This window comes from Streptomyces sp. NPDC104761 (genome assembly GCF_055583445.1).
Window position 1 is genome coordinate 141,632 of sequence record NZ_JBVJNZ010000016.1, and the last position, 57,671, is coordinate 199,302.

Annotated in this window: 47 protein-coding genes and 1 pseudogene (2 of these 48 running past the window's edge); 13 read left to right on the forward strand and 35 right to left on the reverse strand. The window is 70.9% G+C overall.

The genetic code is table 11. From position 1 onward, the window contains the following. Positions 1–172, reverse strand: partial view of an isochorismatase family protein gene (locus ACZ63F_RS35005; RefSeq protein ID WP_469717365.1) — the beginning only. 476 nt of this gene lie to the left of the window's left edge; 172 of the gene's 648 nt are visible here — the first part of the coding sequence; the start codon lies at positions 170–172; the stop codon falls past the left edge of the window. A 359-nt stretch (positions 173–531) separates the two neighbouring features. Between ACZ63F_RS35005 and ACZ63F_RS35010 the strand changes: the two genes are divergently transcribed. Both ACZ63F_RS35010 and ACZ63F_RS35015 read left to right on the forward strand, forming a co-directional pair. Next, positions 532–1,275, forward strand: a complete 744-nt coding sequence (locus ACZ63F_RS35010; protein WP_469717367.1) for an SIR2 family NAD-dependent protein deacylase — start codon at positions 532–534, stop codon at positions 1,273–1,275. A gap of 350 nt (positions 1,276–1,625) precedes the next feature. Continuing rightward, entirely contained in the window at positions 1,626–2,159 is a 534-nt protein-coding gene (locus tag ACZ63F_RS35015; RefSeq protein ID WP_469717369.1) for a hypothetical protein, read from the forward strand. Positions 2,160–2,401: 242 nt separating this feature from the next. On the opposite strand, the gene ACZ63F_RS35020 is transcribed toward ACZ63F_RS35015, so the two are convergent. From ACZ63F_RS35020 to ACZ63F_RS35035, 4 genes are all read right to left on the reverse strand, one after another. Further along, the gene (locus ACZ63F_RS35020; protein WP_469717370.1) at positions 2,402–4,093 is read right to left on the reverse strand and encodes a hypothetical protein; all 1,692 of its coding nucleotides are present in this window, start codon (positions 4,091–4,093) and stop codon (positions 2,402–2,404) included. A gap of 208 nt (positions 4,094–4,301) precedes the next feature. Next, entirely contained in the window at positions 4,302–4,784 is a 483-nt protein-coding gene (locus tag ACZ63F_RS35025; protein ID WP_469717455.1) for a methylated-DNA--[protein]-cysteine S-methyltransferase, read from the reverse strand. Between the two features lie 20 nt (positions 4,785–4,804). Further along, positions 4,805–6,271, reverse strand: coding sequence for an AlkA N-terminal domain-containing protein (locus tag ACZ63F_RS35030; RefSeq protein ID WP_469717458.1), 1,467 nt, complete (start codon positions 6,269–6,271; stop codon positions 4,805–4,807). 111 nt (positions 6,272–6,382) lie between these two features. Next, positions 6,383–7,273, reverse strand: a complete 891-nt coding sequence (locus tag ACZ63F_RS35035; protein ID WP_469717371.1) for an SDR family oxidoreductase — start codon at positions 7,271–7,273, stop codon at positions 6,383–6,385. Between the two features lie 184 nt (positions 7,274–7,457). Here ACZ63F_RS35035 and ACZ63F_RS35040 point away from each other — a divergent pair, with 184 nt between their 5' ends. Next, positions 7,458–8,360 carry a LysR family transcriptional regulator gene (locus ACZ63F_RS35040; RefSeq protein ID WP_469717460.1) on the forward strand — a complete coding sequence of 301 codons (903 nt, stop codon included), beginning with the start codon at positions 7,458–7,460 and terminating at the stop codon, positions 8,358–8,360. 119 nt (positions 8,361–8,479) lie between these two features. Here the strand turns inward: ACZ63F_RS35040 and ACZ63F_RS35045 are convergent, their stop codons facing one another. The 11 genes from ACZ63F_RS35045 to ACZ63F_RS35095 all read right to left on the reverse strand — a co-directional run bounded on the left by ACZ63F_RS35045 (position 8,480) and on the right by ACZ63F_RS35095 (position 20,843). Then, on the reverse strand, positions 8,480–8,938 hold the full coding sequence (locus ACZ63F_RS35045) for a DUF7144 family membrane protein (protein WP_469717373.1): 459 nt from the start codon (positions 8,936–8,938) through the stop codon (positions 8,480–8,482). 33 nt (positions 8,939–8,971) lie between these two features. Continuing rightward, positions 8,972–9,445, reverse strand: coding sequence for an SHOCT domain-containing protein (locus tag ACZ63F_RS35050; RefSeq protein ID WP_469717374.1), 474 nt, complete (start codon positions 9,443–9,445; stop codon positions 8,972–8,974). Positions 9,446–9,571: 126 nt separating this feature from the next. Beyond that, a complete protein-coding gene (locus ACZ63F_RS35055) occupies positions 9,572–9,769 on the reverse strand; it encodes a hypothetical protein (protein ID WP_352362681.1) in 198 nt (65 codons plus the stop codon). Positions 9,770–9,881: 112 nt separating this feature from the next. Next, positions 9,882–12,572: a winged helix-turn-helix domain-containing protein gene (locus ACZ63F_RS35060; protein WP_469717377.1), complete on the reverse strand. Its 2,691-nt coding sequence runs from the start codon at positions 12,570–12,572 to the stop codon at positions 9,882–9,884. A gap of 74 nt (positions 12,573–12,646) precedes the next feature. After that, complete coding sequence (locus tag ACZ63F_RS35065) at positions 12,647–13,582, reverse strand: YhjD/YihY/BrkB family envelope integrity protein (RefSeq protein ID WP_469717379.1); 936 nt, start codon at positions 13,580–13,582, stop codon at positions 12,647–12,649. Between the two features lie 78 nt (positions 13,583–13,660). Next, a complete protein-coding gene (locus ACZ63F_RS35070) occupies positions 13,661–14,170 on the reverse strand; it encodes an O-acetyl-ADP-ribose deacetylase (RefSeq protein WP_469717381.1) in 510 nt (169 codons plus the stop codon). Further along, positions 14,167–15,576, reverse strand: a complete 1,410-nt coding sequence (locus tag ACZ63F_RS35075) for a phytoene desaturase family protein (RefSeq protein WP_469717382.1) — start codon at positions 15,574–15,576, stop codon at positions 14,167–14,169. The genes ACZ63F_RS35070 and ACZ63F_RS35075 overlap by 4 nt, the downstream gene beginning before the upstream one ends. An 84-nt stretch (positions 15,577–15,660) precedes the next feature. Next, positions 15,661–16,509: an inositol monophosphatase family protein gene (locus ACZ63F_RS35080; RefSeq protein WP_469717384.1), complete on the reverse strand. Its 849-nt coding sequence runs from the start codon at positions 16,507–16,509 to the stop codon at positions 15,661–15,663. 131 nt (positions 16,510–16,640) lie between these two features. Further along, positions 16,641–18,437, reverse strand: a complete 1,797-nt coding sequence (locus ACZ63F_RS35085; RefSeq protein ID WP_469717387.1) for a gamma-glutamyltransferase family protein — start codon at positions 18,435–18,437, stop codon at positions 16,641–16,643. A 100-nt stretch (positions 18,438–18,537) separates the two neighbouring features. Further along, complete coding sequence (locus ACZ63F_RS35090; RefSeq protein ID WP_469717389.1) at positions 18,538–20,244, reverse strand: LCP family protein; 1,707 nt, start codon at positions 20,242–20,244, stop codon at positions 18,538–18,540. Between the two features lie 236 nt (positions 20,245–20,480). After that, the gene (locus tag ACZ63F_RS35095) at positions 20,481–20,843 is read right to left on the reverse strand and encodes an ArsR/SmtB family transcription factor (protein ID WP_469717391.1); all 363 of its coding nucleotides are present in this window, start codon (positions 20,841–20,843) and stop codon (positions 20,481–20,483) included. Between the two features lie 269 nt (positions 20,844–21,112). Here ACZ63F_RS35095 and ACZ63F_RS35100 point away from each other — a divergent pair, with 269 nt between their 5' ends. Together ACZ63F_RS35100 and ACZ63F_RS35105 are read left to right on the forward strand one after the other, a co-directional pair. After that, positions 21,113–21,379, forward strand: a complete 267-nt coding sequence (locus ACZ63F_RS35100) for a GlsB/YeaQ/YmgE family stress response membrane protein (RefSeq protein WP_469717394.1) — start codon at positions 21,113–21,115, stop codon at positions 21,377–21,379. A 258-nt stretch (positions 21,380–21,637) separates the two neighbouring features. Further along, complete coding sequence (locus ACZ63F_RS35105) at positions 21,638–22,321, forward strand: hypothetical protein (protein ID WP_469717395.1); 684 nt, start codon at positions 21,638–21,640, stop codon at positions 22,319–22,321. A 40-nt stretch (positions 22,322–22,361) separates the two neighbouring features. Here the strand turns inward: ACZ63F_RS35105 and ACZ63F_RS35110 are convergent, their stop codons facing one another. From ACZ63F_RS35110 to ACZ63F_RS35150, 9 genes are all read right to left on the reverse strand, one after another. After that, positions 22,362–23,882 (reverse strand): NCS1 family nucleobase:cation symporter-1, encoded by a 1,521-nt coding sequence (locus ACZ63F_RS35110; RefSeq protein WP_469717397.1) that lies wholly within the window; start codon positions 23,880–23,882, stop codon positions 22,362–22,364. A gap of 128 nt (positions 23,883–24,010) precedes the next feature. Further along, positions 24,011–25,030 carry a TIGR03842 family LLM class F420-dependent oxidoreductase gene (locus ACZ63F_RS35115; RefSeq protein WP_352362702.1) on the reverse strand — a complete coding sequence of 340 codons (1,020 nt, stop codon included), beginning with the start codon at positions 25,028–25,030 and terminating at the stop codon, positions 24,011–24,013. A gap of 11 nt (positions 25,031–25,041) precedes the next feature. Further along, the gene (gene hydA, locus ACZ63F_RS35120; RefSeq protein ID WP_469717399.1) at positions 25,042–26,445 is read right to left on the reverse strand and encodes a dihydropyrimidinase; all 1,404 of its coding nucleotides are present in this window, start codon (positions 26,443–26,445) and stop codon (positions 25,042–25,044) included. 127 nt (positions 26,446–26,572) lie between these two features. Further along, positions 26,573–27,415 (reverse strand): nitrilase-related carbon-nitrogen hydrolase, encoded by an 843-nt coding sequence (locus ACZ63F_RS35125; RefSeq protein ID WP_352362706.1) that lies wholly within the window; start codon positions 27,413–27,415, stop codon positions 26,573–26,575. Positions 27,416–27,570: 155 nt separating this feature from the next. Then, positions 27,571–29,151, reverse strand: a complete 1,581-nt coding sequence (locus ACZ63F_RS35130) for a PucR family transcriptional regulator (protein WP_469717402.1) — start codon at positions 29,149–29,151, stop codon at positions 27,571–27,573. A gap of 172 nt (positions 29,152–29,323) precedes the next feature. Next, positions 29,324–30,607, reverse strand: coding sequence for an aspartate aminotransferase family protein (locus ACZ63F_RS35135; protein WP_469717404.1), 1,284 nt, complete (start codon positions 30,605–30,607; stop codon positions 29,324–29,326). Then, positions 30,604–31,446: a nitrilase-related carbon-nitrogen hydrolase gene (locus ACZ63F_RS35140; protein ID WP_351959975.1), complete on the reverse strand. Its 843-nt coding sequence runs from the start codon at positions 31,444–31,446 to the stop codon at positions 30,604–30,606. The genes ACZ63F_RS35135 and ACZ63F_RS35140 overlap by 4 nt, the downstream gene beginning before the upstream one ends. Positions 31,447–31,704: 258 nt before the next feature. Continuing rightward, positions 31,705–33,072 (reverse strand): hypothetical protein, encoded by a 1,368-nt coding sequence (locus ACZ63F_RS35145; RefSeq protein ID WP_469717406.1) that lies wholly within the window; start codon positions 33,070–33,072, stop codon positions 31,705–31,707. Between the two features lie 160 nt (positions 33,073–33,232). After that, on the reverse strand, positions 33,233–33,484 hold the full coding sequence (locus tag ACZ63F_RS35150; protein ID WP_351707725.1) for a helix-turn-helix domain-containing protein: 252 nt from the start codon (positions 33,482–33,484) through the stop codon (positions 33,233–33,235). A gap of 57 nt (positions 33,485–33,541) precedes the next feature. On the opposite strand from ACZ63F_RS35150, the gene map reads away from it, so the two are divergent. Together map and ACZ63F_RS35160 are read left to right on the forward strand one after the other, a co-directional pair. Then, positions 33,542–34,321 carry a type I methionyl aminopeptidase gene (gene map, locus ACZ63F_RS35155; RefSeq protein ID WP_469717409.1) on the forward strand — a complete coding sequence of 260 codons (780 nt, stop codon included), beginning with the start codon at positions 33,542–33,544 and terminating at the stop codon, positions 34,319–34,321. 274 nt (positions 34,322–34,595) lie between these two features. Then, a complete protein-coding gene (locus ACZ63F_RS35160) occupies positions 34,596–37,145 on the forward strand; it encodes an ATP-dependent Clp protease ATP-binding subunit (protein WP_469717411.1) in 2,550 nt (849 codons plus the stop codon). 48 nt (positions 37,146–37,193) lie between these two features. Here the strand turns inward: ACZ63F_RS35160 and ggt are convergent, their stop codons facing one another. After that, complete coding sequence (gene ggt / locus ACZ63F_RS35165) at positions 37,194–39,005, reverse strand: gamma-glutamyltransferase (protein WP_469717413.1); 1,812 nt, start codon at positions 39,003–39,005, stop codon at positions 37,194–37,196. 143 nt (positions 39,006–39,148) lie between these two features. On the opposite strand from ggt, the gene ACZ63F_RS35170 reads away from it, so the two are divergent. After that, positions 39,149–39,913: a hypothetical protein gene (locus ACZ63F_RS35170; protein ID WP_469717415.1), complete on the forward strand. Its 765-nt coding sequence runs from the start codon at positions 39,149–39,151 to the stop codon at positions 39,911–39,913. A gap of 116 nt (positions 39,914–40,029) precedes the next feature. Beyond that, the gene (locus ACZ63F_RS35175) at positions 40,030–41,598 is read left to right on the forward strand and encodes an alpha/beta fold hydrolase (RefSeq protein ID WP_469717417.1); all 1,569 of its coding nucleotides are present in this window, start codon (positions 40,030–40,032) and stop codon (positions 41,596–41,598) included. Between the two features lie 44 nt (positions 41,599–41,642). Here ACZ63F_RS35175 and ACZ63F_RS35180 read toward each other — a convergent pair whose 3' ends face one another. From ACZ63F_RS35180 to ACZ63F_RS35220, 9 genes and pseudogenes are all read right to left on the reverse strand, one after another. After that, a complete protein-coding gene (locus ACZ63F_RS35180; RefSeq protein ID WP_469717419.1) occupies positions 41,643–42,305 on the reverse strand; it encodes an ABC transporter permease subunit in 663 nt (220 codons plus the stop codon). Then, positions 42,302–42,946, reverse strand: a complete 645-nt coding sequence (locus ACZ63F_RS35185; RefSeq protein ID WP_469717421.1) for an amino acid ABC transporter permease — start codon at positions 42,944–42,946, stop codon at positions 42,302–42,304. The genes ACZ63F_RS35180 and ACZ63F_RS35185 overlap by 4 nt, the downstream gene beginning before the upstream one ends. Positions 42,947–42,957: 11 nt before the next feature. Next, a pseudogene (locus ACZ63F_RS35190) lies at positions 42,958–43,763 on the reverse strand (transporter substrate-binding domain-containing protein). Between the two features lie 16 nt (positions 43,764–43,779). After that, the gene (locus tag ACZ63F_RS35195) at positions 43,780–44,556 is read right to left on the reverse strand and encodes an amino acid ABC transporter ATP-binding protein (RefSeq protein WP_469717423.1); all 777 of its coding nucleotides are present in this window, start codon (positions 44,554–44,556) and stop codon (positions 43,780–43,782) included. A gap of 146 nt (positions 44,557–44,702) precedes the next feature. After that, entirely contained in the window at positions 44,703–45,110 is a 408-nt protein-coding gene (locus ACZ63F_RS35200) for a DUF6278 family protein (protein ID WP_352366987.1), read from the reverse strand. Between the two features lie 16 nt (positions 45,111–45,126). After that, positions 45,127–45,906, reverse strand: coding sequence for an exodeoxyribonuclease III (locus ACZ63F_RS35205; RefSeq protein ID WP_469717425.1), 780 nt, complete (start codon positions 45,904–45,906; stop codon positions 45,127–45,129). Between the two features lie 134 nt (positions 45,907–46,040). Further along, a complete protein-coding gene (locus ACZ63F_RS35210) occupies positions 46,041–46,676 on the reverse strand; it encodes an MBL fold metallo-hydrolase (protein WP_093507919.1) in 636 nt (211 codons plus the stop codon). A 19-nt stretch (positions 46,677–46,695) separates the two neighbouring features. Continuing rightward, positions 46,696–48,015, reverse strand: coding sequence for a bifunctional 3-oxoadipate enol-lactonase/4-carboxymuconolactone decarboxylase PcaDC (pcaDC, locus tag ACZ63F_RS35215; RefSeq protein ID WP_469717427.1), 1,320 nt, complete (start codon positions 48,013–48,015; stop codon positions 46,696–46,698). A gap of 32 nt (positions 48,016–48,047) precedes the next feature. Further along, positions 48,048–49,148, reverse strand: coding sequence for an IS110 family RNA-guided transposase (locus ACZ63F_RS35220; protein ID WP_469717429.1), 1,101 nt, complete (start codon positions 49,146–49,148; stop codon positions 48,048–48,050). Positions 49,149–49,831: 683 nt separating this feature from the next. Here ACZ63F_RS35220 and ACZ63F_RS35225 point away from each other — a divergent pair. The 4 genes from ACZ63F_RS35225 to ACZ63F_RS35240 all read left to right on the forward strand — a co-directional run. After that, complete coding sequence (locus ACZ63F_RS35225) at positions 49,832–50,914, forward strand: hypothetical protein (protein WP_469717431.1); 1,083 nt, start codon at positions 49,832–49,834, stop codon at positions 50,912–50,914. A 462-nt stretch (positions 50,915–51,376) separates the two neighbouring features. After that, positions 51,377–54,754 (forward strand): type ISP restriction/modification enzyme, encoded by a 3,378-nt coding sequence (locus tag ACZ63F_RS35230; RefSeq protein WP_469717433.1) that lies wholly within the window; start codon positions 51,377–51,379, stop codon positions 54,752–54,754. A 755-nt stretch (positions 54,755–55,509) separates the two neighbouring features. Next, on the forward strand, positions 55,510–55,749 hold the full coding sequence (locus tag ACZ63F_RS35235; RefSeq protein ID WP_469717435.1) for a hypothetical protein: 240 nt from the start codon (positions 55,510–55,512) through the stop codon (positions 55,747–55,749). 13 nt (positions 55,750–55,762) lie between these two features. Beyond that, positions 55,763–57,671, forward strand: the 5' portion of a protein-coding gene (locus tag ACZ63F_RS35240; RefSeq protein WP_469717437.1) for a hypothetical protein. The gene runs 332 nt beyond the window's last position; 1,909 of the gene's 2,241 nt are visible here — the first part of the coding sequence; it begins with the start codon at positions 55,763–55,765; its stop codon lies off the right edge, out of view.

Sequence of the window (57,671 nt, forward strand, 5' to 3'; positions counted from 1 at the left end):
AGACCTCGTGTCCGGCCGTCTTCGCCATCTCGAAGATTCTCTGCATATTCTCGACGGTCCTGTTTTCTGTGACGCTTTCCCCCACCACGTCCCAGTTCGCTCCGTCCTCGCTCAGCACGTCGTTCTGTGGATCAATGAACACAACCGCCGTGTCTGTCTTATTGAATTCCACTTGCCCGCTCCTCATGCGATGAACAGGCCACTGGCCTGATGGGCATTGGTACAGCGGGCGCCCTTCCGGAGCGCATTCCGGCCCGGTGACCAGTGGTTTTTCCACGTGCACCGTGGAGCGCGCGCCCCGAGGAGGCGCTGTCCCGGCTATTCGGCTCTCCGTCCACTTTGCCCCATCGCCAGACCTTCTGCATCGGTGAGCCACCTCGGTCGCCGCAGCCAGCGGAGGCGCCCTGAGCGCCGAGCGCGTTACGCCTCACTCACGTCGGTGAGCGCGTCCGCCGGCCGCGCAGTCGAAGGGCCGTGCGGCGCCTTGGATATCCGTTCGCTCCGGGCGGGCGGGCGTCCTACTCTCGGCCCATGAACAGGCCACTCGTCGCCATCCTCAGCGGAGCAGGGATCTCCACTGATTCCGGCATCCCTGATTACCGCGGTCCGAACGGGTTGTGGCGGAAGGATCCCGAGGCCGAGAAGCTCGTGACGTACGAGTACTACATGGGCGACCCGGAGATCCGGCGCCGGTCGTGGCAGATGCGACGGCAGAACCGCACGCTCATGGCCGAGCCGAACGCGGCGCACCGGGCGGTCGCGGAGCTGGAGCGGTCGGGGACGCCGGTGCGGGTGATCACGCAGAACGTGGACGGGCTGCACCAGCTCGCCGGGATGCCCGCCCGCAAGGTGCTCGAACTGCACGGCTCCGCACGCAGCGTGGTGTGCACGAAGTGCCGTGCGCGGGGGCCGATGGCGGACGCGCTCGCCCGGGTGGAGGCCGGCGAGGAGGACCCGCCGTGCCTGGAGTGCGGGGGCATCCTCAAGTCGGCGACCGTGATGTTCGGCGAACGGCTCGACCCGGTCGTCCTCGGGGACGCCCTTGCCATCAGCAAAGCCTGCCAGGTCTTCGTCGCCGTCGGCAGCAGCCTGCAGGTCCAGCCGGCCGCCGGGCTCGCCGGCGTCGCCGCCGACCACGGCGCCCGGCTGGTCATCGTCAACGCGGAGCCGACGCCGTACGACGAACTCGCCGCCGAGGTGATCCGCGAGCCCATCGGGACTGCGCTGCCGAAGCTGCTGGGCACGTTGGGGACCGAGAGCGATTCGCCTCAGTGAGCCTGTCCGGCGAGGCCACGAATCGGGGGACGGCCACGCGGGGGCGCCTGCATCGCCCGAGGACGCGCCCGTCGAACCCGGACTCCTCGGCCACGCGCTGCCGCGAGGACCTCCAGCCAGCGCGGCTCGATGTCCTCGGCGGTGGGCGGATCCCGGGGACGGAGCAGGATCCCAGACTTCATGGCCCTGTCCCCTCCCGGTGTGACCTCCTTGCTGGGCGACGGAATCAGCCGCGCACTGGTTCGCTTCACCGACCGCGTCGCCTACCTTCGGCCCGTGCCATCCGAACGCAGCATCACAGATCAGCCACATCTCTTACACATGATCCGGTCAGCGTTCATGATCGTCGAATGAAAAGGACCCTCGCCATCGCTGCGTCTTCCATCGTCATCACAGCCGGGCTTGCGGGCTGCACCAGTGACAACTCGCACAGCAGCGACTCCGCACCCGCCAACGCCGCCCCTCGCAGGACCACAGCAGCACAGGCCAAGCCCCTCACCGCGCAGACCGCGTTCGCGAAGATCTCCACCCTCGCGAACACGGCGAAGCTGTCCGGGACGGTCACCTCGGACAACGACCCGAACCACCTGCTGGGCCGCCCGAATCAGTACACGTCGAAGATCACCTTTGATGACACGCGGATCTCGGCCGACGACGTCAGCGGCACCGACAAAGGGGACGTCGACCGTGGCGGCGCCATCGAGGTGTTCGGCAGCCCAGCCGACGCGCAGGCCCGCGCGAAGTACATCCAGTCCGTCACCAAGTCGCTGCCCATGCTGTCCGAATACGACTACGTGCACGGCGCGGTCCTCGTCCGGCTGTCGCACTATCTGACCCCGAAGGAGGCTGCGGACTACAAGACCGCCACCAGCAACCTCGGCTGAACGACGACGTCCTGGGCGGACCCACACCTCCTCCACCGCCGTCACTAGCGGCGTGCGCCGGACGAAGGTTGCCCTCCGCCAGGAAGCCGTCCGGCATGCGCGATGGCCCGTATGAGCATGCCGCCGAGCGACATCAGTTCAATGCCCCCGTGCGACCGGCGAGCCAACCGACAGATGGTCGACCCGGTAGCAAGGATGATCGACTGGCCGTCCCCGATCAGCACTTCGAGAGGCTTGGGAGTTCAGGAGTCGGTCACCGTGACCTGCAACGGCCCGCCGGGGGCCGGGGAACCCACGTTGGCGTAGCCGTACTGAGCGTAAAGTCCGCCCTCGTCGGTCAACTCGAACCCAACGGTGTAGACGCCGGGCGTCAATCCTTGCGGCAGATCGACCCCTATCTGCAGGGTCCCTGCGGTGACCGCGGAAAGGCCGCCGTAGCCCCCGCTGACAGGACGGCCGGCGGAGTCGTAGACGGTTACGCTGAATCCGTTGACTCCCGCGAAGGAGGTCACGTCAGCGGTCAGCACGACATTCCGGGGCAGCGCGCTCGCAGCGATCGTCGTGAAACTCAGCGACGCCGAGGTCGCCACGGGGGGCGTGGTATCCGGAATCTGTGTGACCACCAGGTTCAGGTCCGGGCCGCCGAAGTATGAACCGTACGCCGCAACGTCACCGGCGCCGTCCTCGAGCGCGATGCCCGTGATGGTGCACTGCTTGCTGTATGTCTGGAACATCGTGGCGTTGAGCGTGATCGTGCCGTCAGCGCTGGTCGCGGGCGCCTGGGTGACCGATCCGCCACAGCCCGTGCCCGTCCACACGGTGGCCGAGGTGAGTCCTTGTCTCACGCCGTCCGGTTTCATCGTGATCGAGAGCTTCTGCGATGCGGACCAGTTGTTCACGGTCGTCGGGGTGATGGCGAAGTCGTCGGCCCGCAGAGTCGCGTTCTGCGTGATCTGAACGGGTGCGAGGTTCAGGCTTCGGTGGACGGAGGTGTTGCCGGCGTTGTCGGTCAGCCTGATTCGTGAGACGGCCCACCTACCGGCCGCGGCGCCGGCCGGGATGGTGACCGAGACGCTGCAGATGATCTCGTTGCTGCCCCAGCCCCCCGTGCCGGGACCACAGGAGGTGTTGCCGTCGCCGGCTGTCAGCACCTTGAGCTTGCCCGACGCCGTCTGACCGCCCGGTCCGGCGACGGTGACCACGCCCTTGTAGACGCCGGACTCGGGATCGGTGACGTCGATGTAGTACGCCACGGTGACGGCCTTCGCCGCGTTGTAGAGATATCGCGGCGCGTCGGGCGGCAGGGAGACGTCTTCATAACCCGGCCCGGTGGAGTCGACCGACTCCTTGGCCGTGACGATGCTCGCGAACTCCGAGAGCCGGTCTTTGCCGACTGTCAGGGTGTTCCCCTGGTCGTCCGAACCGGTGACTCTGACGACTGCCCAGTCGGCACTGTCCTGCGCCGCGTACTGCGGCACGTTGAAGTCGTAGCTGTAGGTGGACGACTGAGCATTCCCGGACACGGAGCTGGTCATCGCAGAGCCGTTCGGCTGCAGCGAGTAGCTGATGTCGAAGGCGGGCCCCACGGTGCTGCCTGCTGCGGAGATCTGCCGGACGTAGACGTCGCCCGAGACGGTGGCGGCGCTCGCGTTGCCGTCCTTCACCGTCCAACTGAGCGTCGCGGTCGCGTCCCCGGCCGTGGCGTCAACGGCCAGCGGGCTGAACGAGAGAGCACTGAGCTCCAGTCCTCCCTCGTCTCCCGCGGCCTGCGCCGGCCCCACCGGGACCGCGCCCAGCACAACCGCTGCCAGAAGACCCACGACCGCCCGGAATATTCGGGGTCCGCCTCTTCGTGAACGCACCGTTCGCCACCTTCTCCAGAGCCGCCCCAGGTGGATCAGCTGCCCGATGCTAGCAAGCGCGGTGGTGCCCATCGATTTATTTGCGGCGCGCGTGCTCAGTCAATCGCCGCTGACCGTCAGAAGTTGCGACTCCGGCATCTCCGACTGCCGTGGCTCGAACGGGTGGTGACAGCAGGGCGGCGCTCGAACTGCGCGGCAGCGACCGCAGCGTGGTGTGCACGGAGCGCCGGGCGCGAGGGCGACGGCGGACGGCGGACGCGATCGCCCGGGTCGAGGCCGGTCAGAAGAGGCCTGCTCCCCGTTCGAAGTCGAGCAGGCGCTGCTTGCGGGGCAGGCCGCCGCCGTAGCCGGTGAGGCCGCCGCTCGCGCCGATCACCCGGTGGCAGGGGACGATGATGCCGACGGGGTTGCGGCCGTTGGCGAGGCCGACCGCGCGGGAGGCTTGGGGGTTGCCCAGGGCTTCGGCGAGTTCGCCGTAGGAGCGGGTCTCGCCGTAGGGGATCAGGCACAGCTGTTCCCAGACGCCGCGCTGGAACGGGGTTCCGTTCAGGCGCAGTTCTACGGTGAACTCCTTGAGCTCACCCGCGAAATAGGCGGCCAGCTGTTCCTGGGTCTCGATGAAGAGGTCGTCGTCGCGGGCGCCGAAGGTCTCCTCGGGCGGGCGGTGGCGCTGGTTCTCCATGTAGAGGCCGCAGAGGATGCCGTCCTCGGCCACCAGGGTGAGGGGGCCGTAGGGGCTGTCGGTCACGGTGTGGTTCTTCACGGCGGTGTCCTTGAACTCCTTCATACGGGCAGGAAGTTGATGGGGTGGCTGTCGGTCGCCCACAGGTACTGGACGGCGTAGGCCCGCCAGGGGCGCCAGGCCGCCGCGCGGGCGGTGAGGGCGGCCGGGGTGCCGGGCAGGCCCAGCTCCTGGGCGGCGCGCCGGATTCCGAGGTCGGTGGGGAGGAAGGCGTCCGGGTCGCCGAGGGCGCGCATGGCGATGACGTCGACGGTCCAGGGTCCGAACCCGGGGAGGGCGAGGAGCTTGGCGCGGGCCTCGGTCCAGTCGCTCTCCACGCCCAGGTGGAGCGTGCCGTCGGCGAGTTGGCCGACCAGGGTGGTGAAGGTGGTGCGGCGGGTGCGGGGCATCGCCAGGGAGTCGGGCGGCACGTCCGCGAGCGCCTCGGGGGACGGGAAGAGGTGGGTGAGGCCGCCCTCGGGGTCGTCCACCGGGGTGCCGTGGGCGGTCACCAGGCGGGCGGCGTGGGTGCGGGCGGCGGCCGTGGAGACCTGCTGGCCGAGCACGGCCCGGACGGCGAACTCCGCCTCGTCGACCGTGCGGGGCACCCGCCGCCCCGGCGCCTTGTCGACCAGCGGGGCGAGGAAGGGGTCCGTGCGCAGCTGGTCGTCGACGGCGACCGGGTCGGCGTCCAGGTCGAGCATGCGCCGGCAGCGGCTGATGGCGACGGGCAGGTCCCGCAAGTCGCTGAGGGTGAGACGGCAGGCGATGTGGTCGGGCTTCGGGGTGAGGGCGGCGATGCCGTGGCCGTACGGCAGCCGCAGGGTCCGCCGGTAGGCGCCGTCCCGCCACTCCTCGACGCCGGGTACGGCGGTGGCCGCGAGGTGGCCGAAGAGGTTGTCGGGGTTGAGGGGGGCGCGGAAGGGCAGCCGGAGGGCGAGGGCGCCCGGCGTCCGATGCGCCGTCCTGGGGCGGCGGTTGCGCAGGTCGGTCGGCGAGAGCGCGAAGACCTCGCGGACGGTGTCGTTGAAGGTGCGGATCGAGGAGAAGCCGGCCGCGAAGGCGACCTCCGCCATCGGCAGCGCGGTGGTCTCGATCAGCAGCCGGGCGGTCTGGGCGCGTTGGGCGCGGGCCAGGGCCAGCGGGCCGGCGCCGAGTTCGGCGAGCAGCTGACGTTCCACCTGCCGGGGGCTGTAGCCGAGGCGGGTGGCGAGGCCGGGGACGCCCTCGCGGTCCACGACCCCGTCGGCGATCAGCCGCATGGCGCGGGCGACCAGGTCGGCGCGCTGGTTCCACTCCGGGGAGCCGGGGCTGGTGTCGGGGCGGCAGCGCTTGCAGGCCCGGAACCCGGCCTGCTGGCAGGCGGCGGCGCTCGGGTAGAACGTCATGTTCCCGGGTTTGGGCGGTACCACCGGGCAGCTGGGCCGGCAGTAGATGCGGGTGGTCAGGACGGCCGTGAAGAACCAGCCGTCGAACCGCGCGTCCTTCGACTGCACGGCCCGTACACAGTGCTCGCGGTCGAGGTGCATCCCTTTCTGCATGGCTCCAGCATCGGCCACCGGGGTGACCGATGCTGGCGGGAATCCGACACGTAGGTGCGCTGACCTCCGGGGCCCCGACGACCGGGGTTCCTGCGGCCGTCAGGCGAAGTAGTGGTCCTGGTCGAGGTCGGCCAGCAGACCCGGCTGGGCGGGCCGCCAGTCGTACCGCTCGCGGGTGGCGGCGCCGGACGTGGGGTTGTCGTTGCCGACGAAGGCCGCCATCCAGCCGAAGTGGCCGGCCGCCTCCTCCCGCGCGAGGGACACGACCGGCACGTCGAGCCGGCGGCCGATGACCTCGGTGATGCCGCGGAGCGGGACCCCCTCGTCGGCGACCGCGTGCAGCACGGCCCCGGCCGGGGCCGTCTCCAGGGCCTTGCGGTAGAGGGTGGCGGCGTCCAGGCGGTGCACGGCCGACCAGCGGTTGGTGCCGTCCCCCAGGTAGGCGGCGACACCCTTGTCGCGGGCGATGCCGATCAGGAACGGGACGAAGGCGTGGTCGCCCGCTCCGTGCACCTGCGGGAGCCGGATCGCCGACACCCGCACCCCGCGGTCGGCCAGGGCCAGGGCGGCGCGTTCCGCCTCGGCCCGGTGGGCGCCGGGGCCCGTGGGGTCGGGCGCGTCCTCCTCGGTGCCGAGGCGCCCGGGGGCGAGGAGGCCGGTCACCGAGGTGACGACCAGGGGCCGGCCGGAATCGGCGAGCGCCTCGCCGAGGGCTCGCAGCGCGTCGAGTTCGGTACGGAGGGCGCCGGGCATGTCGGAGAAGTCGTGGTTGTACCCCGTGTGGATCACCCCGTCCACCGCTCCCGCGGCCGCCCGCAGCCCGTCGACGTCGTTCAGGTCGCCGCGATGCGCCTCCGCTCCCGCCTCCTTCAGGGCCGCCTCGGCCGCGTCCGAGCGGGCGAGGCCGAGCACCTGGTGGCCGGCGCCGAGCAGTTCGCGGACCACCGCGCTGCCGATGAACCCGGTGGCACCGGTGACGAACACACGCATGACAGATCACCTCGTGGAGAGTGGATGTGCTGGAACGACCTCAGCCTGCGTCCGGCCCCGCTGCCGGGTCCAAGACCTGTTCCGTACCCGGTGATGCCCGTGCGGTCATGACCGCAGCTCACCGCGGCGGGAGCACGGACGCCGGGAGTAGAGTCGAGGGGTGCCCCATTCCTTCGTACCGCCGATGGACCTGGAGCTGCGCCTGGTGCGCTACTTCACCGTGGTCGCCGAGGAGCTGCACTTCGGCCGCGCGGCCGACGCACTGCATCTCGCGCAGCCGTCGCTGAGCCGTCAGATCCGGCGGCTGGAGCGGGAGTTGGGTGTCCGGCTGCTCGACCGCACCCCGCGCGGCACCCGGCTCACCGAGGCCGGGGAGACCTTTCTGCCGCAGGCCAGGGAGCTGCTGCGGATCGCCGCCCGGGCCGCCGCCAGCGCCCGCTCGGCCGCCGGGCACGGCCCCTTCACCGTCGGCTACACCACCCACCAGATCGTCACCCCGGCCGTGCGCGAACTGCGCCACCGCCACCCGGAGGCCGACGTCCGCACCCTGCACGTGGACTGGAACGAACCGCGCGCCGCGCTCCTCGACCACCGGGTCGACGTGGTGGTGACCCGGTTCCTGTTCTCCGCCGACGGCCTGGACATCACGGTCCTGTACGACGAGCCGCGCGTCCTCCTGGTGCCGCTCGGCCACCGGCTGGCCGGCCGGGAGTCGGTCACCCTGGCCGACTTCGCCGACGAGCCGCTCCCCCGTTTCACCGGCGCCGACCGGATCGGCGCGAATCCCCCCGGCCACACCAACCTGGGCGCCCTGGTGGAGACGCTGGAGGACAAGCTGGAACTGGTGGCGAGCGGTGAGGTGGTGTCGCTGGCGCCGGCCGGGTTCAGCGGCAACCTGCGGCCGGACATCGTCGTCGTCCCGATCGAGGACGCGGTCCCGCTCCAGGTGGTCCTCGCCGTCCGGGCCGGGGACCGGCATCCCCTCCTCCCGGCGTTCCGCCGTGCGGCCGAGGCTCATCTGGTCCCGCCCGGCACCGCCGGGGCCGGGCGGCCGCGTGCCAGGACGGGGACCGGGGCCGGCCGATGAGCGGATCCGGGAGGGATCACGCCGACCGGCGGCGGGCGGCCACCGCGGCGGTCGCCGCCTTCGTGCGGGACTCGGCCTGAGCGGAGTCCCGCACGAGAAGGGCGGCACGCACCGGACCGTCAGCGCAGGTCCGCGCCCGTGGCCGGGCCCGTGTCCGCGGACTCGTCGCCGCGCGCCACGCACAGCGCCCAGATGATGAACCCGGACAGCGCGATCATCACGACGGACCAGACCGGGTAGTACGGCAGGGACAGGAAGTTGGCGATGATCACCAGCGCGGCGATCGCCACCCCGGCGCCGCGTGCCCACGCGGCCGGCTGGAGGAGGCCGACGCCGACGACCACGGCGATCACGCCCAGGACCAGGTGGATCCAGCCCCAGCTGGTGAGGTCGAACTTGAACACGTAGTTGGGGGTCGTGACGAAGACGTCGTCCTGGGCGATCGCCATGATGCCCCGGAACACCGCGAGCAGTCCGGCGATCATGAGCATGACGGCGGCGAAGGCGGTCAGTCCGCCGGCCCACGCCATCCTGGCGGTGTGCTGACGGGGGTGGTGCGCGGGATGTGTGGCGGTCATGGGGCTGCCTCGATTCGTTCTCGGAGGGGGTGCTCAGCGCCCGTGGGCGGTGGGCACCGAACCGGAGCCGGAGCGCTCGGCCGGCCCGTAGTCGCTCAGGACCAGTGCCTTGGCCCTGCGGAACTCCTCGTCCGAGATGTCACCGCGGGACTTCATCTCGGAGAGCCTGGCCAGTTCGTCGACGCTGCTGGTCCCGCCGGGGCCGCTCTTCGCGGTCTGCATGTACGACTCGAACGCCTTCTGCTGGTCGCGGGCCTGGGCGATCTCGCGCTGCCCCATCCCCTTGCCGCGGGCGATCACGTAGACGAGGACACCCAGGAAGGGGACGACGATGCAGAGGGCCAGCCAGCCGGCCTTGGCCCAGCCGCCCATCGAGTCGTCGCGGAAGATGTCCACGATGACCCGGAACAGCAGGACGAGCCACATGATCCACAGGAAGAGCCACAACATCGTCCAGAAGGCGCTCAGCAGCGGATAGTCGTATGCGAGGTAGGTCTGCGCGCTCATGTACGTCCTCCGTCCACGGCGCCGGCCGGTCGGCCGGGCCCTGCCGTCCCAGCGTGCACACGACGGGGGCCGGGGTTCCTCACCCGGTGCGGGTGATCGTGCGCGGCTGGCGGGACCTCGGCCCCGTCACTCCGGCAGGCGCCGCATCTCGACGACCCGCAGCCCCAGCGACAGGCAGCGGTTCAGCAGGCCGTACAGATGCGCCTCGTCGACGACGGGACCGAACAGGACCGTCTCGCCGGACATCGTCACGTGTTCCATCTCAGGAAAGGCCCTGGTGAGCGTCTCCGACATAATCCCTTCGACGCGGATCTCGTAGCGCATGAGCCGTCTCCCGCCGCGGGTCGGCTGCGGTCTGTCCGTTCCGTGATCCTGCCCCCGCGGCCACCGGCCGGCCTCACCCGGCACAGGTGAACCGGGCCGGGGCGGGCGACGGTCAGAGCAGTCCGCGCTCGCGGGCCCGGCGCACCGCGTCGCCGCGCCGGCCGACGCCCAGTTTCCGGTAGATGCTCTTGAGATGCGTCTTCACGGTGTTCACGGAGACGTACAGGTCGGCGGCGATCTCCTGCGTGGACATCATCTGCGCCAGCCGTCCGAGGACCTCGCGCTCGCGGCCGCTCAGCTCCTCGACGAGCAGCGGCGGGGCCCCGGCGCCGGCGCCGGGGCCGTCGCCGTAGAGCCAGCCGGCGGCGAGGCCGTGCAGCGGCGGGGCGTCCAGGAGGCGGCGGATCCCCGGCCCGGCGTCGAGGAACGGGCGGCGCAGCCGGTCCCCGCGTGCCTCCAGGAGTGCCCGGGCGAGCAGCTTGCGGGCGGTGCCGGGGTCCCCCGCCTCGGCCGCCGCGCGGGCGCGCACCAGGGTGGCCCGGACGGTGACGCCGGGGCCGGTCCGGGCGTCCGCGCAGAGCCGGTCGGCCGTCTCCAGGGCTTCCGCGCGGTGGCCGGCGGCGAGTCGCACCCACGCGGCCTCCGCGGCGCACAGGGGCGCGGGCAGGCCCTCGGTCCCGTCCAGCACCTCGGCGGCGGCGCCGGTCCGGCCCTCGGCGAGCAGGACGGCCGCGGCGGCCAGGGCCGTGTTCGCCCGTGCCCAGGGCGAGCTCACGTGCGTCCGTACGGCGGGGTCGGCCGCGTGCGCGGCGGCGGCCGGGTCGCCGAGGGCGAGCCGCAGCCGGCCGCCGGCGAGGGCGCGGCAGGCCTCGGTCACGGGGTCGGGTGCGCCGGGACCGGGGCCTGACTCGGCGGCCTCGTCCAGCAGGGACCGGGCCCGCTCCAGCTCGTCGCGGTCGACGGCGACGGCGGCCAGCACCAGCTGGCCGAGGCCGGCGCCGGGGAACGGCCGTCCGCCACAGCTGCGGGTCGCGTCGGCGGCGGCCAGCGCCCGGCGCTCCGCGCGGTCGAGCCGGCCGTCGAGGTAGTCGATCAGCGCCAGGTGGCCGAGGCAGTCCTCGCGGGGCAGTTCGGTCAGGGCGTCACCGGGCAGCTCGGCCACCTCGGTCAGGGCGGCCCGCGCCGCGTCGAAGTGCCCGGCCCAGACCCGGGCCGAGCCCAGGTGGGTGTGGAGGAGGGCGGTGAGTTCGGGATGCCTGGCGAGGAGGCGGGCGGGCACCTCGTGGCGCAGCCGGGCGGCCGCGGCCACCGCCTGCTCGGCCCTGTCCGGCGAGCCGGTCAGCCTCGCCGCCAGGGCCTCCAGGAGCGCGAGGCTCAGCCGGGCCGCGGCGGCGCCCGCACCGGTGGCGGGGCTCTCCGCCGCGCGGCCGAGCTGGGCCAGGGCGTGGTCGAGGTGGGCCGGCGCGTGGTCGAGGTCGTACTCGGCCAGCCCGCGGGCCGCGCGTACCAGCTCCACGGCCGCCCCGGTGGCCTCCGGGTCCAGCGCGGAGAACAGCTCGGTGAGGCCGTCCGCGCGCGGGCCGGTCAGGAGCCGGCCGATCGCCAGGTCGTCGACGAGGGTGCCGGCGGCGCACTCCCAGTCGCCCGCCGCCGCGCCGTGGGCGAGCGCCTCGGGTACGGCGCCGTGGGCCCGCAGCCACCACGCGGCGCGTTGGTGCAGTTCGGGTTCGAGCCCCGGGGAGCGGGCCCGCAGATGGACCCGGAGGATCTCCCCGAACAGCGGATGCAGCCGGTACCAGGAGTGTCCGAGGTCCTCGACGAAGGCGTTCTGCCGGCAGAGCCCGGCCAGCAGCGGACCGGCGTCGGGGCGGCCGGTCAGCGCCTGCGCCAGCTCGGGTCCGAACCGGTCCAGGACGCTGACCCGCAGCAGCAGGTCCTGCGTCGCGGGCGGCTGCCGTCCGACCACCTCGGCGAGGAGGAAGTCGGCGATGGTGCCGTGGCCGGCCTCGAACTCCTTGAGGTACGTCTCCGGGTCCGCGCTCTGCTGGGCGGCCAGGGCGCTCAGCCGCAGTCCGGCCGCCCAGCCCCGGGTGCGCTCCACCAGGGCGCGGGCGGCACCGGCGGGCAGCCGCAGCCCGTGCCGGGCCAGCAGGTCGGCCGCCTCCTCGGGGGTGAAGGCCAGCTCCTGGTTCCTGATCTCGGTCATGGCCGCCGCCGCGCGGTAGCGGTGCAGGGGCAGCAGGGGTTCGGTGCGGGTGACGAGGATCAGCCGCAGGCCCGGTCCCGCGTGGTGCAGGACGAACTCCAGTTGCTCGGCGGTCTCCGGGGCGGTCTGCCGGTCGAACTCGTCGAGGACGAGGACCGCGGGCCGGTCGCGTCCGCTCAGCTCGTCGGCGAGGCGGGCCAGCATCCGGTGGTCCACCGTGCACGGGCCCCCGGGAGAGCCGAAGGTCCCCACGGGAAGCGGTGTCCCGGCGCCGTGCAGGGCGTGCAGGACATGGGCCCAGAACATGCCGGAGCCCTGGTCGCCGGCCTCGTCGGTGAGCCAGGCCACCGGTCGGCCGAGCCGGGCCGCCCAGTCGGCGACGAGGAGCGTCTTGCCGGCGCCGGCCGCGCCGTTGACCATGGTCAGCGGGGTGTCGAGGGCCTGGTCGAGATGTGCCGTGAGCCTGGGTCTGCGGACGAAGGTGGCGGGTCTGGCCGGCACGGCGAACCGGGTGCGCAGGAACGGCTCCCCCAGCGGGTCCGCGTACCCGGGGGCCGGTCCCCGTGCGCTGTCGTCCCTCGCGGCCACAGAGATCACCTCCCGTGTCCGGTCGGCCGTGGTCGGCGCTCCGCACGATCAGGATCCCAGTGTTGCGGCCGGTCCGCAGGGTGTCAGGACGGCGGCGCCTCCGGGTCCCGGCGGGGCGCCGGGCTGCCGAGGCGGCCGGCGAGGAACGGCTCCTGGGCGAGGACCGCGCCGGTGCTGACGCTGACGGTGGCGGTCAGGCAGACCACGATCAGCCAGGACAGCAGCACGAACACCGAGCCCAGGGAGCCGTACTCGGCGACGGTGCGGTCGAGGGCGCGCGGCAGGTACAGCTGGGCGGCCGCGCTCAGGGCGGTGAGGGCCGCCGCCGTGATCAGGGCGCCGGGCAACAGGGGCCGCCAGCCGATCCGGCCACCGAGCAGCAGGTGCTGGGTCCACCACCACAGGACGGTCTGGCAGACGAGGGTGACCGGGACGCCCAGCCAGACGCCCAGGCCGAAGCCGTTGTGCAGGGCGCCTTCCAGGAGCAGGGCGCCGATCCACAGGACGAGCCAGGCCAGCCAGCGCCACGGGGCGATCCGGGGGCCGCCGCGGGGGATCTGCCAGGCGCGTTTGCACAGCCGTTGCACGGCCCGGCTGACGGCCGTGGCGGAGATCAGCGCCATGAGGGCGCCGATCACGCCGGTGGTCTGCCGCAGGTCCTCGTTCGGCGGCTGCATCAGCTGCTGGACTCCGGTGTCGACCGGGCCGGACAGCCCGAAGGCCGAGCGCAGGGAGTGCAGCAGCTGGTCCCGGACGACCGCTGGGGCGTAGGCGGCGAAGACGAAGAGCAGCGGGACGGCGGTCAGGAAGCACTGGGCGGCCAGGCGAGTGGCGGTGTCGAAGATGTTCACGGACACCAGCCGTTCGGCGAGGTGCGTGAGGACTGGGAAGCGGGTCTCCGCCCGCCGGTGCGCGGCCTTCGCGGCGGCGGCCAGGCGTGCGGTCCGCGCGCGCCACCGGGACACGGCGGACCGGCTGGTTCCGGACCCGCCGTGCGGCCTCCGAACGCTGGCCGGCATCGCCTGCTCCTCTCCCTGCTGCCTCCCTGCCGTCCAGGGTGCGGGGCGGGCGGTGCGACGGCACCCCGTGCCGTGCCGTCAGGGCAGCTGCCGGGCGAACGCGTCGTAGGCGCGCTCGTCGAAGAGCACGAACCGGACCTCCTCGACCGCCGTGTCCGCCTCCTGGACGGTCGCGACGGCGATCCGGGCGCCGTCGTCCAGCGGCCAGCCGTAGATCCCGGTGGAGACGGCGGGGAACGCGACCGTGCGGGCGCCGAGTTCGTCGGCGCGTCTGAGGGACTCGCGGTAGCAGGAGGCCAGCAGCCCGGAACGGTCCTCGCCGGTGGAGTGGACCGGGCCGACGGTGTGGATGACCCACTGGGCGTCGAGGTCGCCGGCCGTGGTGGCGACGGCCTGGCCGGTGGGCAGGCCCTTGCCGTAGTGGGAGGCGCGCAGCCTGCGGCAGTCCTCGAGGATGGCGGGGCCGCCGCGGCGGTGGATGGCTCCGTCGACGCCGCCGCCGCCGAGCAGGGAGGAGTTGGCCGCGTTGACGATGGCGTCGACGCTCTGCCGGGTGATGTCGCCCTGGACGAGGGTGATACGGGTCATGACTGTCGCAACCTCCTCCACACGGCCTTCGCCGCGTTGTGCCCCGACATGCCGTGCACGCCCGGTCCCGGCGGGGTGGCCGACGAGCAGATGAAGACGGCGGGATGCGGGGTGCCGTACGGGAACAGGGAGAGCTTGGGGCGGAGCATGATCTGCAGGCCGGAGACCGCGCCGGTGCCGATGTCGCCGCCGACGTAGTTGGCGTTGCGGGCGGCGAGTTCGGCGGGGCCCGCGGTGGCGCGGGCCAGCACGCGGTCGCGGAACCCCGGTGCGAAGCGCTCCAGTTGACGCTCCATCACGTCGGTGAGGTCGCCGCTCCAGCCGTTCGGCACGTGGGCGTACGCCCAGAAGACGTGCCGGCCCGCGGGGGCGCGGGTCGGGTCCACCACACTCGGCTGCACGGTGATCATGAACGGCCGGTCGGGGGCGCGGCCTTCGCGGGAGGCGGCGCGCAGGGCGGTGCCGATCTCGGTGCTGTCCGCGCCGATCTGCACGGTCCCGGCGCGGCGGGCCTCCGGTGCCGTCCACGGGACCGGGCCGTCCAGCGCGTAGTCGATCTTGAAGACGCCCGGGCCGTACCGGTAGTCCCGGTAGTAGTTGCCGAGGCCCGCGATGCGGGCCAGGGCGGTGGGCGAGGTGTCGAAGACGTACGACCGGGCGGGCGGCAGGTCGTCGAGTCGCTTGACCTCGTAGTCGGTGTGGACCGCGCCGCCGAGGTCCGTCAGGTAGCCGGCGAGGGCGTCGGAGATGGCCTGGGAGCCGCCGGCGGCCACCGGCCAGCCGCGGGCGTGCGCGGCGAGCGCGAAGACCAGGCCGACGGCGCCGGTGGCGAAGCCGCTGAGCGGGGCCATGACGTGGGCGACGAGACCGGCGAACAGGGTGCGGGCCCGCTCGTCGCGGAAGCGGCGCATCACCAGGGCGGCGGGCGGCAGCCCGGCGAGGCCGAACCGGGCGAGGGTGAGCGGGTCGCGGGGCAGCGCGGTCAGCGGCAGGGACATGAAGTCCCGGGCCAGGGTGTCCCACCTGGGCAGGAACGGCTGGACCAGCCTGCGGTAGGTGCCGGCGTCACGGGGCCCGAAGGAGGCCGCGGTCTCGGCGACGGAGCGGGCCAGGACGGCCGCGCTCCCGTCGGGAAAGGGGTGCGCCATCGGCAGGTCCGCGTGCAGCCACTGAAGGCCGTAGCGCTCCAGGGGCAGGGCGCGGAACGCGGGCGAGTTGATGCCGAGCGGGTGGGCCGCCGAACACGGGTCGTGCCGGAAGCCGGGGAGGGTGAGCTCCTCGGTGCGGGCGCCTCCGCCCACGGTGTCCCGCGCCTCGAAGAGCGCCACGGAGAAGCCGCGCCGGGCCAGCTCCACGGCGGCCGTCAGGCCGTTAGGCCCCGCCCCCACCACGACCGCATCGAGCATCGACGGCACCTTCGGACCCCTTCGTCAGCCGATGGCCACTCGGCTTCAGGATATGCCGGGGGACTGACACTCCCCTCGCTCGGGTCACCAGTGCGGGTTCAGCAGCACGTCCACGATCCGGTGGGCGGTGGCGGTGTCGCGGGCCGCGGTGAACGGCAGGGCGTTGTCACCGGTGATCCGGAACGGCTCGCCGGCGACCGTGAGGTGGGCGCCGCCCGCCTCCTCGACCAGCAGCAGCCCGGCGGCATGGTCCCAGGCGGCCTCCCAGCTGAACGCGACGCCGTCCAACTCGCCCCGGGCGACGGCGAGGTACTCCAGGCCCGCGGACCCGCAGGCACGCGGGGCGAAGCCGTCGGTCCACAGCGGGAAGAGCGCGCGCTTCTGCGCGTCGGTCGTGTAGTCCGGGTGGGAGGTGGCGATCCGCAGGTCCCGGCCCGCCGCGGGCGCGCCGGAGAGCAGCCGCGCGCCGTCGAGGAACGCGCCCTTCCCCCGTACCGCGGTGGCGAGTTGCTCACGGGCCGCGGCGTAGGTCCAGGAGGCGAGCAGGACGCCCCGGTGGGCGAGCGCGACCAGGGTGCAGAAGCCGTCCTCGCCGCGCACGAACTGGCGGGTGCCGTCGACCGGGTCGACGATCCACACCGGCGCGTTGCCCTGGAGGGCGCCGTAGGTCTCCGGGTCGGCGTGCACCGCCTCCTCGCCGACCACGACGGAGCCGGGCAGGAGGGCGCCGAGCTCCGCGGTGAGATACCGCTCGGCGAGCCGGTCGGCGTCGGTCACCAGGTCGTGCGGGCCGCTCTTCTGGTCGACCTCGTGGTCGGCGAGCCGGCGCCAGCGGGGCAGGATCTCGGTCCGGGCGGCCTTGCGGATGGCGTCCTCGACGTCACCGGCGTGCTGGAGGAGAAACTCGTCGATGGTCTCCGTTGCTTCGATCATGCCTCCATGAGAGCACGCGCCACTGACAACAATCCCCACGCGTCGGGTGTACGGCACATGGAATACGGACGAACAGGCGGTGCCGACGGCCGGCGGGCCGGTTGCGGGCGTGCCGGGTCGGCGGGTCCGCGTCAGCGTCCGACCGCGTAGCCCTGCATCCCGCGCGGGTTGGCCGCCGCCGACAGCACCCCGGTCTCCGGGTCCCGGGCCACCGCGCACAGGCGGCCCTCCGACCAGCCCGGCCCGACCGTCACGTCGTGGCCGCGCCGCCGCAGCTCCGCCACGACCTCGTCGTCCGTGCGGGACTCGACGGTCACGCTCCCGGGGCGCCGGCCGCGCGGGTAGAAGGAGCTGGGGAAGCTGTCGTTGTGCCAGTTCGGGGCGTCGATCGCGCCCTGCAGGTCGAGGCCGCCGCGGACCTCGCCGCGCAGCGCGACGGCGAGGAGGAAGTGCAGCTGCCACTGGTCCTGCTGGTCGCCGCCGGGCGTGCCGAAGGCCAGCACCGGGACGCCGTCGCGCAGGGCGAGCGACGGGGTGAGGGTGGTGCGGGGGCGCCTGCCGGGCGTGAGGGAGTTGGGCAGTCCCTCCTCCAGCCAGGCCATCTGGAGCCTGGTGCCGAGCGGGAAGCCCAGTTCGGGGACGACCGGGTTGGACTGGAGCCAGCCGCCGCTCGGCGTGGCCGCGACCATGTTGCCCCAGCGGTCGACGACGTCCAGGTGGCAGGTGTCGCCCCGGGTGGTGCCGTCGGCGGCGACCCGCGCGACCGTCGGCTCACCGGCACCGAGCGGGTCGAAGGCGGTGCTCCGCCCGGCCTCCACGCGCGCGTACCCGGGCAGCCGGGGCGCGCGCCCGCCGGGGCTGCCCGGCCGCAGCTCCTCGGAGGCCTTGGCACCGATCAGCTCGCGCCGTCCGGCGTTGTAGGCGTCCGAGAGCAGCTCGGCCAGCGGTACCTCGGCCGCGTCCCCGTACCAGGCCTCGCGGTCGGCCATGGCGAGCTTGCAGCCCTCGATCAGGAGGTGGACGTAGTCGGCCGAGCCGTAGGCGGGCAGTTCGGGCGGCAGCAGGGCGAGCTGCTGGAGCAGGGCCGGCCCCTGGCTCCAGGGGCCGGCCTTGCACACGGTCCAGCCGTTCCAGTCGTACGACACCGGGCTCTCGTAGCCCGCGGACCAGCCGGCCAGGTCGGCGGCGGTGAGGGTGCCGGTGTGCCGGGTGCCGCTGGTGTCCATGGTGGGGCGGGCGGCCTGCCGTACCAGCGCCTCGGCGATGAAGCCGGTGCGCCACACCTCGCGGGCCGCGTCGATGCGGGCCTCGCGGTCCCCGGCGCCCGCGGTCTCGGTGAGCAGCCGCCGCCAGGTGGCGGCGAGGGCGGGGTTGCGCAGCAGCTCGCCGGGGCGGGGGGCCCGGCCGCCGGGCAGGTAGAGCTCCGCCGACGACGTCCACTCGGTCTCGAACAGCCTGCGGACGCTCTCCACCGTGGCGCCGACGTTCTCCACGGCCGGATGCCCGTGCTCCGCATAGCCGATGGCGTACTTCAGGACCTCGTCCAGCGGCTTGCTGCCGTGGTCGCGCAGCAGGAGCAGCCAGGCGTCGAAGGCGCCGGGTACGGCCGCGGCCAGCGGTCCGGTACCGGGGACGAGGTCCAGGCCGAGGCTCCGGTAGTGGGCGGCGTCCGCGCCCGCCGGTGCCACGCCCTGCCCGCACAGCACCCGCACCTCGCCGCCGGCCGGGGCGAGCAGGATCGGCACCTCGCCGGCCGGCCCGTTCAGGTGCGGCTCGACCACGTGCAGGACGAAGGCGCCGGCGACGGCCGCGTCGTACGCGTTGCCGCCGCTCTCCAGGACCGCCATCGCCGACTGGGAGGCCAGCCAGTGCGTGGAGGAGACCATGCCGAAGGTGCCCTGGAGGGTGGGACGGGTGGTGAACTGCATCTGTCACCTCGCTGTGCGCACGGCCGGGCCAGGTGTCTGGCGGTTACATGCTTTCACGGCCGTGGCGAGGCGAACCCCCTCCGGGGGCTCGCCTCTCCCGTCACTTGTCGGAGTCGGGCTTGTTCCTCGCCGCCGCGTACGCCTGGGACGGGGTCATCGCGATCCCGTTGAGGCTGACCGTCTTGTACTGGCTGACCTTGGCGCAGGTCTTGGTGTCGTCGGCGGTCGAGGCGTTGGCGTTGGAGACGGCCGCCTTGGTGTCGCCGGAGCTGGCCGGGTAGGAGGTGCCGCTGCTCCAGTCGCTGCCGATCACCAGGGTGACGCCGGTGCCGCTGCCCGACTTGATGTGTGAGCTCGGGATGTCCAGGGCCTTGGCCACGGTCTGGGCCTCGGCCTTGTCGCCGCTGCCGTAGGTCAGGGTGGTCGAGCTCGCGGAGTTCGGGGCGTTGGCCGTGCTGGTGCCGGTGCTGAAGCCCTGGGAGATCAGGGAGTTCGCGATGGCGGAGGCGCGGCCCGTGATGTCGGTGCCGTTCTCGACGGTCACGGCGATCTGGGCGGCGGGCACGGTCGCGGTGGGCGTCGGCCTCGCGCTCGCGGTCGCCGAGGCCGCCGACGACTTCTTGCCCGAACTGGTGGTCAGCGACTGGTCGTTGGCCATGGTGGCGAACAGGTCCTTGGCGCCCGCGCCGACCACCACCCGGTTGCTGTTGTTCGGGTCGGGCGCGGTCTGCATGGTGGTGAACGTCATCCGCTTGGTGGGGACCTTGTTCACGTCGGCCGCGAGCGAGATCAGCTTCTTGACGCTGTCGAGGTCGTCGTCGACGGTCAGCGCCTTGGTGGCCGCGTCGGCGAGGCTGTAGACCGCGGTGGGGTCGGTGAGGGTGCCCGCGCTCTTGAACTTGCGGATCATCGCGCTGAGGAAGATGTGCTGGGAGACGGTACGGCCGAGGTCGCTGCCGTCGCCGAAGCCGTGCCGGGAGCGGACGAACTCCAGCGCGGCCTCGCCCTTGAGGGTGTGGGTGCCCTTGGACAGCTTCAGGTGCGAGTAGGTGTCGTACACGTTGTTGTTGACGCAGACGGAGACTCCGCCGACCGCGTCGGACATCTTGACCACGCCGGAGAAGTCCAGCTTGACGAAGTGGTCGATGGGGACACCGGTGAGCTGGTGGACGGTGGCGACCTGGCAGGCCGCGCCGTACTGGAGGGCGCTGTTGACCTGGCCGTAGTAGCCGGAGGTGGACTGGCCGCTCGAACTGTCCTTGCAGGCGGGGACGTCGACCATGGTGTCACGCGGGATGCTCATGACGGTGGCGTTGGAGCGGTCGGCGGATATGTGGACGACCATCTCCACGTCCGCGTTGCCGTTGCCGGTCTGGACACCGGTCTGCCTGCAGCCGCCACCGAGCTTGCAGTCGGCCGAGCTGGTCCGGCCGTCCGAGCCGATCACCAGGATGTTGATCGGGGTGCGGCCGAACGCGTCGGCCTTCTCGGTGCCGCCCTTGCCGTCGAGGGAGACGCTGTTGATGTTGCCGTTGAGGTGCTCGTAGAACCACCAGCCCGCGCCGGCCGTGACCAGGACCAGGACCGCCGTGCACAGGCCCAGGATCTTCAGGACCCGCCTGCCGCGCCCCGGCGGCTTCGCCCGCCGGGAGCCCCCTCTGCCACCGCGGGTCTTCGCCGCCTGCCGGGCGGCGGCCCGGCCGCCGGCCGGCCGCGTCCCGTCCGGCAGGGCCCCACGCTGTCCGGGCACCCGGTCGGTGCGGCTGCGCGTGGCCTGGCCTCCCGGGCCGTCCCACGGGTCGGTCATCTTCCACTCCCATGAACGGTCGGGTCCGTCTGCGGGTACGGTCGGGCAGGTCGGGCGTCCGCGGCGGGTCAAGGGCAGCCGCGAGGTGGGCCCATTTGGGTTGCGTGATTGCGCAATCTAACAAACCCATAGCCCCGACAGCACAAGCCCCACCCGAATTCACAGGTGAGGCATCTCATGAAACCTCCAGGACACACCCGCCGTCCGCCCCCGCGCACCGGCCCGGGTCCGCTCGGTCAGACGCCCGCCTCGTGGAACCGCCGCACCGGCACGGGGGCCTGGTGCGAGCGTGCGGTCAGCTGCCCGACGGTCACCCGCACCACGGTCACGATGTCCGGATCGTCCACGTAGTAGACCTGCCTGCGGCCCTCCCGGCGGGACCGCACGAGGCCGGCCAGCCGGAGTTTGGCCAGGTGCTGGCTGACCGCCGGCAGGGCGCCGCCGACCCGGTCGGCGAGGCGCGTCACGTCGCTCTCGCCCTGGGACAGCGCCCACATGATGTGCAGCCGGGCCGGCGAGGCGAGCAGCCCGAACACCGCGGCCGCCTCCGTCAGCACCCCGTCGGAGGGGTCCGGGTAGCCGTCTCTGCTCTCCCCCACGGCCCGATCCCCTCCCCTCACAGCCTCGGCACAGACGCCCACTCAGTGTAGGCGTACGGTCACCGCACCCCGCAGGGACTCCCCGCCATGTCCGCCACGTGTTCTTCGCATTGTCATGGGCGCGTGACAGATCATCGACGGCTCGACGTCAGGTGTATTCCGGCGGCCGCTCCCGTTCCTAGGCTTGCGCAACAACGCAACCGAGCGGGGCGGCAACCCGCGGAGCGGCGGCGTCCGTCAAGCAGCACCCGTACTGGAGGACAACGAACGTGGGCATCATCGGCTGGATCGTCCTGGGTCTCCTCGCCGGAGCCATCGCCAAGATCCTGCTGCCCGGCCGCGACCCGGGTGGCCTGATCGGCACCACCCTCATCGGCATCGCGGGCGCCTTCGTGGGCGGCTGGCTCTCCTCCCGCTTCCTCGACCGCCCGGTGGAGAAGCACTTCTTCGACCTCTACACGTGGGGCGCCGCGATCGCCGGCTCCCTGGTCCTGCTCATCGGCTACCGGCTGCTGTTCGGCAACTCGCGCAACTGAGTGCCGGACGATCCCGACGGTGACGCCGGTCACCCTCGAGGGCCGATGCAGTCACGACATTCCGGATGTACGCGGACCGGGGAGGCGCGACATTCCGGATGTAGGGGGACGGCCCACGGCCGCTGTCAACAGCGCGCCGTGGCCGGCCCACAGGCAAGGCACGGATTCCACTTCCGCCCCACAGGGACTCGTGTGAAACTGGCGTCCCGTCCGCAGTGCGGGCCCCTCCGCACACCGTCCCCCAGCGAGAAGTGCGACTTGCGTTCTCTTCCCCTGCCGCTCGCCCTCACCGCGCGCCTGACGCCGGTCGCCGTGCTCGCCTGTGCTGGCTGGGTGATGGCGTCGGGCCCGGACACGACCACGTCCACGAGCACCTCGGGTGACACCTCGGCCCAGCAGGCGTCCGGCCAGTCGGCGGGCGACTCCCCGTCGACGTCCGCCGCCTCCACGGCCGCCACCAAGGCGTTCTCCGCCGCCCCCGCCCCCTGCGGCAGCATCCCGGTGGGCACCATCAAGTCGCTGGTGCCCGGCGCGAAGACGGCCGGCAAGGAGATCCCCTCCACCGACACCAAGCTGCGCCGCACCTGCTCGTGGAACGCGCTCAAGGGCTACGACTACCGCTGGCTCGACGTCTCCTTCGAGATCATGGACACGAACGCGGCGGCCGCGAAGGAGTACAAGGACCGGGTCGCCGAGAAGAGCGGCGGCGGGGCCGTGCCGGGGCTCGGCGACAGCGGATACTCGGTCGTGAACCTCACCACCGAGGACAAGCAGCAGACCCGCGAGGGCGTGGTGATGGCCCAGGTCTCCAACGCGCTGGTGGTCGTCACCTACAACGGCAGCGACTTCGAGAACAAGAAGGCGCCCAGCACGGACGTGATCAACAAGGGTGCCATCCAGGCGGCGAAGGCCGCGGTGACCGCGCTGAAGGGCAGCCAGTAGCCGCACCGGCTGCCCTTCGTTCGCTCACCGCGCCTGCTGCTCACGCCTCCTTGGGCCGTACCAGTGTCGTCAGCCCCAGGTACAGCACCAGGGACGTGCCGAGGCCGACCGCCCAGCCGTAGTCGGCCAGTGAGGACAGGGCCGGGATGGGCCTGCCGTCGATCAGCGGTTTGAAGCTGGCGCCGCCGATCGCGAGGATGCCGCCGACGAGGAAGGCGACGACCGCCCGCCAGTTCCAGCCGCCGTCGTACCAGTAGCGGCCGCCGGTGCGGTACAGGTCGGTCAGGTCGAGGCGGGTGCGGCGCAGGATCCAGTAGTCGGCGACGAGGATGCCGGCGACCGTGCCGAGCAGACCGCCGACCAGGCCGAGCCACGTGAAGATGTAGCCCTGTGGGTCGGAGTACAGCTTCCACGGGAAGATCAGTACCGCGAGGACCGAGGTGATCAGCGCGCCGGTACGGAAACTGATCTTCCGGGGTGCGATGTTGGAGAAGTCGAAGGCGGGCGAGACCAGGTTGGCCGCGATGTTCACGGAGAGGGTCGCGACGAGGACGGTGACCAGGGCGTAGAGCAGGCCGACCACGTTGTCCGTCTTGGCGGCCAGCTGGACCGGGTCCCAGATCGGCTGCCCGTAGACGGCCTGTGAACCGGAGGTCACCAGGACGGAGAGGAAGGCGAAGAGGGTCATGGTGGTGGGCAGGCCGAGCGCCTGGCCCCAGGTCTGTGCCTTCTGGCTCTTTCCGTACCGGGTGAAGTCGGGGATGTTCAGCGACAGCGTCGACCAGAAGCCGATCATGCCCATCAGGGACGGCCAGAAGATCTTCCAGAAGCCGCCGCCCCAGCCGAGCCTGGAGGGCTGGTCGAAGAGCGGGCCGAGGCCGCCGGCCTTGTTGCTCATCCAGATCAGCATCACGACGGCGCCGACGATGACGAAGGGCGCGGCCCAGTTCTCGAAGCGGCGGATGGTCTCCATGCCCCGGTAGATGATCGCGACCTGGAGGACCCAGAAGAGCGCGAACGACAGCCACATGGTCCAGGCGTAGCCGCCGATGTGCGAGGCGTTCGCCCAGCTGTCGCCGATCAGTTTGCCGGCCAGGAAGTAGATGGCCTCGCCGCCGATCCAGGTCTGGATGCCGAACCAACCGCAGGCCACCAACGCCCGTACGACGGCGGGGAGGTTGGCGCCGCGTACGCCGAAGGAGGCGCGGGCGAAGACCGGGAAGGGGATGCCGTACTTCGGTCCCGCGTGCCCGGTGAGCAGCATCGGCACGAGGACGATCAGGTTGGCGAGGGCGATGGTGAACACGGCCTGTTTCCAGTCCATGCCGACCGCGATGAGCCCGGAGGCGAGGGTCCAGGACGCCGTGTTGTGGGCCATGCCGACCCAGAGGGCGGAGAAGTTGTACGTGGTCCAGGTGCGCTTGACGACGGGGACCGGCAGCAGGTCCTCGTTGGCGTACGGACCGCTCGGCGGCGGGGAGTCCGGGGTGAGCTCCACGCGCCCGTCGGGAAGGGCGACTTGACCGGACAGGGGTATGGCGGAGGGAGCGGTGTCGGTCATGGGCAGGCCAATCGGGGTGAGAGGGGACGGGAAAGGCCGTGCGGGCGGGTCGGGGGGTACGCGGTGGGGTGCGCCCTGACCCCCTTCCCGGGACGGCGGGAAGGGGGAGACCAACTTCCAGGCGGGTGCTAGCCGTTGACGGCCGGGATGACCTTCGTCCCGTACGCGTCGATGGTGGCCTCCTGCGCGTCGTGCATGTCGTAGACGGCGAACTGGTCGACGCCCAGCTCGCGCAGGGCGGTCAGCTTCTCGATGTGCTTCTCGGCCGGGCCGATGACGCAGAAGCGGTCGACGATCTCGTCGGGCACGAACTCGGTGTCGGGGTTGCCGCTGCGTCCGTGGTGCGAGTAGTCGTAGCCCTGGCGGGCCTTGATGTAGTCGGTGAGTTCCTCGGGTACGGCGGCCGAGTGCTCGCCGTACTTGGCGACCAGGTCGGCGACGTGGTTGCCGACCATGCCGCCGAACCAGCGGCACTGGTCGCGGGCGTGGGCGAGGGCCTCGGGTGAGTCGTCCTCGGTGACGTAGGCGGGAGCGGCGACACAGATCCTGACCTCGGACGGGTCGCGTCCGGCGGCCACGGCCGCGTCCTTCACCGCCTTGACCATGTACTCGGTGAGGTAGAGGTCGGAGAGCTGCAGGATGAAACCGTCGGCCTCCTCCCCGGTCATCTTCAGGGCCTTCGGTCCGTACGCGGCCATCCAGACCGGGAGTTCGGCGCCCGGCTTGACCCACGGGAACCTGATGACGGTCCCGCCGAGGTCGGCCTCGCCGCCGCTGCCGAGGGCGCGGATGACCTTCATGGCCTCGCTGATCCGGGCGAGGGTGTTGGGCTTGCGGCCGGCCACCCGCATCGCGGAGTCGCCGCGGCCGATGCCGCAGACCGTGCGGTTGCCGAACATGTCGTTGAGGGTGGCGAAGGTGGAGGCGGTGACCTCCCAGGTGCGGGTTCCCGGGTTGGTGACCATCGGGCCGACCGTCAGCTTGCTGGTGTTGGCCAGGATCTGACTGTAGATCACGAACGGTTCCTGCCAGAGCACGGCGGAGTCGAAGGTCCAGCCGTAGCGGAAGCCGTTGCGCTCGGCCCGTTTCATCAGGCTGACGACCCGGGAGGCCGGCGGGTCGGTCTGCAGGACGAGTCCGAAGTCCATGGGCGCCTCTCCTAGTTGAGGTACTGACAGGTGGAGCGCGGGGTGTAGACGCCGTGCCCGGCGTGTCCGGTGTACTCGCGCTCGGTGATGACGGGTACGCCGCGCGAGAGGACCGTCTCGACGCGGCCGGTGAGGCGCTTGCCCTCGTACGCCGAGTAGTCGACGTTCATGTGGTGGGTCTCGGCGGAGACGACCTGCTCCGCATGGGGGTCGTAGATGACGACGTCGGCGTCGGCACCCGGGGTGATGGTGCCCTTCTTCGGGTACATGCCGAACATCCGGGCCGGGGTGGCGCAGGCGATCTCGATCCAGCGGCGCCGGGTGATGTGCCCGTCGACGACGGCCTGGTGGAGCAGGTCCATGCGGTTCTCGACGCCGGGCAGGCCGTTGGGGATCTTCGAGAAGTCGCCGCGGCCGAGTTCCTTCTGGCCGACGAAGCAGAAGGGGCAGTGGTCGGTGGAGACGACCTGGAGGTCGTTGGTCCTGAGTCCCTGCCACAGCTTGGCCTGGTGCTCCCTGGGGCGAAGAGGCGTGCTGCACACGTACTTCGCGCCCTCGAAGTCGGGCTCGGCGAGGTTGTCGGTGGACAGGAAGAGGTACTGCGGGCAGGTCTCGCCGAAGACCGGGAGCCCTTCGTCGCGCGCACGGGCGAGTTCGGCGACCGCCTCCATCGCGGAGACGTGCACGACGTAGAGGGGGGCGCCGGCGACCTGGGCCAGCTTGATGGCGCGGTGGGTGGCCTCGGCCTCCAGGAGGGCCTTGCGGACCTCGCCGTGGTAGCGGGGGTCGGTCTCGCCGCGCGCCAGCGCCTGTTCCACGAGCACGTCGATGGCGATGCCGTTCTCGGCGTGCATCATGATCAGGCCGCCGTTCTCGGCGGAGCGCTGCATGGCGCGCAGGATCTGGCCGTCGTCGGAGTAGAAGACGCCGGGGTAGGCCATGAACTGCTTGAAGGAGGTGACGCCTTCCTCGACGAGGAGGTCCATCTCCTTCAGCGTCTCCTGGTTCACGTCGGAGACGATCATGTGGAAGCCGTAGTCGACGGCGCAGTTGCCCTCGGCCTTGGCGTGCCAGGCGTCCAGGCCTTCGCGCAGGCTGTGCCCGACGCTCTGTACGGCGAAGTCGACGATGGTGGTGGTCCCGCCCCAGGCGGCGGCCCGGGTGCCGGTCTCGAAGGTGTCGGAGGCGAAGGTGCCGCCGAACGGCAGCTCCATGTGCGTGTGGGCGTCGACGCCGCCCGGGATGACGTACTTGCCGGTGGCGTCGATCGTCCGCTCGGCGGTGAAGGCCTCGGCGGCGGGGGTGCCGGTCGCCGCGAGGGCGGCGATGCGGCCGTCCTCGATCAGGACGTCGGCGTGGATCTCGTCGGACGCGGTGATGACGAGTCCGCCACGGATGAGAGTGCGGCCGACCATGGGTTCACGCTCCGTTCGGTTGTCGGGAAAGTGCCGGTCGTCTGTGGCTGGTCGCGCAGTTCCTCCCCCAGCCTTCGGCCGGGGGTACCCCCAGCGCCCCTTGCGGGGCGCTTTCAGCGGGGCGCGATCAGGGAGCCGTCAGGGGGCCGTACGCGTCCGGGCGACGGTCGCGGAAGAACTGCCAGCGGTCGCGGACCTCGCGGAGCTTGGCCAGGTCCAGGTCGCGGACGACGAGTTCGGTCTCCTTGTCGGAGGCCACCTCGCCGGCGAACTGGCCCTCCGGGTCCACGAAGTAGGAGGTGCCGTAGAAGTCGTTGTCGCCCAGGTCCTCCACGCCGACCCGGTTGATCGCGCCGACGAAGTACTCGTTGGCCACGGCAGCGGCCGGCTGCTCCAGCTGCCAGAGGTACCGGGAGAGACCGCGCGAGGTCGCGGACGGGTTGAAGACGATCTCGGCGCCCGCGAGGCCCAGCGCCCGCCAGCCCTCGGGGAAGTGGCGGTCGTAGCAGATGTAGACGCCGATCTTCCCGACGGCCGTCTCGAAGACCGGCCAGCCCGCGTTCCCCGGCCGGAAGTAGAACTTCTCCCAGAAGCCGGGGACCTGCGGGATGTGGTGCTTGCGGTACTTGCCGAGGTACGAGCCGTCGGCGTCGATCACGGCGGCGGTGTTGTAGAGGACGCCGGGCTGCTCCTCCTCGTACACCGGCAGGATCAGGACGAGGCCCAGTTCGCGGGCGAGGGCCTGGAAGCGCTGGACGACCGGGCCGTCCGGGACCTGCTCGGCGTACTCGTAGAAGGCCTTGTCCTGGACCTGGCAGAAGTAGGGTCCGTAGAACAGCTCCTGGAAGCACAGGACCTGCGCGCCCTGTGCGGCCGCGTCGCGGGCCGCCTGCTCGTGGACCTGGATCATCGACTCCTTGTCGCCGGTCCAGGCGGTCTGGAAGAGGGCGGCACGAATCACTCGGCTCATCGGGACCTCCGGTCGCTCGGTGTGCGAGAAGGCTAGAAAGCCCGGAAGCCCTGTTTGAGTTGCATCGTGTCACGTCTGCGGGCGCCCGGCGTGGCACCGTGTCACGCTGCCGTCGGCTCATGTTTCACCGCCGTTTTCCCAGGTCGTCGCATGTTTCACTGCTGTTGCGCGTCGTGCGCGAGGAGTGCGATGTGCACCGAGGCCGCCTGCTCGAAGTCGTCGAGGTCGACGCCGAGCCGGGTCTGTATCGCCTCGAGGCGGCGGTACAGCGCGGGGCGGGAGACGTGGTGGAGCTGGGCGGTGCGGGACTTGTTGCGGCCGGTGGCGAGGTAGGTCCGCAGCACGCCGAGCAGGTCCTGGTCGGCGCCGTTCCCGCACAGCAGGCCGTCCAGCTCGCGCTCGGCGAAGGACTGGACATGCGGGTCGTCCCGCAGCAGCCGGATCAGGCCGCGCAGGTGGACGTCCCTGAGCCGTACGACGGCCGGGAGGCCGAGGGCGTCGGTGGTGTCGGCGACGGCGTCCGCGACGTGCTGGGCCTCGCGCAGGCCGACGGGCACGTCGTCCCAGACGGTACGGGCGCCCGCGGCCGCCACCACCGCCCGGGGCCCCGCGGACTCGCCGTGCAGCCGGGCGGCGAAGTGCGCGGCGAGGGCGACGGCGTCCTGGTCGCGGGCGAGGCTGAGGAGGACGGCGGTGGTGCGCTCGGTGAGTTCGGCGACGAGTCCGGGCAGGCCCAGCAGCCGCAGGATCCGCTCCAGTTGGGCCGGTTCCGCGTCCCGTACGACGAGCGGGACGAAGGTCCGCCGGTTGACCGGGAGGCCGGCCGCCCGGGCCCTGGGCAGCAGCTGGCGGGCCGGTACGACCCCGGAGACCAGGTCGGTCAGCAGGCTCTGCGCGGACTGCTCCTCCCAGGTGTGGGCGGAGCCGCCGCCGAGCATGCGGTGCAGGACGAGGGCCTCGGCGCCCCGCTCGGCAAGGAGCCGGCCGGTGGCGGTGTCGCCGCGGTAGCCGCAGAGCATGATCTGGCCCCAGCGCTCGCCCCGGCCGCCCAGTTCGGCGCGGATCCAGCCGTCGGCCGCGCCGCCGCCGGCCTGCCGGGCGATGCGTTCCCAGTCCCGCAGCACGTCGTCCACGGCCGACCGCTCTCCCGCGGTGGCGAGGACCCGGTGCGCGAGGTTGGTGACGACGACCGGGCAGGCGCTGTGCACGGCGACTTCGTCGAGGAGCCGCTGGAGAGGGGCGGCGGCCGTGATGAGGCCGGTGAGGGCGGTGCGGACGGACTCCGAGAGGCTGACGGCGGCGAACTTCCGCCGGACCAGGCGGGACTGGACCTCCTCCGTCAGCTCGGCGAAGGGGAAGGGGCGGTGCAGGACCACCAGGGGGAGGCCGCAGCGGTCCGCTGCGCGGCGCATGGCGTCCGGTGGGGCGGGGAACGCGCGGCCGAGGCCGAGGACGACGGCCGCCGCCTCGGCCCGGTGCAGGGACTGGATGTAGTCGGCCTGTTTGTGCTCGTCACCGGCGAGCAGGACGCCGGTGGTGAGGACCATCTCGCCGCCGGTGAGCATGACGCCGACGTCGGGAGCCTCGGCGACGTGCACCCAGCGGACGGGGCGGTCGAGGTGGGTGGCTCCGGCCACCACCTCGGGGTCTCCGGCCAGGACCCGTTCCAGGGCGAGGATCTGGCGGACCGACAGTATGGGGTCTGTGGTGTTCGGGGGATCCCAGGTGGCGGTCATCTTGCGTGTCCCTTGGTCGGGTGTGGTGCGTTCGGCGGCTGCGGGCCGGTGGGGGCTGGTCGCGCAGTTCCCCGCGCCCCTAAAAGCAGGGGGCTGCAGGGCGCCCCTTCAGGGGCGCGGGGAACTGCGCGATCGGCCACGACGGCGCCGCAGCCGGCACACGGCGGGTCCCCTAGTAGGCACTCCGCAGCGCCTGTTCGAGGATCGCCGCGCCCTCCTCCGCCTCCGCCACCGTCAGGGACAACGGCGGGGCGATGCGCAGCGCACTCGTGTTGTGGCCGCCGCCCTTGCCGATCAGGAGGCCGCCTTCGCGGGCCGCCTCCAGGACGGCCGAGGCGGACTTGGGGTCGGCCTCGTCGGTGCCGGGCTTGACCAGTTCGACGCCGATCATCAGGCCGCGGCCGCGGACCTCGCGTACGCCGGGCAGCTGGGCGGCGACCGCGCGGAGGCGTTCGATGAGGAGGCCGCCGACGCGGCGGGCGTTGCCCTGGAGGTCGTGTTCCAGCAGGTACGACAGGTTGGCGAGGCCCGCGGCCATGGTGATCTGGGTGCCGCCGAACGTCGAGATGCTGTTGGAGTCGAGGCAGTTCATGATCTCCGAGCGGGCCACCACGCCGCCGATGGAGCTGCCGTTGCCGATGCCCTTGGCGAAGGTGAGGATGTCCGGCGGGCCGCTCTGGCCGTGTGCCTGCCAGCCCCAGAAGTGCTCGCCGGTACGGCCCCAGCCGGTCTGCACCTCGTCGGCGATCCAGAGGATGCCCTGCTCCTGGAGAACCTTGCGGAAGGCCGCGTACAGCCCGTCGGGCGGGGAGGTGAAGCCGCCGACGCCCTGGATGGGCTCGGCGATCAGCGCGGCCGGCGGCCGGGTGTGGCCGAGCAGGTCGCGCAGGTCGTCGACGCAGGCCGCGATGAAGTCGCGGTCGTTCAGCTCGGCGAACGGACCGCGGGTGCGGACACCGCCGTGGACGTACAGCGTCTGCAGCGGGGAGAGGGAGGTCGGGGACCAGCCCTTGTTGCCGGTGATGCCGACCGCGCTGAAGGAGCGGCCGTGGTAGCTGTTGCGCATCGCCAGGACGGTGTTGGTCCGGCGGTACGTGGTCGCGAGCAGCAGGGCCGTGTCGTTGGCCTCGGTGCCGGAGGTGGTGAAGAAGACCCGGGCGTCCGGGATGCCGCTCAGCTGGGCGATGCGCTCGGCCAGTTCGACCATCGGGCGGTTGAGGTAGAGGGTGGAGGAGTGGATGATCCGGCCGGCCTGCTCGCTCACCGCCTTCGTCACCTCGGGCAGCGCGTGGGCGGTCATCGTGGTGAGGATGCCGCCGAAGAAGTCGAGGTACCGGTTGCCGGCCGCGTCCCAGACGTGCCGGCCCTCGCCGTGGGTGATCTCCAGGGGCTCGTCGTAGTAGAGAGCCAGCCAGTCGGGCAGGACCTGGCGGTGGCGGGCGAAGAGGTCGTTCACGGCTGTACCAGCCCTTCGTAGGCGTCGGGACGGCGGTCGCGGTAGAAGGCCCACTGCTGCCGCACCTCGTCGATCAGGTCGAAGTCGAGGTCGCGGACGACGAGTTCCTCGCCCTTGTCGCTCGCGACCTCCCCCACGAACTGCCCCCGTGGATCGACGAAATAGCTCGTCCCGTAGAAATCGTTGTCGCCGTACTCCTCCTGGCCCACCCGGTTGATGGCGGCGACGAAGTACTCGTTGGCGACGGCGGCGGCCGGCTGCTCAAGCTGCCAGAGGTAGGCCGAGAGGCCGCGCGAGGTGGCCGACGGGTTGTAGACCAACTGGGCGCCGTTGAGGCCGAGTTGCCGCCAGCCCTCGGGGAAGTGGCGGTCGTAGCAGATGTACACGCCGACCTTGCCGACGGCGGTGTCGAAGACCGGCCAGCCGGCGTTCCCGGGCTTGAAGTAGTACTTCTCCCAGAAGCCCTTGACCTGCGGGATGTGGTGCTTGCGGTACTTGCCGAGGACGGTGCCGTCGGCGTCGATCACGGCGGCGGTGTTGTAGTAGAAGCCGGACTGCTCGACCTCGAAGACCGGGACGACGATCACCATGCCGGTCTCGCGCGCGAGTTCCTGCATACGGCGCGTGGTGGGTCCGTCCGGGACCGGCTCGGCCCAGCGGTAGTGCCCGGGTTCCTGGACCTGGCAGAAGTAGGGGGCGTTGAAGACTTCCTGAAATCCGATGATCTTCGCGCCGCGGCGGGCCGCCTCGCGGGCGTGTTCCTCGTGTTTCGCCACCATGGACTCGGTGTCGCCCGTCCAGGTGGCCTGGACCAGAGCGGCGCGTACGACGTTGGCCATGAGCTGCTCCTTCTACGCCCGTAGAGGGTCGAAAGTAGGCCTCCTCGGAGTCCTTGCCAAGACCATCGTCGTTAAGCCGCCGAGTCGATCGCGTTTCTTACCTGGCTGGCGGATGCGGGGCCGTCAGGGAAGCGCGCCGACTCAGCCGGGCGCCGTTTTCGACTGCGGGTGCGTGGGGGCCGGTCGCGCAGTTCCTCCCTCAGCCTTCGGCCGGGGGCACCCCCAGCGCCCCCAGGGGGTGCGCCTCGGTGGAACCCCTCAGGAGGCGAGGCCCGCCACCCGCAGGGCGTGCAGCAGGTCCCAGTGGCGCTGGTCGGAGATCTGCTGGGCCGAGCGGAGCAGCAGGGGCACCAGGCGCTGGGGATCCGGTTCCGCGCTGTGGGCCGTCTCCTCCGGGGGACGGACCTGGACGTACGTGTCCAGGAGGGCCCGGGCCTCGCGGTGGCGGCCCTCCGTGTCCAGGGCGAGGACGGCCTCGCCGATCTCCGGGGCGGGGCGGGCGACGCCCTGGCGCAGGATCTGCCGGCCGTCGTCGGTCCGGCCGGCGGCGGTCAGGGCGTCGGCGGCCGCGACGAGCCGGGCGGGCGGCAGCGAGGCCGCCTCCCACAGCAGCGTGGCCCAGTCGGCGCCGAGCCCGGTCCGCTGGAGGGCGTCCGCGAGCAACGGGAACCGGGCCGCGGGCCAGAGCGCGACCTCGGCGAGGAGCGCGTGCGCCTCCCCGGTGCGGCCCTCCGCCCGGAGCCGTTCGAGCATCTCGACGGCCGCGGCCACGGCCCGCCCCGACTCCTCGTCGGGCTCCGCCGGCACCGGCTCCGGCCGCGCCGGTGCCTCGACGGCCCCGGCGAAGCGGGCGCCGCGCGGGGTGCGGCGGCCGGTGGCGGCCTCGGGCACCGACGCGTCCGGCGCCTGCGGTGCGACCTGCGGCACGGCGCCGGGCGCGGCCTCGTCCTCGGCCAGGCCGGCGAACCGGGCACTGCCCCGCCGGCGCTTGCGCTGCTTGGCGGGGGCAGGCGCCGGGGCGGGCTCGGGAGTCACGCTGAGGGTCTCGGCCGGCGGTCGCCCGGCGGGCTCGGGAGTCACGGTGAGGGCCTCGGCCGGCGGTCGCCCGGCGGGCTCGGCCCGGTGTTCCAGCCTTCCCATCCGGGCCCGGAGCTCGGCGCACCGGGCCGAGGCCCGCTCGTGGTCGTCGCGGGCCCAGGCGAGGTCGATGTGCAGGGCCTCGGCCTGCTCGCGGGAGTGCGCGGAGTCGAGGGCGCGACCGAGCTGGGCCAGCCGTTCCGCGGCGTACCGCTGTTCGCGGAGGGTGACGTCGAGGCGGTCACTGAGGTCCTGGCGGGCGCCCGGCCGGTTGTCGAACGCGGCGAGCGCGTCCGCGTGCAGCCGGCGGGCCTGCTCGGCCTCACGCGCGGCGGCCTCGGTGCCGCGGACGGTCGCCAGGTCCTGGAGCAGCGCCTCCACGACGTCCCAGGGCGGCACCTCGCGTCCGCCGAGGCAGGCCTGCATACCGTCGGGATCGCGCTGCCAGAAGACGGCGCACCAGCCGCCGCCCTGGTCGAGGCGCGCCAGCAGGCCGTTCAGGTAGCTCGCGAACTCCCGTACTCGGCCCGGGAGTTGATCCACAGTCATCGCTCGACTCCCGCCAGACCGGAACACTCCGGTTCCGTAGGCAACACCAGTTGTGTTACGGAGTTGCTACGGGGAGTTTTCAGCGGGGACGCGGAGCCCTCATTGCCCGATCTTGACCGCTGCGCGGCACCCGCCGACGCGCGTCACGCACCGCCCCGTGTCACACGACGACCAGGGCGCAGCGCTCCACCAGGTCGTCCATCGAGAGGCCGAGCGCGCGGGCCAGCGCGGCAACGGTGAAGAAGGCGGGGGTCGGCGCCCGCCCGGTCTCGATCTTGCGGAGGGTCTCGGCCGAGATGCCCGCCGCGGCCGCCACCTCCGTCATGCTCCGCCCGCCGCGCGCCTCGCGCAGCAACCGCCCGAGCCGCTCGCCGCGTTCGCGCTCTTCCGGAGTGAGAGGGGTGCGCACCATGCCGTCATTCTAAGCCGTGATTCCAATCCGGTCGAGAAAGCCGGTATATTAATTGGCATGGTGGAACTGAAGACAGACACATCGATCGACGCCATGTACGCGTCGGGCCAGGTCGTCGGGCGGGCCCTGACGGCCGTACGCGAGGCCGCCGGCATCGGCGTCTCCCTGCTCGAACTGGACGAGGTGGCGCGGGAGGTGCTGCGCGCGGCCGGGGCCTCCTCCCCCTTCCTCGGCTACCGGCCCTCGTTCGCGCCCACCCCCTTCCCCGCCGTCATCTGCGCGTCCGTGAACGACGCGATCGTGCACGGCATCCCGACCGGCTACCGGCTGCGCGACGGAGACCTGGTCTCCATCGACTGCGGCGCGGTGCTGGACGGCTGGGCGGGCGACTCGGCGATCAGTTTCACGGTCGGCAGGCCCCGCCCGGCGGACGTACGGCTCGTCGAGACGGCCGAGCGGGCGCTCGCGGCGGGCATCGCGGCGGCGGTCGTCGGCAACCGCATCGGCGACATCGCGCACGCGGTCGGCCGGGTGTGCCGGGACGCCGGCTACGGCATCCCGCAGGACTTCGGCGGACACGGCATCGGCCGCCGTATGCACGAGGACCCCGGGGTGCCGAACGAGGGCCGTCCCGGCCGCGGTCTCCCGCTCCGGCACGGCATGGTCCTCGCGATCGAGCCCATGCTGATCGGCGGCGGCCGGGACGGCTACCACGCGGCCGAGGACGGCTGGACCCTGCGGACGAACGACGGTTCCCGGGCGGCCCACGCGGAGCACACGGTGGCGATCACGGAGGCGGGGCCACGCGTTCTCACGGCCAGGAACCCGGAGAGCTGAACCCGGAGAACTGCCGGCGGCCCGCCCCGGCCGCCGGTCACGTGACAGCACGCGCGCCGACGCACCGGCCGGGTTCCGGGAGCGGCCGGTGCGACGGCGCGGCGCCTGCCAGGCACGGCCCGGCCCGTCGCCCGAACTGCTGGACGTGCCCCCCTCCGGCGGGCGTGCGAAGGTGGTGTGACCGGGCCCCTGCAGGGGCACCCGCGTGGACCGGCACGTCGACCAGCGAGCGCGTCCCACCAGGCGCCGGGACGCCGGAACGGAACGAACGCTCATGACCAGCGGTTACCCCGGACCGGACAACTTCGGACAGGACCCTTTCGGAGAGTTCCTCGCACGCTTCTTCGGCGGCGGCGGAGCCCGCCAGGGCCCCCGGCAGATCGACATCGGCAGGCTGCTGAGCCAGCCGGCGAGGGAGCTGGTCAAGGGCGCCGCCCAGTACGCCGCCGAGCACGGCAGCCGGGACCTCGACACCGAGCACCTGCTGCGCGCGGCGCTCGCCGCGGAGCCCACCCGATCCCTGCTGAGCAGGTCCGGCGCCGACCCCGACTCGCTGGCGACGGAGATCGACGGCCGCGCGGGACCGGTCCAGCACCCGCCGGGCGAGGCTCCCCCGCCGACCTCGCTCTCTCTCACCCCGGCCGTCAAACGAGCCCTGCTGGACGCGCACGACCTGGCCCGGGCCGGTGGGGCCGGATACATCGGCCCCGAGCACGTGCTGGGCGCGCTGGCCGCCAACCCGGACTCCGCCGCCGGGCACATCCTGAACGCGGCCCGGTTCGCCGCCGCAGGCCTGCCGCCGGACGCCGCCGAGACCGACCGCACGCTCGCCGGTCCGGACACCCGGCGACGTGCGAGCGGCACGCCGAACCTCGACAAGTACGGCAGGGATCTGACCGAGCTGGCCGGGGAGGGCCGGATCGACCCGGTGATCGGCCGCGACGACGAGATCGAGCAGACCATCGAGGTGCTCTCCCGGCGCGGCAAGAACAACCCCGTGCTGATCGGTGACGCCGGAGTCGGCAAGACGGCGATCGTCGAGGGCCTGGCCCAGCGGATCGCCGACGGGGACGTGCCGGACGGGCTCGCCGGACGCCGGGTGGTCGCCCTCGACCTGTCCGGCGTGGTCGCCGGTACCCGGTTCCGGGGCGACTTCGAGGAGCGGCTCAACAACATCGTGGGCGAGATCCGCTCACACTCCGACCAGCTGATCGTCTTCATCGACGAGCTGCACACCGTGGTCGGCGCCGGGGGCGGCGGCGAGGGCGGCGCGATGGACGCGGCCAACATCCTCAAGCCCGCGCTGGCCCGGGGCGAGCTGCACATCGTGGGCGCGACCACGCTCGAGGAGTTCCGCAAGATCGAGAAGGACGCGGCGCTGGCCCGCCGCTTCCAGCCGATCCTGGTGCCCGAGCCGACGGTCCCCGACACCATCGAGATCCTGCGCGGCCTGCGCGACCGCTACGAGGCGCACCACCAGGTCCGCTACACCGACGAGGCCCTGGTCGCCGCCGTCGAGCTCTCCGACCGCTACCTGACCGACCGCAGGCTGCCGGACAAGGCGATCGACCTGATCGACCAGGCAGGCGCGCGGGTCCGCCTCGGCGCCCGTACCAAGGGCACCGACGTCCGCGCCATGGAGCGGGAGATCGAGCAGCTCACCCGGGACAAGGACCAGGCGGTCGCCGACGAGCAGTACGAGCGCGCCACCCAGGTCCGGGACCGCATCGGCGAGCTGAAGACCCGCATCGCCGAACTCTCCGGTGAGGACGAGGCGGACGAGGGGCTGAACCTGGAGGTGACGGCCGAGGCGATCGCCGAGGTGGTGTCACGCCAGACCGGCATCCCGGTCAGCAGCCTCACCCAGGAGGAGAAGGAACGGCTGCTCGGCCTGGAGGCCCACCTGCACCAGCGGGTCATCGGCCAGAACGAGGCGGTCGCCGCCGTCTCCGAGGCGGTCATGCGCTCCCGCGCCGGACTTGCGAGCCCGAACCGCCCGATCGGCAGCTTCCTCTTCCTCGGCCCGACCGGCGTCGGCAAGACCGAACTGGCCCGCGCGCTCGCCGAGGTGCTGTTCGGCAGCGAGGACCGGATGGTCCGCCTGGACATGAGCGAGTACCAGGAGCGCCACACCGTCTCCCGCCTGGTGGGAGCCCCGCCCGGCTACGTGGGCCACGAGGAGGCGGGCCAGCTCACCGAGGTCGTCCGCCGCCACCCGTACTCCCTGCTCCTCCTCGACGAGGTGGAGAAGGCGCACCCGGACGTCTTCAACATCCTGCTCCAGGTCCTGGACGACGGCCGCCTGACCGACTCGCAGGGCCGCACGGTGGACTTCACCAACACGGTCATCGTGATGACGAGCAACCTGGGCTCCGACGTGATCACGCGGCGCGGTGCCGGCATCGGCTTCGGCCCCGGCGGCGAGGAGGCGACGGAGGAGGCCCGCCGCGAGCGGGTCCTGCGCCCGCTGCGGGACCACTTCCGCCCGGAGTTCCTCAACCGCATCGACGAGATCGTCGTCTTCCGCCAGCTCACGAGCGAGCAGCTGCGCCAGATCACCGAACTCCTGCTGGAGCACACCCGCCGCATGCTGCACGCCCAGGGCATCACCGCCCACTTCACGGACGCGGCGGTCAACTGGCTCGCGGAACACGGCTACCAGCCGGAGTACGGCGCCCGCCCCCTGCGCCGCACCATCCAGCGGGAAGTCGACAACCAGCTCTCACGCCTGCTCCTGGACGGCACGATCGCGGAGGGCAGCAGCGTGACAGTGGACGTCACGGACGGCCACTTGGAGTTCCGCCCGGAGAACGCGCCCCTTTAGGGGCGCGGGGAACTGCGCGACCAGCCCCCACGCACCCGCACCCGGCGTCTAGGACGAAGGATCCACCACCTGGGCCGATCCCCCACCCCTCCGCACGGTCTCCGCCGCCGCCAGCCACTTCCCACCCGGCAGCCGCTGCACACCAGTAGCCGCACCGATCTCCGGATTCAGGCTGAACGAGTGCCCGATGGCCTCCAACTTCCCCCTCAGCACAGAGTCGTTGTACAGCGCCGGCTCCAACTCGGTCTTCGCCGCGTTCCGCTGCGACGCCCGAGGCGCGGCGATCGCGTCCACCAGCGGCAGATGCCGGTCGAGGAACTCGGTCAGCACCTGCAGCACCGTCGTGATGATGGTCGCCCCACCGGGCGAGCCCACCGCGACCACCGGACGGTTCGCCTTGTCGAGCACGATCGTCGGCGAAATGGACGACCGCGGCCGCTTCCCGGGCCCCGGCAGGTTCGGGTCGTGCACCGCGGGGTTCGCCGGGGTGAACGAGAAGTCGGTCAGCTCGTTGTTGAGCAGGAACCCCCGCCCCGGAACGGTCATCGCGCTGCCACCGGTCTGCTCGATGGTCAGCGTGTAGGAGACGACGTTCCCCCACTTGTCGGCGACCGTGAGATGCGTCGTGTTCTCGCCCTCGTACGTGGTCGGCGCCGCCGTGCCGGTCGACCCGGGGTTGTTCGGGTCGCCCGGTGCGACCGGGCTGGTCAGTACCGCGTCGTCGCTGATCAGCTTCGCCCGCTCGTCGGCGTACCGCTGCGACAGCAGCCCCTTCGTCGGCACGTCCTCGAACGCGGGGTCGCCGACCCAGCGCCCCCGGTCGGCGAAGGAGATCCGGCTCGACTCGATGAAGTGGTGCAGGTACTGCACCTCACTGGCCTTGGAGAGGTCGGTGTTCTCCAGGATGTTGAGGGCCTCCCCGACCGTGGTCCCGCCGGACGACGACGGTGCGATCGAGTACACCTTCAGCCCGCGGTACCCGGTCTCGGTCGGGGCCTGCAGCTTGGCCCGGTAGGAGGCCAGATCCTGCACGGACAGCTTGCCCGCCCGCGCCTTCCACCCCGAAGCCGGGTCCACGGGCGGGTTGTCGACCGTCGACACGATGTCCTTGCCGAGGTCGCCGTCGTAGACGGCCCCGATCCCCTTCTTCCCCAGTTCCTCGTAGGTCCGGGCCAGTTCGGGGTTCTTGAAGGTGGAGCCCACCACCGGCAGCTTCCCGCCCGGCAGGAACAGCTTGGCCGTGTCCGGGAAGTACCGGAACCGGGTCTCGTTCGCGGCGGTCTGCGACTGGAAGGTGTCGTCGACGACGAACCCCTTGCGGGCGATCCGCTCGGCCGGTTTCAGCACCGAGCCGAGCCGCTCCGTCCCCCACTGGCCGAGCGCCGTCTGCCAGGTCGCCGGCGTCCCCGGGGTGCCGACGCTCAGCCCGCTGCTGACGGCGTCGGCGAAGGCGAGCGGCTTGCCGTTCTCCACGAACAGGTTCGAGTCGGCGGTCAGCGGCGCGGTCTCACGGCCGTCGATCGTGTGCACCGTACGGGACTTGGCGTCGTAGTAGACGAAGTAGCCGCCGCCTCCGATGCCGGCGGAGTAGGGCTCGGTGACGCCGAGCGCGGCGGCGGTGGCGACGGCCGCGTCGACCGCGTTGCCGCCCTTGCGGAGCACCTCGATACCGGCGGCGGTCGCGTCGGCGTCGACGCTGGAGACCGCACCGCCGTAGCCGACGGCCACCGGGGTCTTCGCGGTGGGGGGGGGGGGGGGGGGGGGGGGGGGGGGGGGGGGGGCCCCCCCCCCCCCCCCCCCCGACACCACGGCGGCCGAGACCGCCAGGACCGTCAGTTTCCGCGCGACAGGGCGACGCATCCGCACCTCCAGTTCCGGAACGTCCGCGCAGCGTACCGACGGGGCCGGGGCCCCGACAGCCACATTCAGGGCACTGTCATATGACCGCCACACTTCGAACACGGGTACGTTCCGGCCACCTGTGACCGCTAGCATGCGCGCCCATGAATGACGACCTGCGCAACATTATCCTCGGCGTCGTGGCGGCCGGCATCAGCGCGGCGCTCGGCTGGCTGGCCCGCACCTCGCTGTGGCGCCGGAGCCTACGCCGCAAGCAGGCCTTTTTCGGGCTGCCGGAGAACTCGGAGTCGCTGCTGGTCGTCAACCGCGATCCGGCCACCTCGGAACCGGCCGTCCACCGTTTCGACGTGTTCGCGCTCCTGGAGCTGGCCGCGCTCATCAAGGACTGCGGCGCGAACCTGCAGATGGTTACCCAGGACAACGTCCAGCAGGGCTTCGGCGAGCGGACCGAGTTCTGCGTCGGAGGCCCCGGGTCGAATCGCCGCATGCTCGCTCACATGTCCGCGATGCTGCCCGGCGTCCGCGTCAACATTGACCCGGAACCGGGCCCGGACCGCGGCGCCTTCCAGATCGGTGCCGAGCGCTACCGCCTCGATCCGGGCATCACGGAGTACGTGCTGCTGGCCCGCCTCACCGCCGGCCAACGCCCCGACGCCCGCCCGGTGTTCCTCTTCTGCGGGCAGCGCGCGATCACCAACCAGGCGGCCACCCGCTACCTCGCCCGCAACCACCAGCGGCTCGCCCGCAAGCACGGCAACAACTCCTTCGTGCTGCTCCTCAAGGTCGTCAACTCGCAGGCGTACGGCCCCGACGTGGTCGAACTCGTCGAGGACGTCACCCGTGCCGCCCAGGCCCCGCTGCCGCCCGACGCCACCGAGACGCCCCGCGCCTCGCACCGCGCCTCCTGACCGCCCGCCCGGCTCAACAGTCTTTACTGGTACGTAACTTACCGACGGGTTACTTGCAGTAGGGAGTCGCGGTTACCGTCGGGTCACTTTGCTCTGACACAGACGGGGAGTGACCTGTGGGAACCCATCGCAAGGCCCTGCGCACGACCGCCGTGGGGGTGGTCTCCGCGACCCTGATCGCCGGCGGTGTCCTCGGGTTCACGCCCGCCGCCCAGGCCGCCGGGAACGGCGTCCGGTTCGTCGACATCACCGGGGACGGCGGCACGACGCTCAAGGCGAACGTCGTCACGCCCGCGGGCGCCGACGGCTCGCACCGCTACCCGCTGCTCGTCATGCCCACGAGCTGGGGCTTCCCGCAGGTCCAGTACCTGGCCCAGGCCCAGAAGCTCGCCGACTCCGGCTATGTGGTGGTGGCCTACAACGTCCGGGGGTTCTGGCAGTCCGGCGGCGGGATAGAAGTGGCGGGGCCGCCCGACGTGGCCGACGCGTCGAAGGTGATCGACTGGGCGCTCGCCAACACCCCGTCCGACGCGGGGCACATCGGCATGGCGGGCGTGTCGTACGGCGCCGGCATCAGCCTGCTGGCGGCCGCGCACGACGACCGGATCAAGGCGGTCGCCTCGCTGAGCGGCTGGGCCGACCTGATCGACTCGATCTACTCGGGCCGCACCGAGCACTCCGAGGCGACCGCCCTCCTCGACGGCGTCGGCCAGGTCACCGGTCGCCCGAGCGCGCAGACCAGCCAGGTCTTCAAGGACTTCTTCGCCTCCGACCTGTCCAAGGAACAGGAACTGATCGACTGGGGCAGGGAACGTTCCGCCGCGACCTACGTCGACCGGATCAACAAGAACGGCGCGGCAATCATGCTCGCCAACGCCTGGGGCGACACGGTCTTCCCGCCCAACCAGATCGCCGACTTCTACGGCCGGCTGACCGGCCCCAAGCGGCTCGAACTGCGCCCCGGCGACCACGCGACCGCCGAGCTGACCGGACTGTTCGGGCTGCCCAACGACGTGTGGACGGACACCGAGCGCTGGTTCGACCACTACCTCAAGGGCGCGGACAACGGCATCGACCGCGAGCAGCCGGTTGAGCTCAAGTCCCGTTCCACCGGCGGCTACGAGGGCTATCCGGACTGGAAGTCGGTCGGCGCCACCGGGCGGAAGATCGACCTCGCGGGCTCGGCCACCGTGCACGCGAACGTCGACTCGGGCGCGGACGGCGGGACCGTCTTCCTGTCCAGCATCCTCGACCAGGTCGCCCAGCTGCCGCCGGTCGCCTCGATCCCGCTGCTCCCCCGCCGCTGGGCCGCCGTCTGGCAGTCCGGGCGGTACACCGGCACCCAGCAGGTGCGCGGCACGGCCCGGTTGCACACCACCCTCACCCCGACCGCGGAGAGCGGCACCCTGGTCGCCTACCTCTACGACGTGGGGCCGCTCGGCCTCGGCAAGCTGGTCACCAACGCGCCGTACACCTGGCACGGCCGGACGCCCGGCAAGGCGTTCGACGTAAACCTGGACCTGTTCTCCACGGCCTACGACGTGCCCGCCGGGCACCGGCTCGCGCTGGTGATCGACACGGTGGACCCGCTCTACATCGAGCACAACCCGTCCGGCGCGCAGCTGACCTTCTCCTCGTCGGTGGACGACCCGTCGTACGTGTCCGTCCCGCTGCGCGAGCAGTGATCTCCGGCTGCCGCCGGCCGGGCCTGGCCCTTTGGCTGCTGCCCCTACGGCAGCAGCGTCCCTGGTTCGGCCGGGGCCACCTCGGCGGCCCCGGTCCTGGGACTGTGCCGCTCCCGCCTGGCCACCCAGCCGGCGAACCACGAGAGCAACATGCACATCCCGATGTAGATCGGCGAGATCACCATCACCACGGGGATGAAGGGCAAATCGTAGTCGAGGTTGGACGCGATCAGTTTCCCGGCATGGAGGAACTCCTCGTAGGTGATGAGCACCGAGCCGTTGTAGAGGGTGAGTCCGGTGACCAGGGCGGGCAGCGGCTGGACCTTCAGCGCCACGAAGACGAAGAAGATCATGACCAGGACGGGCATGGCCCGGGAGAACTCCACGACGACGGTGGCGAGCAGGCGCACCGGCCGGTGCTCGGAGAGCCGTCCGGTGGCCAGCAGTCCGCCCAGCGCCAGGGAGAGGACGGCCGCCGTCGCGAAGGCCTTGAGGGTGTTGCCGAGACCACGCAGGAGGAGCTTCTGGATCCCCTCGTAGGCGAAGGGCATCCACTTGGTGGACGTGAACTGGCCGGCGCTGGAGAGGAGGTGGAGGATCCCGGCGAGCAGGGCCACGACGACGCCGGCCGCGAGGACGCCGTATGCGGTGTGCCGCCTTCTGGTGACGGGTCCCGGGATGTCGTAGAGCGCGGTGGCCTCGGTCATCGGGCGACTCCCCAGGTGCGCTGCATCAGGTGGAACAGGGCGCTGACGGCGAGGGTGAGGATGAGGTAGCCGACGGCGATCCACACGAAGGTCCAGACGATGTCGTAGCCGAGTTCGCTCAGCGTCCGGTAGGTGCCGAGGAGTTCCGTGACGCTGAAGGCGCCCGCGATCGCGGAGTTCTTGGCGAGCGCGATGAGGGTGGAGCCGACCGGCGGGACCACCGACCGGAACGCCTGGGGAAGGATCACCAGTCGCAGCGTCTGACCGAAGGTCATGCCCAGGCTGCGGGCCGCCTCGCCCTGCCCCCGGGGCACCGTGTCGATGCCGGAGCGCAGCGCCTCGCAGATGAACGCGGAGGTGTAGCAGCCGAGGGCGAGGACCGCGAACACCTTGAACGGCAGCACCAGTCCGAAGCGGGGCAGGCCGAGCAGCACCGCGAAGAACAGGAGGGTGAGCGGGGTGTTGCGGAGCACGGTGACCCAGGCCGTGCCGATGGCCCGCAGGGAGCCGACGGGCGCGACCCGGAAGGACGCCATGACGAAGCCGAGGAGCAGGGCCAGCGCCGAGGAGCAGACGGTCAGTTCGAGCGTGCCGAGAAAACCCTCGGCGTACGTGCGGAAGTTGTCGGTCAGTACGTTCATGCCGTCCTCGCTCAGCTCGCCGGACAGCGGTCGATCGGGGGCGGCGCGGGGGCGGGTACGCCGGACAGGCCGAGCGTCGCCTCGTACGCCTTCTTCCAGTCGCCGTTCTTCTCACGTGCCTCCAATGCGTCGTCCATCGCGGAGCGCAGGGCGGTGTCGCCGCGGGGGACGCCGATGCCGTACGGCTCCTTCGAGAAGGGCCTGCCGACGACCTTGAGTTCGCCGGGGGCCTTCGCCGCGTAGCCGATGAGGATGGCGTCGTCGGTGGTGACGGCGTCGACCTGGTAGGTGAGCAGGTTGTCGACGCAGACGGAGTAGGTGTCGTAGGCGACGGGGACCGCTTTCGGGTGGTCGGCCCTGATCCGCTGGTACGGCGTCGACCCCGCCGCCGAGCAGACGCGCTTGCCTGCGAGGTTCTGGGGGCCGTGGATGTCGTTCTCGTCGTGGCGGACGAGGAGGGACTGGCCCGCCATGTAGTACGGGCCGGCGAAGCCGACCAGGCGATCTCGATGTCGAAGCCCGAGTGGACGCCGGTGGCCGGGTCCCGCTCGCCGAGGTACGGCTGGTCCTCCTTGGCGCCGACGACGAGGTGACCGCGCTTCCTCGCCCGGGTCCAGGTCGGTGAGGACGGCAGCCGGAAGCCGCGCACGACCCGGTAGTCGGGCAGCGTGCCGGCCGCGGGGCCCTTCCGCGGCGGGCTGCCTTCCTTGCCGCAGCCGCCGACGCCGAACGCGGCACCGGCGTCGCCGATCACTGCGGTGAAAAGGGCCAGGGCCGCGGGCACACGGGCGGCGGGCACACGGGTGGTACGGACCATGGGTGGTACTCCCCGCTCAGTGCTTGAGGATTGTGGACAGGAAGTCCCTGGCGCGTTCGCTGCGCGGGGCGGTGAAGAACTCCTCCGGGGTGCGGTCCTCGACGATGCGGCCGTCGGCCATGAAGACGACCCGGTGTGCGGCGGAACGGGCGAAGCCCATCTCGTGGGTGACGACGACCATGGTCATGCCGTCCCGGGCGAGCTGCCGCATGACCTCAAGCACCTCGTTGATCATCTCGGGGTCGAGGGCGGAGGTCGGTTCGTCGAAGAGGAGGGCCTTGGGCTCCATGGCGAGGGCGCGGGCGATGGCGACGCTCCCCCAGTGCCTGAACGGCCTGGGCGGTGCCCCCAGATGCCGGCCGCCGGAGAGCTGTGCGGGGTACTTCCCGGCGTGCGCCGACAGGCCGACGCGGTCGAGGAGTGCGCGCGAGCGCCGGTCCGCCTGTTCCTTCGGGCGCCCGCGGACCTTGATCTGGGCGAGGGAGACGTTCCGCAGGACCGTCTTGTGGGCGAACAGGTTGAAGGACTGGAAGACCATGCCGACCTCGGCGCGGAGCTTCGCGAGGGCCCTGCCCTCCTGGGGCAGCGGCCGGCCGTCGAGCGTGATGGTCCCGGACTCGATGGTCTCCAGGCGGTTGATCGTCCGGCACAGCGTCGACTTCCCCGACCCCGAGGGGCCGATGACGACGACCACTTCTCCCTTGCCGACGGTGAGATCGATGTCCTGGAGGACATGGAGCTCGCCGTAGTACTTGTTGACGTCCCGCAGTTCGATCAGAGGATCGACGGCCATCCGCAGCCCTACCCGCTCTCAGCTGTGTCGTGGTTGCCGCAAACTATCCAGCCGGGAGTGAACTTAAGGCACGACACGCACTTTTCGGGCATTAGCCGTATTTATGCCATCTTTATTGCCGCCCTCGTCGAAGGGTTCGCCGCGGTTCAGGTCTCGGCGACCTCCGCGTAGAGCTGGGAGAGTTCGGGGACCCCGCTCGCAGCCCAGTCGTGACCGGCCTCGACGACCTCGAACTCCCGCCCGGACGACAGCCGTACGACCGGCTCGCCGTCCGCCCGGATCTGCCACTCCGCGCCGGTCACGGTCCGGGTCAGGACGGTGCCCAGGTACAGGCCGGCGTCAGTGCCGAGCCAGGTCAGGGTCTCCTCGTCGTCCCGCCAGCGCGGGAGCAACTGGTCGAGGGCCTCCAGCGAGGCCGGGGTGTCGTCGAGCGTGACACCCTCCTCGGCCGCCTGGGCACGCAGGAGCTCGCACTCGGCGAGCAGATCGGGGTCGGCGTGGTGGGGGACGTCACCGGTCTTGCCGTGCCTGTGACCCAGGAAGGGGATGTTCATGGTCCCAGGTTGACACTCACACCTCGAGGTCCACCACCACCGGAGCGTGATCGGAAGCGCCCTTTCCCTTGCGCTCCTCGCGGTCGACATAGGCGTCCTTCACTGCTTTGCCGAATGCTTCGTTGCCGTACACCAGGTCGATGCGCATGCCGCGGTTCTTGGGAAAGGCGAGCTGGCGGTAGTCCCAGTAGGTGTAGGGGTGGTCGTACTTCAGCGGGCGCGGGACGACGTCGCTCAGGCCGGTCTCGCGCAGGGCGGTGAGGGCGGCGCGCTCGGCCGGGGTGACGTGGGTGAGGCCCTCGAAGGCGGCCACGTCGAAGACGTCGTCGTCCGTCGGCGCCACGTTGTAGTCGCCGAGCACCGCGAAGGGGCGACTGCCGCCCGCGTCCCCGGCGACGGCGGCCTTCAGCGCCTCGAACCACTGGAGTTTGTAGGCGTAGTGCGGGTGGTCGACCTCGCGCCCGTTGGGCACGTACACCGACCAGACCCGGACCGGCCCGCAGGTCGCCGAGATCGCGCGGGGCTCGGGCGCGCCGTCGTAGCCCGGGTCGCCGGGCAGGCCCTTGACGACGTCCTCCAGGCCGACCCTCGACAGCACCGCCACGCCGTTCCACCGGCCGGTCGCGTGGACCGCCGCCTCGTACCCCAGCTCGCGCAGCTGCTCGAACGGGAACTGTGCCTCGGCGACCTTGGCCTCCTGGAGGCAGAGCACGTCGGTGCCGCTGCTCTCCAGCCAGGCGAGGAGCCTCGGCAGGCGGGCGGTGATCGAGTTCACGTTCCAGGTCGCGATGCGCATGCTCCACAACCTACCGGGCGCCTCTGACAACGGGCCTCGGACGTCCGGCCCCCGAACCTCCGGCCCCGCGTCTGCTCCCGCCCCGCGTCTGCTCCCGCCCCCGCGTCTGCTCCCGCCTCGCGTCCCCTGCGGCCTCAGACGTCCGCCGAGGCCCCCGGCGCCAGCCGCTGGTGGTCCGCGCCGCCGAGGGCGCCGATCTGACGGTCGTAGATCGGCCGGGCGAGGTCGGTGAGCAGGGCGTCGTGGATGTCGTAGGCGCGCTGCGGCTTCACCTCGCGGACGTAGTCGATGACCTCGGAGATCTTGTTCCAGGGCGCCATCACGGGGAGCATCAGCGTCTCGACGGGGTGGCCGGGGACGGTGAGGGCGTCGCCGGGGTGGAAGACCCTGCCGCCGTCGATCAGGTAGCCGACGTTGGTGATGCGCGGGATGTCCGGGTGGATCACCGCGTGCAGCTCGCCGTGCACCTGGACGTCGAAGCCGGCGGCGGTGAAGGTGTCGCCGTGGCCGACAGTGTGCACCCGGCCAGGGAAGGCCGCCGCGAGCTGGTCGGCGACGGACTTCAGCGTCCAGATCTCGGCGCCGGGGTTCGCGTCCAGGGCGGCCCGCAGCCGGCCCTCGTCGAAGTGGTCGGCGTGCTCGTGGGTGATCAGGATCGCCTCGGCGCCGACGGCCGCGTCCTGCTCGCTGAATCCGCCGGGGTCGAGGACGAGCGTGCGCCCGTCCTTCTCGAGGCGCACGCACGCGTGGGACTTCTTGGTGAGCTTCATGGTCACCATCCTGCCCCGCTCAGCCCTCGGGGGTGGTCTCCTCGCGGATGACCTGCTGGGCGACCCGGAACGCGCTGTTCGCGGCCGGTACCCCGCAGTACACCGCCGCCTGGAGCAGCACCTCCTTGATCTCGGCCGGGGTGAGGCCGTTGCGCAGCGCGGCCCGGAGGTGGAAGCCCAGTTCCTCCAGATGGCCGCCCGCCACCAGCGCGGTGAGCGTGACGCAGCTGCGCGAGCGCCGGTCGAGGCCCGGCCGGTCCCAGATCTCGCCCCACGCGTAGCGGGTGACGAACTCCTGGAAGTCCCCGGAGAACTCGTCGGCCTGCGCCAGCGCCCGGTCCACGTGCGCGTCCCCGAGCACCTCCCGGCGGACCTTCAGCCCCGCCTCGTAGGGGTCGGGCCGCCCGAACGGCTGCGGCGCCACGACGGCCGGGGCGATCTCGGCGATCGGCGCCACCGGGGGCGCGACCTGCGGCACGGCCTGGGGCGCGGCGGACAGCACCGGCTTGACCGGCGCGGCCGGGATGGCGATCTGTCCGGTGGTCGAGTCGTAGGCGGGCTGCCAGGCGGTGGAGAAGTGGCGCACGAGCAGGTCGGTGACGGCGCCGGGCTGCTCGACCGGGACCAGGTGGGAGGCGCCGGGCACGACCGCGAGCCGGGCGTCGGGGATCCCGGCGACCAGGGTACGGGCCTCGGCCGGGCCGGTGACCTGGTCGTCGGAGCCGACCAGCACGAGCGTCGGTACGCCGACGCGGGCGAGCTCGTGCCGTACGTCGAAGCCGGCCAGCGCCTCGCAGGCGGCGATGTAGCAGCCGGGGTCGGTGGTGCGGACCATCTGGACGGCCCACTCGGTGATCGCGGGCTGGGCGGCGGCGAACCCGCCGGTGAACCAGCGCTCGGGCGAGGTCCGGGCGATCGGATCGAGGCCGTTCGTCCGTACGATCACGCCGCGCTGCCGGAACTCGTCCGGCGTCCCGAACCGGGGCGAGGTGGCGACCAGCGCCAGCGAGGCGATCCGCTCCGGGTGCCGCAGCGCCAGCTCGACGCCGACGGCTCCGCCCAGCGCGCAGCCCGCGTAGCCGAAGCGCTGCACACCGAAGGAGTCCAGCGTGGCCAGCAGCCGGGCGGTCAGCTCGGCCACGGAACCGGCCGGGTGCGCCGGGGCGCCGCCGTGCCCCGGCAGGTCGTAGCGGAAGACGCGCCACTGCTGGACCAGCTCCGGGATCTGCCGGTCCCACATGTGCCATGTGGTACCCAGTGAGGGACCCAAGATCAGGACCGGAGCGTCTTCTGGCCCGTCAAAGCGGTATTGCAGGGTGTTCGGTGGTGTCTCACTCACGCCCCAGACCCTCTCACGTCTCACGACTGCCCCTATGACGGGGGTTGCGACTGCACAGGTCTGACCAGATGGAAGACCTCCCGGGCCGCGTAGCGCTTGAGGGTTCGGACGATCTCGCGCCGGGTTTTGCCCTCCGCGCTGCGGTGTTCGTAGTACTGCTGGGTGCGCGGGTCAACGCGCAGGCGGGTCGGCACGATCCGATGCAGGGCCGCGTTCGCTTGCCGGTCGCCGCCCCGGTTAAGGCGCCGGTACTGCCGACTGCCCGAGGAACGCTCGACGGGACTGACCCCGCACAGCGCCGCGAAGGACGCCTCACTGCCCAGGCGTTCCGGGTTGTCCCCGATCGTGATCAGCAAAGTGACGGCGGTGTCCGGACCGATGCCCACCACCTCGAGCAGCTGCGGAGCGTGGCGCTCCACCAGCCGGGTCAGGCGGCCTTCGAGCTCCTGGACCTCTTCGCTGAGCTGCCCGATGCGCCGGGCCAGGAGACCCAGCGTCACGTGGGTGGCGTGGAGCACCGCCCCCTCGCCGGCCTCGCGGTTCAGGCTGTCGTCGACGAGCCCTGCGCAGGTGCGTAAGAGTTCTGCGTTGCCCAGCCCGGCCAGTTCCTCCCTCAGCTGCAGATCGGCACGTATGAGGACGGCCTTGAGCTGGTTGATCGCCTGGGTGCGGGCCTTGACCGCCGAGTCCTTGGCCAGCTTGTACATCCGGGCGATCTCCACCGGCCCGTCGCCCGCCTTGGCCTGAGCGCACGCCCGCCCGCTCAGCACCGCCCGGGCCGCGTTCTCGGCATCGAGCGGGTCCGACTTGCCGCGCCGACGGCGGTCGGCCCGGTCGAACCGATTCACATCGAAAACGTCCACGCCCTGGGCCAGTAGGTAGCGGGACAGGGCGGCTCCGAAGGAACCGGTGCCTTCGACTCCGGCCCGGCGCACCGTACCTGACGCCATGGCCCACCCCAGCAGGTCTCGGTATCCAGCCGCGGTGGCCGGGAACTCCTCAGTGCCGATCACCTCCCCCACAAGGGAGAGCACAGCGGCCACATGAGCGTCCCGGTGCGTGTCCACTCCCAGGACCACCTCCCCCGTCGGCCGGCGCCGACGAGAACGCGAAGCGGTGGACGTGCCGGTCATGCTCGTTCCCTTTCAGGCCGACGGTTTATCGCGTGGCCGGTAGCGGGCCGTGCGGACGGTCAGAATCGTGATGTCGCCTTTCCGGCAAGCCCCTATCGAGACACGTCCATCAGCCCGAGACCAACAGTGCGCAGTCCCATGGCCGGCGGTCGACACAGTGTGATCAGGACACCTCGGTCAGAGATCTCAGGAGTCGGACTCCGCCGTAGGACAGGCACCCACCTACGGTTCTCGGCCCAACCGGCCTCCAGCCACGTCAGCCCGCTCGTTCGAGCGAATTGACTCGAAGCACCGGTCGCCTACCACCGGAACTGGCACCATGCCGCCGTCGTGCGTCACTTCGAGTCGAAGGCGGACCATTGGAACGGCGGGTCAATGAGCGGCAGCTGTCGGTGTTGCAGTGGGTGGGAGCCGGGTGCCCTGCAGGCGTATGGAACACAAGCTCCTACAAGACCACCTGCCAGGCACTCCACAACCGTGGCCTGGTGACGGTCTCCCGGAAGGCCGGGCAGTGGAGCGTCGCCCTGACGAGCGCCGGCCAGCACTACCTGGCGCACGGCACGTACCCTCCCCGCGGATCACGCCCGCGGAAGCCCCAGGCCGCCGCTCCACGGCCCCAGTCAGCCCAAACTCAGGAAACGTCGGCCGCCGAGCGGAAGCCAAGCCCTCCCTCACAGCCTCGTGTGACGCTCACGGAGCAGCTGTTACAGGAGCTCGCGGAGGCCGGCGGCAGGATCGTCAAGAGCGGCAGCGGTCCCGGCTTGGAGAAGTGGCCGTCCCGCGTCGCCGCCGCACGCAGGTCCGGAAGGGTTCCGGAGACGAAGGAGCTGTACGGAAACTGGTGCCGCGACGGGTACGAGATCAAGCTCGTCGACATCCCCGCCTGGCGCCTTGCCGTCCTCGACCCCGTCCCCGTGCCCTCGCGGCACACTCGGCCGCACACCGTTATCCGGGCCATGCAGAACGAACGCCAGCTGCTCGGCCTGACCAAGCCCGTCCAAGGACGCGCTCTCCGACTCATCCAGGCACTGATCACCACTGCCGAGGCCGAAGGACACACCTGCTCGGCGGGGCAAACCGGCTTCGCACCCCCACCGCATCGCCGCCGCAGGGCAAATCCCCACTTCACCATCACCGCACAGGGCCAGCCAGTGGGGTTTCTCGTCCTCCAGGAACAGGATCGGGCCGAGCACGTCGCCACCGAGAAGGAACTCGCCGACGCCAAGAAGCACTCCTGGGTCAGGATCCCCCGCTTCGACTACACCCCGTCCGAACGCCTCCGCATCATCCTCAGCGGCGGCCAGCCACACCGGGCGAGCGAATGGGCCGACGCTCCCGGCCGCCCCCTCGAAAGGCAGCTCGCCGAGATCGCACAGGAGGTCACGCTTCGCGGCGAAGCCGCCGAACGCAGACGCCAGGACGAGGCCGAAGCGGCACGCCAGAAGCGCATCCGCTGGGAAGCCGCCATGGAACAAGCCCGCATCCGGTACGCGGAGGCGTACCGCTTCAGACACTTTGAAGCGCAGGAAGCGGCATGGCGCCACGCCACCGGACTTACGGAGTACGTGAGCGCGGTACGCACGCGAGTCGAGGCCATGCCACCGGGGCAGGCCAGAACCGAAGCCGAAGCATGGATCAGCTGGGCAGCGGCCACCGTCGAGCGCCTCGACCCATTGCACACACCGCCCCGACTGCCCGACATCCCCGAACCACGAGCCGACGACCTCAGGCCCTTCCTCGGGCACTGGAGCCCCTACGGCCCCTGAGCCGCGAGAGCGGGCGCGCACCGACTGGGTGGCACTCAGATGATCATCCGTGATCTCAGACAGAACGGCACGGCCTCGTCGCACGCAATGTCGGATGTCGTCGACCGCGCTGAGCGCCGCTGCACGGCCCAGCTCGCGGGTGGCGACGTGGTCGATCTCCGAGAGCAGCAGCGGGGACATACCAGGAGCCGCGCAGCCGTGATGGCTTCGTTTGACGCACGCACGCTGCCCCCGCGATCGCCCAGCGTGTCTGCAAGATCGCCGTACCGTCCACCGATTGCGCTCCGCACGTTGAGGCACGCCCGGGACGCACTCCCGGCTCACGCTCCAACCGGCCTCCGTACGCGGGGCTTTGGCGGCTTGTCACCAATCAACCTACATCCACTGGTGTTTGCTACTTGAGATGTCATGGGCATTCTGTATGGGTCTGATCGTCGGCGTGGGTGCAACCTTGGGGGGCCGATGGCAAGAGGGGACGTCTGGGCAGGAAAGGGCACGACCGAATCAGTAGCGGACCTCGTTGCCCAGTTCGGCGAGGAGGTCAGGGCCAAGCTGCAAGGTCCCGCAGGGGCGGTCAGCAGTAAGGAGGACAGCCTGACCGCGCCGGTGGAGCATCTGCTGCGCGGCATGGCCTCGCGGCAACGCCTCAAGCTCATCGTCCACGGTCAGAGTCGCATCAAGGAACTCGGGATCCGGCCCGACTTCGCCATCGCCTGCGGCGGCAGGACCATAGGGCACGTCGAGCTGAAGCAGCCGGGCTCGGGGGCCGATCCGGAGAAGTGGTCGGTGAAGAGCCACGACCGCAAGCAGTGGGAGAAGATCAAGGCACTCCACAATGTGCTGTACACCGACGGATACCAGTGGGCGGTCTACCGTTTCGGCGTACAGGTCGGCCCGACCGGGATCCTGGTCGGAGACCTTGATTCCGGTAGTCGGCAACTCGTCGTCGCGGACACCGGGTTCGAGCGTGCCCTCACGCACTTCTTCCTGCCAGCGCCCATCGTCCACGACAGCATCAACGAACTGGTCAAGCGTATCGCGGGAATCTGCGCCCTGCTGCGTGACGAGGTCACCGAGCGTCTCACCCGCGAGGAGCACGGGCAGGCTGACGCTGCGTTCTCGATCCTGGCCGACAACTGGAAGGACCTGCTCTTTCCCGATGCTCGCCCGGAGGAGTTCGCAGACCAATACAGTCAGACGCTGACGTTTGCCATGCTGCTGGCTCGCCTTGAGCACATTGATCTGGGCAGGCTCACGCTTCCCGAGGTCGCGATCCGACTGGGCAAGCGGCATTCCTTGATGGGCAAGGCGCTGGCGGTGCTGACGGACGACGCCCTCGACGATCTGCGGGGCATCATCGACCCGCTGATCGACGTCTTATCGGCCGTCGACCCCGAGATGTTCAAGGACGAGACCGGAGACGCCTACCTCCACCTGTACGAGGGCTTTCTGGGCGCCTACGACCCGGAACTGCGACGGCGGACGGGTACTTACTACACGGCTGGCGAGGTCGTCCGTTTCATGGTCGGCTTCACCGACGCGGTGCTGCGTGACCGGCTCGGCCAGGAGGACGGCTACGGAAGCGAGGACGTCACCGTCGTCGATCCGGCCATGGGCACCGGGACCTTCCTCATCAACATCATCGACCACGTCGCCAAGTCCCTGTCACTGAAGTACGGCAGCACGCTCAAGTCCGGGCTTCTCCGGGAGCTGTCGGGCCGACTGGTCGGGCTGGAGAAACAGACCGGGCCGTACGCCGTCGCCGAACTCCGTGTGCACCACGCCTTCCGGTCCCACGACGCCGACATCACGCGCCGCCCGCCGAGGCTTCTGGTGGCCGACACACTCGACGATCCCGCCGTCGAGCACCACCTGGGCTTCATGTACGAGGCGATCGCCCGCCACCGCCGAATGGCGAACAAGATCAAGGCGGACGAGAAGGTCATGGTGGTCATCGGCAATCCGCCCTACCTGCGGGGTGCGAGACAGTCGGGCGTCGGGCGCTGGGTAACCGAGGGCAACCCGAACGGCCAGGGCCCGATCCTCGCCCGCTTCCACCCAGAGGACAACGGACGCGTCGGATACGCCCTCGACAACCTCTACGTCTACTTCTGGGCATGGTCCACCTGGAAGGTATTCGACCAGTTGACTGCCTCGGGAGCGCCGAAGGCCCCGAGCGGGATCGTCGCCCTCATCACCAACTCCGGGTACCTGGACAGCGAGGGATCGGCCGGCATGCGCCACTACCTGCGTGAGGCCGCCGACGAGGGCTGGGTCATCGGCCTCTCACCCGAGGGCGCCTACTCCGACACGCGCACCCGTGTCTTCCAGGATGTTAAGCGGGAGATCTGCATCGCCGTCTTCGTCCGCCATGGCGCCCCGGACGCGGATACACCGGCGCGGGTCTGGCGACTTGACGTCCCCGCGGGCACACGCGAGGAGAAATTCAACTGGCTGGAAGGGCTTGGCCTCGACGGTCATCACGACGGGACCTCCTGGCAACTATGCCCCACACAGTGGACCGCGCCTTTTCACGTCCTGTCCGACTCTGAGTGGTCGGCAATGCCACCGGTGGACGCCCTGCTGCCCTGGACGAGCTCCGGCAACAAGAACAACCGCAGCTGGCCCGTCTCACCCAGCCGGGACGTCCTGGAGATCCGGTGGCGCAGGCTCGTCCAAGCCCCAGCGGAGGACAAGGCCGCACTGCTGAAAACCACCAGAGACCGCCGTCCGGATAAGCCGGAACCGCCACTGCCCGGGCAGCAGGAAAGGGAAAGCCTTGCCGCGGAGAAGGAGACGTTGCCGGTCACTGTTCCCTACGGCCGGATGACCTTCGACAGGCAGTACATCATCGCGGACAGGCGAGTGATCGACTTTCCGCGACCGGCCTTGTGGTTCGCCCACAACGACCAGCGTCAGATCTACCTGTCCGAACTCCACACGGAGTCAGGCCGTCCGGGGCCGGCGGTGAGTTTCACTGCCCTGCTCCCCGACATGCACCACTTCAAAGGCACCGAAGGCGGCCGCGTCGCCCCTCTCTACCGCCACCCTCACCAGGCTGAACCAAACGTCACCCCTGGCCTGCTGCGTCTTCTCACCAAGACGTACGGCGTGACGGTCACCGCCGAGGACCTCTTCGCGTACATCGCGGGAACAGCCGGCCACAGCGGCTACACCCGCCGCTTCGCCGCGAACCTCTCCGAGCGCGGTGTCCGTATCCCTATAACACGCGACCCGGCTCTATGGGCGGAGCTCGTGGAAGTGGGCAGGCGCACAGTGTGGATCCACACGTACGGCCAGCGCTTCGCCTCCCACCACGACAGTTCACCTGGCTCGTCCCCGAGGCTTCCCCCGGAGGAACAACCGGAATGCGTCGTCGTGATCGGAGAGGACGACGGGTTACCTGCGGACATCTCTTACGACGCGTCCACGCGAACCCTCACGGTGGGCACGGGCTGCATACGTCCGGTGGCGCCGGAAGTCTGGGACTATCGGATCGGCGGGGTGCAGGTGATCCGCAAGTGGTTCAGCTTCCGCAAGCGCAAGCCAGACGTGGAACGACAGACCCCGTTGAACGACATCCTGCCCCCGACCTGGCCTGCCCGGTGGACCGTTGACCTGCTTGACCTCATCAACGCGCTCGGGCTCCTCGTAGCCCTCGAACCCCAACAGGCCCGGCTGCTGGACGCAGTGACCAGCGGCCCGCTCATCAGCACCGACGACCTACGGGGCGAGGGCATCCTGCCCGTACCTGCCTACGCAACCAAAGAACCGAAACCGCCGCGCAAGTCTCGACGCGCCCCCGGCCCTGGTCAGGAGAGCCTCGACTTCTCGGACTGACACCCGTCCGGCCTGAGTGCCTGACGCCCGCAACATCAACGGAATATCTGCACGATGACGCCCCGCCGCAGCAAGCCAGCGGGGCGTCGTTGTATCAGGTCCCCGTCTACGCAGGACCCCCGCCAGAGCGATCCGACGGGAATCCTCACCTGTCACATGCCCCTATGACGGGGGTTACGGCTGTGTGGGCCTGCTCAGGTGGAAGACCTCGCGGGCAGCAGGTCACGGCAACCGGCCGCAGTAGCCGGGAACGCCTCAGTGCCGATCACCGCCCCCACCAGAGAGAGCACAACAGCCACATGAGCGTCCCGATGCGTGTCCACTCCAAGGACCACCTCCCCCGTCGGCCGGCGCCGACGAGCACGCGGGGCAGGGGACGTACCGGTCATGCCCGTCGCCATCAGATGCAGTTGCAATAGGCGACTCAGTTGGCGCACGGGGATCCTTAGCGCAGGCTCGCCAATTAGTCAATCCAGATAATTAGTTCGAAACCCATCATGCGCGAGTTCGACACCTCCGCACGGGGACGCCGACCGGTAACTTGTTTTTGCTAACCACCCAATTAGAGCGTGAGCCCGCCGCCTCTCAATGGGAACAAAAGTACGCCTCTTCACTCGAAGCGGGTATCTACCGGATAAGCATGCCGCTCCTCAGCTTCCTGATGCCAGCATGCTTCTTGTTCCTAACGTGCCGATGCGGGACGTCTGTTGGCCGATGGGTCGACGTACGGCCGCGACTCCCGAAGGGCCTCAGCCATGCCTTCATCCCCGGAATCCGACCGTCCTTTCGACGAATCCGCCGAGGAGACCCGACGCAAGGAGCGGAAGCTGGCCGAAGCTGAGGTCAAGTTGGCGCGCCGACAGCGGATTGTGAACCGGCTGCGGATTCTGCAAATGATCTTCTCGCTGGTCGAACTCGCGACAGGCAACCCGGCTTACCGGTGGGCGGCCAGATGTGCCCAGTGGGCCATGGAACGTTTCCGGGACTCCGAGTGATGTGGGGTAGAGCATGAGCGAAGGCAATGTCGACGGCCCATTTCCGATGCCGGTTTCCCGGGAGGATCAAGAAGCATGGATCAACGCCGTGCTAGCGACCGAGGGGGTGAATCTGCCCCGTGGCGCACTGGAGAACATCGCGCCCTTCATCGTTGATCCCAAAGACATGCTGAGTGAGCCCGACGCCCATGGTGTGCGCACGCTCAGGGCGAGCGCGGTCCGGCGCATCCACACAGACGCCGGTGACCTCGTCATCGCCGTCGCCCGGATGCACGGCGTCGGCGGTGTGCAGTGGGGACACAACGAACGGATCAGCTCGATCTGGCGCTCCGTCGCGGATCCGACGGTCGGCCGGGAAACCGAAAGGACCTTGGCCTCGGTCCGGCCTTGGATGGGCGTCGACGACGATGGACGCACCAAGTGTTTCGCCGCGCTGGAAAGCGTCGTGGCCAACCGGCGCACGTTGATCACGAACATTGAGGACGCGGCGGACGAATTGAAGAAGCGAGACCGGGTCCGCCCTTATGACCTTGAGGAGGACCTCGTCCTCAACGGGCAACAGGAACCTGGGATGTATGTTCCTCAGCAGGTGAGGATCGAGGAGAACCCGGAGAGGGGATCTGACAGCAGCCCTCTTTATCCGTCCGCCTATTGGGGGTGGATGGCAGTCCGAGGCAATAATCGTACGCAGAAGCGACAATCGATTTTTCGTTTGACATCCAGCGAAGTGCTAGCCGGCGTCCCAGTAAAGAAACTGCAGCGGGAGGGGGACGAGGTCATCTGCGACCCCCGTGACTGGCTCCCTGAATTCTCCGCCATGCTCAACAGGGAGTTCGCGGAGACGGGCGACGGCGAACTGGATCCGACAAGCGGTTCACGGGCGCAACGCGCCGCAGCCGTCGCCGTAGTGGACTCGCATCTGGTGATCGGCACCCCCACTCCGCAGCGGCTCTACCGCATCGTGCAGATGAACAACCGGCGCGATCACGTACACCCGCCGCTGGAGTTCGACGCCCTCGACCGCTCGCGCGCGCTAGGGCGGAGCGTTCTCGGGATGTATGTAGCGCAACGGGTTATGGATGAGAAAACGGCAGAGGTCCTTTCCGGGCTGGCACCGATCCGTGAACTCCCGGGCACGTCGGCGAACATGACGGTCTCCGAGTTGCGAGACCTGCGCTCCATGAGGTTGCTGCAGGAACTGTTTCCGGTGGATCCGCGCAAGCGTCATCTACTGCGGCGCGTGCTCAGCGAGAACCCACCATCCCAGCTCAAGTCCGGGGAAATCAACCAACGGGCGCGCACATGGTCCGCGCTTACCTCCGAAAGCTACCCGGCACCATGGAACCCACGCGTGGGCGAGGTCTTCTCAACCCGGGCCCGGGAGGGAATCGTCCTCTCTGGGCGCAGGCTGCCTGATCTGCTCGCCACCGCGGACACCGATGACGACGCCTTCGATGAACTGGTGTCCTATCGGGCGGCGCACTGGCTGGCCTTCTTCGGCATCATCGAGGCCGACCGAGGTTCACTCGATGGCCAGGAGGCGATCGGCGACGCAGGGGAACGGATTCGCCGATCTCGCAGGACCGTCATGAACTGCCTGCAGGCCCTGAGGTATGAGAAGAGCCGGATGATGGCAGTCGGCGTACTGAAGTCGCTGGCCGCAGCCATGGACGACGGAGACCGGCCTCCCTGGCGCGTCAGCAGCTCCGGCAAGGAGATGGTGGGGCGGGAGATGACACCGCTCTGGTTCGACAGCGAATTCCCCAAGAACACCGGTACCCGGCCCCGCAAGACCGCGAATTCTGCACCGCCATTGATCACGACGGTGACGGTGCCCGGCCCCCTCACTTCGCCTGAACTGCCCGGGCTCTCGCTCATGACACCAACGTCCTCACCCGTGACATCAGCCCCTGTACAACCCG

Excerpts from the sequence above, each read along its gene's own strand:
- ACZ63F_RS35035 (WP_469717371.1), bottom strand. The coding sequence starts at position 7,273 with ATGCGTGTGTTCGTCACCGGTGCCACCGGGTTCATCGGCAGCGCGGTG.
- ACZ63F_RS35185 (WP_469717421.1), bottom strand. The coding sequence starts at position 42,946 with ATGAACGTACTGACCGACAACTTCCGCACGTACGCCGAGGGTTTTCTC.
- ACZ63F_RS35125 (WP_352362706.1), bottom strand. The coding sequence starts at position 27,415 with ATGAGCCGAGTGATTCGTGCCGCCCTCTTCCAGACCGCCTGGACCGGC.
- ACZ63F_RS35090 (WP_469717389.1), bottom strand. The coding sequence starts at position 20,244 with ATGACCGACCCGTGGGACGGCCCGGGAGGCCAGGCCACGCGCAGCCGC.
- ACZ63F_RS35195 (WP_469717423.1), bottom strand. The coding sequence starts at position 44,556 with ATGGCCGTCGATCCTCTGATCGAACTGCGGGACGTCAACAAGTACTAC.
- ACZ63F_RS35150 (WP_351707725.1), bottom strand. The coding sequence starts at position 33,484 with ATGGTGCGCACCCCTCTCACTCCGGAAGAGCGCGAACGCGGCGAGCGG.
- ACZ63F_RS35040 (WP_469717460.1), top strand. The coding sequence starts at position 7,458 with ATGGACCTGGAGCTGCGCCTGGTGCGCTACTTCACCGTGGTCGCCGAG.
- ACZ63F_RS35180 (WP_469717419.1), bottom strand. The coding sequence starts at position 42,305 with ATGACCGAGGCCACCGCGCTCTACGACATCCCGGGACCCGTCACCAGA.
- map (WP_469717409.1), top strand. The coding sequence starts at position 33,542 with ATGGTGGAACTGAAGACAGACACATCGATCGACGCCATGTACGCGTCG.
- ACZ63F_RS35050 (WP_469717374.1), bottom strand. The coding sequence starts at position 9,445 with ATGAGCGCGCAGACCTACCTCGCATACGACTATCCGCTGCTGAGCGCC.
- ACZ63F_RS35130 (WP_469717402.1), bottom strand. The coding sequence starts at position 29,151 with ATGACCGCCACCTGGGATCCCCCGAACACCACAGACCCCATACTGTCG.
- ACZ63F_RS35145 (WP_469717406.1), bottom strand. The coding sequence starts at position 33,072 with ATGACTGTGGATCAACTCCCGGGCCGAGTACGGGAGTTCGCGAGCTAC.
- ACZ63F_RS35075 (WP_469717382.1), bottom strand. The coding sequence starts at position 15,576 with ATGCTCGATGCGGTCGTGGTGGGGGCGGGGCCTAACGGCCTGACGGCC.
- ACZ63F_RS35030 (WP_469717458.1), bottom strand. The coding sequence starts at position 6,271 with ATGCACCTCGACCGCGAGCACTGTGTACGGGCCGTGCAGTCGAAGGAC.
- ACZ63F_RS35235 (WP_469717435.1), top strand. The coding sequence starts at position 55,510 with ATGCCTTCATCCCCGGAATCCGACCGTCCTTTCGACGAATCCGCCGAG.
- ggt (WP_469717413.1), bottom strand. The coding sequence starts at position 39,005 with ATGCGTCGCCCTGTCGCGCGGAAACTGACGGTCCTGGCGGTCTCGGCC.
- ACZ63F_RS35080 (WP_469717384.1), bottom strand. The coding sequence starts at position 16,509 with ATGATCGAAGCAACGGAGACCATCGACGAGTTTCTCCTCCAGCACGCC.
- ACZ63F_RS35210 (WP_093507919.1), bottom strand. The coding sequence starts at position 46,676 with ATGAAGCTCACCAAGAAGTCCCACGCGTGCGTGCGCCTCGAGAAGGAC.
- ACZ63F_RS35015 (WP_469717369.1), top strand. The coding sequence starts at position 1,626 with ATGAAAAGGACCCTCGCCATCGCTGCGTCTTCCATCGTCATCACAGCC.
- ACZ63F_RS35205 (WP_469717425.1), bottom strand. The coding sequence starts at position 45,906 with ATGCGCATCGCGACCTGGAACGTGAACTCGATCACCGCCCGCCTGCCG.
- ACZ63F_RS35140 (WP_351959975.1), bottom strand. The coding sequence starts at position 31,446 with ATGGCCAACGTCGTACGCGCCGCTCTGGTCCAGGCCACCTGGACGGGC.
- ACZ63F_RS35200 (WP_352366987.1), bottom strand. The coding sequence starts at position 45,110 with ATGAACATCCCCTTCCTGGGTCACAGGCACGGCAAGACCGGTGACGTC.
- ACZ63F_RS35160 (WP_469717411.1), top strand. The coding sequence starts at position 34,596 with ATGACCAGCGGTTACCCCGGACCGGACAACTTCGGACAGGACCCTTTC.
- ACZ63F_RS35085 (WP_469717387.1), bottom strand. The coding sequence starts at position 18,437 with ATGCAGTTCACCACCCGTCCCACCCTCCAGGGCACCTTCGGCATGGTC.
- ACZ63F_RS35170 (WP_469717415.1), top strand. The coding sequence starts at position 39,149 with ATGAATGACGACCTGCGCAACATTATCCTCGGCGTCGTGGCGGCCGGC.
- ACZ63F_RS35070 (WP_469717381.1), bottom strand. The coding sequence starts at position 14,170 with ATGACCCGTATCACCCTCGTCCAGGGCGACATCACCCGGCAGAGCGTC.
- ACZ63F_RS35115 (WP_352362702.1), bottom strand. The coding sequence starts at position 25,030 with ATGGACTTCGGACTCGTCCTGCAGACCGACCCGCCGGCCTCCCGGGTC.
- ACZ63F_RS35110 (WP_469717397.1), bottom strand. The coding sequence starts at position 23,882 with ATGACCGACACCGCTCCCTCCGCCATACCCCTGTCCGGTCAAGTCGCC.
- ACZ63F_RS35230 (WP_469717433.1), top strand. The coding sequence starts at position 51,377 with ATGGCAAGAGGGGACGTCTGGGCAGGAAAGGGCACGACCGAATCAGTA.
- ACZ63F_RS35220 (WP_469717429.1), bottom strand. The coding sequence starts at position 49,148 with ATGACCGGCACGTCCACCGCTTCGCGTTCTCGTCGGCGCCGGCCGACG.
- ACZ63F_RS35065 (WP_469717379.1), bottom strand. The coding sequence starts at position 13,582 with ATGCCGGCCAGCGTTCGGAGGCCGCACGGCGGGTCCGGAACCAGCCGG.
- ACZ63F_RS35055 (WP_352362681.1), bottom strand. The coding sequence starts at position 9,769 with ATGCGCTACGAGATCCGCGTCGAAGGGATTATGTCGGAGACGCTCACC.
- hydA (WP_469717399.1), bottom strand. The coding sequence starts at position 26,445 with ATGGTCGGCCGCACTCTCATCCGTGGCGGACTCGTCATCACCGCGTCC.
- ACZ63F_RS35020 (WP_469717370.1), bottom strand. The coding sequence starts at position 4,093 with ATGGGCACCACCGCGCTTGCTAGCATCGGGCAGCTGATCCACCTGGGG.
- ACZ63F_RS35010 (WP_469717367.1), top strand. The coding sequence starts at position 532 with ATGAACAGGCCACTCGTCGCCATCCTCAGCGGAGCAGGGATCTCCACT.
- ACZ63F_RS35045 (WP_469717373.1), bottom strand. The coding sequence starts at position 8,938 with ATGACCGCCACACATCCCGCGCACCACCCCCGTCAGCACACCGCCAGG.